This window comes from Colwellia sp. SU-HH01217, from assembly GCF_057543495.1.
The window spans coordinates 1-57,238 of record NZ_BAAJLX010000009.1 but is presented as its reverse complement, the minus strand read 5'-3'; the positions used below and the strand labels follow the sequence as shown (position 1 = coordinate 57,238).

The window sequence follows — 57,238 nt, the reverse complement described above, 5'->3', positions numbered from 1 at the left end:
CTTTGCTTAAGCAAACATTGCCCGATGAAAACTTAGTTGAGCAAGTTTTTCAATTGGCACTGATGCTGGAAAAAGACAATAAAACTGAGGCAGCAAAAACATTGTTTTACTGGATTGCCAGTAGTGAAATTGCGCATAAAGGCACGCAGCAAAAAATAGTGGTTTACAGACAACATACTAATAACCCTGCAATTAATCGACAAGCGGTAAACAAAGCCCCAGTAAAGACTCAATTAGAGAATAAAACATCAAAAAAATCTCAAACGTCTACACCTACACCAGCAGCTTCAAAGGCTCAATATCAGTCGCCTGTCAGCCAGGCTAAACCGACTATCAAGCCTGTTGCACTTCCAGTTAAAAAGCCTGTAATTGAAGAAGAAGATGATCTTGAGCAAACAGTGGTTATTGGTGAAGGGCAATCCGCAGTTAATTTAGCGGCCACTAATACCTTTAAGGCAGAAAAATTTGGTCGATACCAAGTGGAAGGTATTTTAGGTAAAGGCGCTATGGGTATAGTGTATCAAGGTGTTGATCCTAAAATAAATCGTCATGTGGCCATTAAAACACTACAGCTTAACGACAGCGCTGACGAGTATGAAGTTGATGAAGCTAAAACCCGATTCTTCCGTGAAGCCGAAACGGCAGGCAATTTAAGTCACGCCAATATTGTTACTATTTATGATGTGGGTGAAGAAGGCTCGCTTGGTTATATCGCGATGGATTTATTAACTGGCGCACCACTTTCGCATTTTATTAAGCCTGATAACTTATTGTCTCCGGCATTGGTTTATCAGTTAATGATCCAAATGGCAGATGCACTGGAATATGCACATAAACAAAATGTTGTTCACCGCGATATAAAACCTGGGAACGTGATTTACGATGATGACTTGCAGCGAGTTACGGTAACCGATTTTGGTATTGCTTATGTGGCCGATAACAGTAAAACACGTACCGGAGTGATTATGGGAAGTCCTTATTATATGTCACCTGAGCAAGTGTTAGGTAAACAGGTTGATGGCCGAAGTGACATCTTTAGTTTGGGAGCTACTTTTTATCAATTGCTCAGTGGCTGTTTACCTTTTGAAGGCGATTCTGTCGTGAGTGTGGTTTATCAAATTACTAATGAAAAGCACAAACCAGTTAGTCAATGTATTGATACCTTGCCTGCGAGTGCAACGCGTATTACCAATAAAGCAATGCACAAAGACATAGAGAAACGATATCAAACGATGCAAGAATTTAAGCAAGCCTTGATTAATGCATTGAAACGAGATTTTAAAAAGGCGCCAATTATATGAAGTACCATATTGAAACGGCATGTGATCAAGGTGTTGTTCGCTCGAATAATGAAGATGCGATTTGTTACGGTAATTGTGTAGTTAAAAATGAAAAGCTCAATGTACAATGGATGTTAATTGCCGATGGTGTTGGAGGGCATAAAGCTGGTGAAGTGGCGAGTGGTCAGCTCGTTGATTATATAAACAACGCTTTTGAACAACTTAAAAAACAACCTGAACAAGGTTGGTTAGCATGGATTGAACAGCAAATTCAATCAGCGAATCAAGCGATTTATAACCAAGCTTTGTCACAGCCAAGTTACGAGGGCATGAGCACTACCGGTGTGTTGCTAGTGATTGATAACCATCAGTGTTATCTTGGCTGGGTAGGAGACTCTAGAGCATACACCTTATCTAATCACCAGTTAAAGCAACAGACTAAAGATCACACCATGATTCAGTATTTGGTTGATAAAGGCGCAATTACCGCTGAAGAGGCGCAAAAATCAAATACTAAAAATTTATTATCTAAGGCCATTGGCGCTAAAAGTGAGCTTGAAGTTGAGGTATTATCTTTCAGTGTTCAGGTTGGTGATGCGTTATTATTATCAACTGATGGCTTACATGATTATTTAACCGATGAGCAACTTACGCAATATATGGCAAATAGCAATGTTAATCATAGCGTTTGCAGTGATATGATTGCGCAATCAATCGACCAGTCGAGTAAAGACAATATTACGGTTGGCATAATTAAAATTTATTAAACGGCTAGTATATAGAAGAGGATTTTATGGCTTATTTAGCGTTAATTGTTGAAGACGTAGTAATTAACAAATGGGAAATATCCAATAAAGAAATGATTATTGGCCGTGTTAAATTTTGTGATATTCATATTGAAGATCGTTCAGTAAGTTCTAAGCATGCTTGCATAGTAGTAGAACCCGATCCTTTTTTGAAAGGAAACTTAGTGACCTACCTTGTTGATCTTGAAAGTACAAATGGTACTGAAGTTAACGGCAAGCCTGTAACTCGTCAACAACTTGAAGACGGCGATATGATTAAAATTGGTTTTAATCAATTTAGATTTGTTGACAGTTCTGCACTTAATTTAGACGAAACTGCTGTTATTGTGACGCCGCCAAAGTAGGATAAACCGTGACGTAAAGACTGGATGAAAAATAAATTGAACATTATTTGAAATAAAAATGAACTATTAAGATATTTTACACTCTTAGTAAGTATATGAACTTATTTCCCTTAGTGTTTCATGTTTTAGCACGTTATATTTAACGTGCTTTTTTTTGCCTAAAATTCAGTAATGCATGGCACTATTCAAATATGCTAATGTGTTACTTTGCCGCTAAGGAATTCGACATTTAACTTTATGAATAAATTTATCTTACCTTTCTTCTCTCTATTTGCCCTTTATATATGCAGCGCCAATGCCCAAGAGAAACATTTTTTTGTTGAACAACCGCAAGAATTAGGTGTTATCTCTTCTGAAAACACTAACGCGTTATGCGAAGTGGCAACCAATACTGCTGATTATTTAACGCAATTTAAAAATGATAAATTTGCTGTACACGCAGGGGAGTTAATTAATAAAGATATTACCTTAGACAAGGTAGAAAAAACGTTAGCATTTATTTGTCAAATTAACCAAGAAGACAATAAAAACAATCAACCGAGTCGATTAGCCCAAGCTGACTTTCTAAAGGAGCACTTTGAATTTTATCGTTGGCAACCCGACAAAAAAACCGCTAATACTATTGCTAAAGTCAGTAAAAATGTAGTGAAAACACGATTACTCAATAATATTCCAGCAGATGAAATATTTTTAACTAAGTATTATACCAAGTTGCTTGATGGCAGTACTAAGCAAACTGATAAATACACACAAGCCCTATATTCACTGCCTATTGATGAACAAACCCTATCCTTGGAGCAAGCAGAAAAGAAAAGTGCCGAGTTAACGCGCTATAAATATACCCGTCAGCAGGTAATTGCAGGGGAATTATTAAAAAATAAATTAGCCAAGCCACTTATATGGTTAACCGAAGAAGCCTTACACGATGTACTGCTACAAGGAACAGGCGTGTTAAACGTTGATGGTAAAATACGCTACTTTAATGTGCATAGAAATAACGGTATAGCTTACGATTATAGTATCGGTAAACGAGAGCAAGCACGCTATTGGTATTTTATAGAAACACCTGAAATTATGGGCTACGGGGCTACTCAAGAAAGTAAAATTGCCATTAAACCCCAAGTCACTTTTGCCGGTAATGTGGCAGAGTTAGGCTTAGGAAAGCTTGTCATGGTGAGCTATCTTGTTAACGATAAGAGCGTTTTAACTGATGATAAAAGTAAACGAGTGAGTCGATTAGGCGTGTTGGCCGATCAGGGTGGGGCGTTTGACAATAATTTATTTCAGCTTGATTTATTAGTCGACAGTTATCGTGGCTGGAAAGATTATCATCAAGCGAATAAGCAATTGCCTGATTATGCACAGGCATGGATACTTTTGTTAAAAGAAACAAACGAGTAACGCGTCTGCTTATTCAATCTATGATGTTTCTTGTGAGATCTGATCAAATAAATCGTTAAGCACCTGACAAGTTTTATTTATTTCAGTAGTTGTCAGCGTTGGGTGCACTAAAAACATTAAACTATTTTCTCCTAAAGCTAATGCATTAGGCAGTGGCTTACTTGGACGATAAGCAGTATTGTCAAACGCCTTTTCTTTGTAAACTTCAGAGCAACTCCCTGAAAAACAAGGCACACCTGCATTATTAATTGCTTGAATGATTAACTCTCTAGACCATGCTTTTGGTAAGGCTTTTGTATTAACTTGAACATAACATTTGTAGTGTGCATGCAAAATATCGCTTGGGATCTTAGGCACATGTAAAAATGCATAAGGTCGGCATACGCTAAAAATTTTCTCTGCATTGTCAGCTCTCGTTTTTTGCCATTGTGGCATACGAGTTAATTGAATGCGCCCAATGGCCGATTGCATTTCGGTTAAGCGCCAATTTGTACCAAAAGACTCGTGTAACCACCGATAACCAGGAGGGTGCTCAGTTTCGTAAACGGCTTTATAAGATTTACCATGATCCTTAAATGCCCAAGCTTTGCGCCAAAGCGATTCATTGTTCGTTGTTAACATGCCACCTTCACCACCAGTGGTCATTATTTTGTCCTGACAAAACGACCAAGCCGCGACATCACCAAAACTGCCCACAGATCGTCCTTTGTACTTTGCGCCATGGGCTTGAGCACAATCTTCAATTATATAAAGGTTATTGGCTTTTGCTAACGAGATAATACTGTCCATGTCGCAAGGCCAACCCGCAAGATGCACGCACATAATCGCGCGTGTTTTTGAACTAAGCTGTGCTTTAATGGTGTCAGTGCTAATATTTTGGCTGTCTAACTCAACATCAGCAAAAACTGGGGTAGCCCCCGCATTGATAATACTACTAATAGAAGCGATAAAAGTGCGAGAGGTAACAATCACTTCATCACCTTTACCTATATCTAGAGCATTAAGTGCTAAGTCGAGCGCTAATGTACCATTGGCAACTGCTATCGCGTATTGGCAGTCAGTAAATTTAGCGAATTCTTTTTCAAATTCACGCCCTTGTTGGCCTGTCCAGTAGTTCACTTTATTAGATAATAAAACACGACTAACAGCTTGAGCTTCTTCTTCAGTAAAGCTTGGCCAATCTGAGAACGGACTATTTAACATATAACACCTATCGTTTTGATACGATGCGAGCCGGGCAGCCCACTAGAGTTACATTCGCAGGTACATCATTAATAATAACCGCTCCAGCACCTACTATTACATTATCGGCGATAGCTATTTGATGAATAACACTAGAGCCTATTCCTATCCAACAACGCTCGCCAATACTAACTTCACCGGCTAAATTGACTCCTGGAGAGATGTGACAAAAGGCCTCTAACATGTTGTCGTGATCAACATTTGCGCCGGTGTTAACGATAACGCCATCGGCGATGGTCGTGCCGATATTAATACAAGCATTGGCGACAATTAAAACCCCTTCACCAATCTCAACATGTTCACTTATTGTTGCGTAAGGAGAAATAAGGGTTGTAATGGTAAAGCCTAGTGCTTTAAATTCTTTTTGTTTTCGTTCTCGGATCTTGTTATCGCCAATAGCGACAAAAACGGCCGCATACTGGCTGGCATGTTCAATTAAACATTTTTCATCACCCAAAATTTGCCAAGGTCCGCACTCTGAAATCTCGGGGTGTGCAAGATCAAAAAAATGTACGCTCCACCCTAACTGCTCTGCAATATCAGCAGCTACTTTGCCATGTCCACCGGCACCTAAAATGGCTAAGTTTTTCATTACGACCTCATAATTTTTCTGATAAACGATTAAATAAATGACTAAATTATCTGAAATCTTAATATATCAAAGCCTTATAGATAATGAAGTGTTTATTTTATTCGTCGTACACTTTTAATCATTAGCTCATGAAAAATGGTCATGTATTGTTAATTAGCTTTTCATAAAACAAATGATATTGATTATCATTTGTTGTCGTGTTCTAATACGGCAACTTTTTTAAGAGCTTATATATATTTGTATTGCTAACGCTCTTTCCCCCTGATTTTTATTACATTATTAACGGACTGACACATGATGAAGAAAACATTAATCGCTTCGGCGTTAATCACCTTATTTGCGAGTAATGCAGTTATTGCAGATGACGAGACGCAAGCATTACGTAAAGTAATTGAAGAACAACAAGCGGTATTAAATAAATTAGAAAAACGTTTAGATGAAACCGAACAAAGGTTAGAGGCAACAGCGGATCAAGTAGAAACCACTAGCACCAGTACCAGCAGTATTTTTTCTAATACCACCATTGGTGGTTATGGTGAACTTCATTACAACAACTATGAAGACACAGATGCCAAAATAGATTTCCATCGCTTTGTTTTATTCTTTGGTCATGAGTTTACTGATAATGTGCGCTTTTTCTCAGAGTTTGAACTTGAACATTCACTTGCCGGTGACGGAAAGCCAGGTGAAGTGGAACTCGAACAAGCTTATGTCGAAATAGATATTAATGATAAAGCCTCGACAAAAGTGGGCTTGTTCTTAATTCCTGTCGGTATTATTAATGAAACTCATGAGCCGCCAACATTTTATGGTGTTGAGCGAAATGCAGTAGAAAAAAACATTATTCCTGCCACGTGGTGGGAAGCAGGTGCTTCGTTTAATTACAAGCCAACAGGCGGTTTAAGCATTGATGGTGCAGCAACTAGTGGCTTAAATGTAGCGACTACGGGTAGTAAAGCTTATAACATTCGCAGCGGACGTCAAAAAGTTGCTAATGCATCAGCTGAAAACTTAGCTTACACAGGGCGCGTAAAATACACTGCAATTAATGGCTTAGAATTAGCCGCAACATTGCAATATCAAACTGACGTTACTCAAGGTAATGCGACTGAAACTGCCGATGCCACTCTATTTGAAGCTCACGGTATTTATCAAGTAAGTGATTTTACAGTACGTGCTTTATATGCTCGTTGGGACATCAATAACGACGACGCTAAAGCGTTAGGACGTGACGAACAAACGGGTTGGTATGTCGAACCTTCTTATAAAGTTAATGAAGAAGTTGGTATTTTTGCACGTTATTCTGAATATGATAACGAAGCGGGCAATGCGGATTTAACTAAAGTGAAGTCTTCAAGTGTTGGTGTTAATTATTATGTCCATGAAAATGTAGTACTAAAAGCTGATTATGAAGATCTAGGCGGTTCTAAAGATTCTAAAGGTTTTAACTTAGGTTTTGGTTATCAGTTTTAATCTGACATAATTTTGTTATTATTACAAAAAGTGAATAAGGAGAGATCTTTATTCACTTTTTCTATTTATAAGCTGGCAGTTAACATGAAAAAGCTATTTCCAAATTTTGCATCGACTTTCTTACTATTTTTTATCTGGCAACCTATTAGCTTGGCGAATGATATTTACCAAACACCCAAAGCATTTATTAGCCAAGCGTTAGGCGAAGTACCCAAAGCAAAAGTGCTTTGGTTGAACGCTGATGATAAAAAAGTGATTGCTGATATCCTTAGCCATCAGTTTAATCGATTAAGGTTGCGTTATTGGCAACAAGATGAACAATCGGTTTGGGTGCTTGAGGAAATAGGTAAAGAAAAGCCGATAACTATTGGCGTGCATATTAACAATAAGCAAATTATTAATCTTAAAGTGTTAACTTATCGAGAAAGCCGAGGCGACGAAGTACGGCATGAATTTTTCACCAAGCAATTTTATTTAGCAAAATTAACTGATGATAATAGGCTAACCACGCATATTGATGGTATAACAGGCGCAACATTATCAGTACGCGCATTAACAAAAATTGCGCGTCTGTCTTTATGGCTTAACAATAAAATATTACCGCAGTAATTGGCTGATACTCTATTTAGCGATAAATTTATATTATTCGGACAGTAAAACGATGGTTAAATCGTCAAAATCTTTTCACACACAATTAATTCGCCATTTACGTAAATGGCATAGAAAGTTAGGCATTTTTGCGGCGTTTTTTTTAATTTTCCTGTCGGTTACTGGTATCGCTCTTAATCATACCGATACATTCAAGTTAAGTAGCTACCATGTAAAGATTCCTTGGTTACAAGATTTTTATGGCATAAGTGAGCCTAACCAATTACGATTTTACCAACCCCTTACTGTGACTGATGATCTAGTTTGGTTGCACGATAAAGTTTTATTAGAAGTTACAACGCCTGTTATTTCTATTGGGAAGTTTCAGCAATACTTTCTTATAGCCACCCAAGAGCAATTGTTTATTTATAGCAAACAAGGGGCGTTAGTTGATAAGTTATCAAATGTTTCGGGTTTACCTAGCGATATTACTCATTTAAGTGTAGCAGCGGATCGTATTATTATTAATTCGGCAAAGGGATACTTTCAAACAGACAGTGACTTTTTTGAGTGGCAGTTATTATCTTCGATTAATGAACCTAAGTGGGTAAAGCAAACAATGGCTACTGAGGCAGAGCGCGCGCAAGCGATATTAAATTATAAAGCGCAATTTCTCACTTGGGAGCGAATTGTGGTTGATACTCACAGCGGTCGTTTTTTTGGTATCGTGGGCATTTTATTTATGGATGCTGTGGCCGTTTTTTTAATTTTGTTATCGTTAAGTGGTATTTATATTTGGATTCGATATTCGCGTGCCAAGCGTTAAATAACTTTGAAAGTTAAGTGATATTTTAATTACGGTGCAATACGTTATACTAAAGCTACGATTAGTCTTTATAACCTCAATATGAAACTCAATAAGATAAAATTACCAATGCGATTACCCAAGGCGATAATGCCTCTAGCGCGACAATTTTATATTGCGTTAAGTCTAACTTTATTGCCTTTTACTGCAACACACACATTGGCAGAAGAGTTTACCCAAGAGCATAAGCAATGGTTACAACAACAGTTTGGCGAGCAACATAAAAACCTTATCCCAATTGTTGCTGTTGCAGATATGTACTTTGCCTGTAACCAACAAAGAAAAGTTGATCCGCGCAACCAGTCATTGGCAAGCTTAGTAACTCAAGTAGATAAAAATCAATTAGCCAATAAACTAATGCGCTGCTTAGGCGAAGATAAAATAAAGTCGGACCAAGCGATAAATTTTGGCTTATTGGGCTGCTTTCATCAGCAACTAAGCGGTTTACCTGAACAAGAGAGAGCCGTAAAAATGGCGTTAGTTGAAAAGGCAATCGTCGCCTTATCTCGAGAAGAGCGTCAACAAAGCTTTACCCGTTGTGTGAATGCACAAGCGATGCATTATCTAAAATAGGTTAGTTATTCTTATTAATTTTTTTTAAATTATCCATGTCAGAAAAAGAGCTTGGTAAAATTTCAACACCTACCCAACGGCCCAGCTTTATAACAACGGGTATGGTTATTGGCGCGAAAGGTAGAATTGCAAAAACACCGATACCTAAACCTTTAAGCAAATCGACAAACTGTTTATTGGCAGCGGTCATTTCTTCATTGCTTGCTTGGCGCATTGTGTACTTTTTATAAGTATCTAGCATTTCTTTAGTTTCAGTTTTTTCTTGGGCGAGCGCGAGCTTTATACCTAACATTTGGCGCTGTAGTTTTAATTTACTGCGCTTGTGGGTAATACGGGTAACGCGAATTGGCGCTTTTATAAAGTGGCTCAGAATTTTCATACGAACATTGTCGCACATTATCCTTTAGGAAGTTTTTTTATTTTTATTAAACTTGTTAAGTCAAGTTCAAATGATTATCAGTGTTTGAATTGAATGACTGCTTCACAGTATGATTAAACTATAGCTTAAACCAAGTGCAACTTAAAAAGTGAATTATCGACCGAATTGCAAAACTAGGATCAATAGTGAACCTTATAAATGTTTCATAATTAGACGTAAACCACATAAAAAAGTAAGTATCTATATCATTTAGTTCATATCTTGTAACATTTAACTTGTATTTTTTCGACGCAATTTTTTTATTTATGACGGAAGATGTCTTATAGTCATTTTAATTTAGACAATAGTGAACTCTTATTATGGTACAAGAAACAACAAAAATATTAGTGGTAGATGATGACGTACGTTTACGTTCATTATTAGAGCGTTATTTAGTTGAGCAAGGTTTTACAGTGCGAAGTGCCGCCAGTGCCGAACAAATGGACCGCTTGCTTGAACGTGAAAATTTTCACCTACTTGTACTCGATTTAATGCTACCCGGCGAAGACGGCTTATCGATTTGTCGACGCTTACGCCAGCAAAATAATAATATTCCTATTGTTATGCTAACCGCTAAAGGTGATGAAGTAGACCGCATTATCGGTTTGGAAATCGGCGCAGATGATTACATGCCTAAGCCATTTAATCCTCGTGAGCTATTAGCGCGCATTAAAGCGGTATTAAGAAGGCGCGTACAAGAGGCTCCTGGTGCTCCATCGTTAGCGGAAAATATTATCGAGTTTGGGGAATACAAACTTAATTTAGCGACCCGAGAAATGGTTAAAGGCGATATTAATATGCCTCTTACTAGTGGCGAATTTGCCGTGTTAAAAGCCTTAACGACTCACCCAAGAGAGCCGCTTTCACGCGATAAGTTAATGAATTTAGCGCGCGGAAGAGATTATTCAGCACTGGAGCGCAGTATTGATGTTCAAGTTTCGCGTTTACGCAGAATGTTAGAAGTTGATGCTGCAAAGCCTCGTTATATACAAACGGTTTGGGGATTAGGTTATGTCTTTGTTCCTGATGGTCAAAGCGCTGCTTAGCCAAGGCATGTTGTAAATGAAAATATTGCCAAACAGTGCTTTTGGACAAACCGTCTTATTAATTGGTTTGCTGTTGTTAATTAATCAAATTGTCTCTTATATTTCTATTGCGGTTTATGTGATCCAACCAAACGCAGAACAAATAAATGAGCTGTTGGCCAAGCAAGTAAAAGTTGTTTTTATTGATGTAGAAGATGCTGAATTTAGTCCTAAAATGGCTGAAGCTTTTCATCGGGAAACTGGCATTGGTGTTTATCGCGAGAAAGACGCGATGAGAGAAGGACTTGCCAATGCTATGTACTATAAGTATCGCTCTAATCAAATGAGTGAACTATTGGGCGGAAATGCAGAAGTAAGAATCTCTCATGGTGAGCAATTTCTATTTTGGATCCGTCCACCGCAAGCCCCTAATCTTTGGGTGAAAATTCCACTGTCTGGCCTAGAAGATGATAATTTTTCACCATTAATTTTATTTTTAGTGATAATTGGTGTGTTAAGTGTTGGTGGTGGTTGGCTATTTGTACGTCAATTAAACCGACCGTTAAAATCATTGCAATGCGCTGCAGAAGATGTTGCTCACGGCAACTTTCCCAAACCATTAACCGAACATGGCACCACCGAAATTATGGCGGTAACTCAAGCATTTAACCATATGTCGCGCGGTATTAAACAGCTTGAAGATGATCGTAATTTATTAATGGCCGGTATTTCGCACGATTTACGCACACCGTTAACACGTATTCGATTAGCGACTGAAATGATGCCTGAAATTGATGATTATCTGCGCGAAGGTATTGAATGTGATATTGACGATATGAACACCATTATCGACCAATTTATTGACTATATTCGTAATGACACCAGAGACGCAGTTGAATTAGGCGATATTAATGTTCTTATCAGTGAAGTGGTTCATGCTGAAACACCTGCCGATAGAAAAGTCACATTTCATGATAATCCATGCCCTAAAATCCCACTTAAATATGTCGCAATGAAACGGGTGGTTGCTAATTTAATACAAAATGCTTTGCGCTATAGTGATGGTGACGTTGAACTTAGTTCAGGTTTAGACAAAGAAAAAGGGCGTGCCTTTTTTGTAGTTCAAGACAATGGTGATGGTATTCCTGAGGCTGAAATGGATCGCTTATTTCATCCATTTACCCAAGGGGATCAAGCACGGGGCGGAGAAGGTAGCGGATTAGGTTTAGCTATTATTAAACGAATCGTTGTTAGCCATGGCGGTGAAGTTGTTTTATCTAATCGCGAGCAAGGCGGTTTACAAGCAAAAGTATATTTGCCAGTGAGTCACTAACCTCATATTATTACTCACGTTTAATAATAATGAGGGTCTATTAAAGACCCAGTAGTTGGAGAGTATAATGGCATTTGATTACGGTTCGATAGATCTAGGGCTGAAAAATCCATTTAAAAAAGAAGGATTAGTTACTGCCATTCGCGGGACTGTACAGTTGTTAGCGGGTTTATATTTATTAATAGAAGCGGCTAGTCTGGTAAAGAGTGATGCGGGTCTCGGTTGGATACTTGTCGCATTTGGTGCTTTTTTATTAGGTGGCGGTGTGCAAGCACTTGGCAGCGGTATTTATGCTAGCTTGAAATATTTTGTGGGTCGCAACCATCCTACCTCATTAGCGAGAAACTACAGCCCATCTGAAAAAAGCACCTCGCAAGAAGAAGCTAAATACGTTGCTTACTCAGATCACACCATTGAAGAGATGCTAGTTGGCCGAAAAAATAGCACTTTTGTCGAGCCTGTAGGTTTTCTAGCTCGGTTGCTTCACAGTGTGTTCCCTAAACTACTGTTTATGCCTTACCCTATTAGAAATATGGCTCAACGTATTTTTGGTGCTTGGGTTAAAACATTTGTGGCCGTTGTTGCTTTTGGTTTTGTTGCTTTTGTCTCGTTAGCCGGTTTTGCTGGTGAAGCAGGCGAGTTAATATTTCCCATATATTCTGCATTGCTAATGGTATACATTTCTTTAGTCTGGTTTTCGACGGGTAGAGCAATTTCGCGTGGTGCTGAAAAAAATATTGAATCACTTGGCGGAGGGACTTTTGTTCGTGTGCTAACCGTGGCCATAATAATGCCTGTCATTATTGGTGTGGGCCTGTCTTGGTTGATGAGCCAAGGCCATACGTCTGCTAGTGAAATTGACAACGTTCTTTCTTCATTACCTAATTTACACGCAACTTGGTATTTGATCTGTTTATTTATCGCGGCATCATTTTGTACGGCAATTATCGGTTATATGCTCTATTGTCGAATTTCAAATGCAAACCCGTTGTCTGAGGTTTCTGAGTTACGAGAAAATTGGCAAGAGTCTGTACACCCTAATGAGATTTTCATCAATCTTGATAACCTTGTAATGGCTAATAGACGTTACAAGGAAGTACCTAATAGAGTATATCGCGAGCTTGATCCAAATTTAGAAGAGCAAGTAGAAGGCAAAGGGGCTTTTAAAGGCGAGTTAATTCAAGAAGTTCAGCCTAAAGTTAAACCGCTATCTTTAGGAACCGCGTTTGAAAATACTCGGCTATTAAGTTTAATTGTTGGTAATGTTCTTCATTTAGTTGCCATTGTCTTCACCTTTATTTTAGCTTACTCATTTGTTGATATTTACAGCTTTTTGAAAACCGTAGAATTGTCAGAGGTGACTTTTGATCTAAACTCGGCGAACACAGCCAACTTTTTTGATTTGCTTATTATCATAGTGCACTTTTTATTAATCACTTTTATGTTTCGCGCTTTTGCTAAGCTGTTAACCAATTCAGCGCACTTGTTTTATGCTGAAATACAGTTTGAATCGTTATTGGTTTATTTTAAATGTGAAGGCACTTTTACTGAGTCAAAAATATCGACAGGTACTGGTATTCACGACAGTACTCGTTCAGAAAACACCTTAGTCAGAAGTAGTATTACGCCTTGGGTTATTGTAACGCGCATTGTCAGTACCACTTTTGCAGCCACGGGCATGCAAAATTTAGAGCATCCTCGATATATTTTAGAAATGAATAAGTCAGAAACTGATTTACAGGCTATCAAAGATGACGTAGTTGGCTTCCTTAAAAATAGAGAGTCGATAGCCTCTATTACCAGTGAACGGGATTTAGGAAATGCGTCTCAAATTCACCAGTTAAACCAACAAACCCGAGCACTAAATGATATACCTCGAACAGACAAACTGTCTAAAGACGAGGATGCAGCAGGCTATTTAAGGCAAGAGGACGAATTGTCGCCAACTCCAGATAAAGACGCTTAATTTACGCGTACGTTTGATACAAAAAAGCCACGATTAAATGATTAATCGTGGCTTTTTTATCGGTTATTTTAACGCCTCAGTTATAATTGAGGACCTGCAGCAACTAATGCTTTACCGTTTTCGGTGTCAGTGAACTTTTCAAAGTTATTAACAAAACGTTCTGCTAAATTCTGTGCTTTAGCTTCCCATTCGCTGCTATCGGCGTAGGTGTTTCTAGGGTCAAGAATATCACCTTCAACACCAGCAACACTATTAGGTACCGCTAAGTTGAACATAGGTACAATTGTTGTTTCCGCATTATCAATTGAACCGTCTAAAATTGAGTCAATAATTGCGCGAGTTGCTTTAATTGAAATACGCTTACCTGTGCCATTCCAACCGGTATTCACTAAATAAGCTTCAGCACCAACAGCTTCCATACGTTTATGTAAAACTTCAGCATATTGTGTAGGGTGTAAACTTAAGAAAGCAGCACCAAAACAGCTTGAAAATGTAGGTGTTGGTTCAGTAATTCCACGCTCAGTACCAGCTAATTTAGCTGTAAAACCTGAAAGGAAGTAATATTCAGTTTGCTCAGGCGTTAATTTAGCAACAGGTGGTAAAACACCAAAAGCGTCAGCCGTTAAGAAAATAACTTTCTTAGCGTGTCCAGCACGTGATACCGGCTTAACAATGTTATCTATGTGATGAATAGGGTAAGAAACACGCGTGTTTTCAGTTTTTGAATTGTCATCAAAATCAATTTTACCGTTAGCATCAACCGTTACATTTTCTAATAATGCATCACGACGGATTGCATTATAAATATCAGGTTCATTTTCTTTACTAAGATTAATGGTTTTAGCATAACAACCACCTTCAAAGTTAAACACGCCGTTATCATCCCAACCATGTTCATCGTCACCAATTAATTGGCGTTTTGGATCAGTTGACAGTGTCGTTTTACCTGTACCTGATAATCCGAAGAAAATAGCCGTGTCGCCGTCTTTACCAACATTTGCACTACAGTGCATTGAAGCGATGCCTTGAAGAGGAAGGTAATAGTTCATCATTGAGAACATACCTTTTTTCATCTCACCGCCGTACCAAGTACCGCCAATAAGTTGAATTTTTTCTGTTAGGTTAAAAGCAACAAAATTCTCCGAATTAAGTCCTTGCTCTTGCCACTTGTCATTAACCGTTTTAGCGCCATTCATTACGACAAAGTCAGGCTGGTATGTTTTTAATTCTTCTTCGCTTGGACGGATAAACATGTTCTTAACAAAATGCGCTTGCCATGCCACTTGGGTAATAAAGCGAACCTTTATACGTGTTGCTTCATCAGCGCCACAGTATGTGTCTACCACGAATAAACGTTGATTTGATAATTGGCTAGTCACTAAACCTTTTAAATGATCCCAAGTTTCTGGAGTCATAGGCTTATTGTCATTCTTACCTTGATCAGACCACCATACAGTGTCACGCGTTGTATCGTCACGCACAATGTATTTATCTTTTGGAGAGCGGCCGGTAAAAATACCTGTGTCAACGTTGACAGCACCGAGCTCTGTCACTACACCTTTATCAAAGCCTGAAAGGCTTTCTTTAGTTTCTTCAGCAAAAAGTAGTTCGTATGAAGGGTTGTAAACAATTTCTTCAACGTCATTAATGCCGTATTGAGATAAATCAATCGAGTTTTCTAAAGCGGTCATAGCAAAAACACTCCAAAGGTATGACAAAGTTAAGTTATATACCTAAACCACTTCAAAAAACGCCTTAAAGAGGCTTGGGTATATAAATTAAGAGAACATTTTTGATGTCATTCTTTTAGGGCGCTCATTCTAGGGGATCAGCGGTCAAAACTAAAGCAAAAAATCGCATATGATGAAAGTTTTCAGTATAAGTTACATTTATGAGGAAAAGCGAGTAGTGATATATGTTTGACGATGAAAAGAGTTTGTTGAAAGTGTCATCTTTAATGACAGCGCTATCGTATTTTGTCAGTGTACGAGTAAGGGGCGAATACGCAGCTATTTTAAACAAAAAAAAGCTAATGAAATAATAACATTAGCTTTTAGATTGGGATAATTGAAGTAACTTTTAGTGCTTTGTTTCTGTGATGTAACTGGCGAGTTGTTGCTCATCAAAGGCGTAAGTTGTTAAACAATAATCACAGGTCATACTAACATTGCCTTGTTCTTTGATAATTGACTTAATTTCGCTTGGTTCTATTTGAGCAATAGCTGTTAAACACTTTTGAGCGGAACAACCACAAACAAAAGACACATTTTGCGGCTCAAATAATCGAACTTCTTCTTGGTGATATAAACGATACAGTAGTTGTTCGGCGTCAAGTTCAAAAATTTCTTTTTGTTTAATGGTATTGGTTAACTGCGATAAATGCTCGAAATCACTTTCTCGTTTGTCAATATCACCACCGTCTGCATCTTTGCTACCAGGAATTAACTGAATTAAACTGCCGGCAACTTGTTGTTTTTCATCATCACTAAATAACCAAATTTTTGTTGGTATTTGCTCAGATACATCAAAGTAATGTGCTAAACAATCAGCTAAGGTAGCTTCTTCTAAAGCAACCACGCCTTGGTAAGCATCACCTTCTTTAGGTCGAATGGTAATGATCATGTTACCTTTGCCAATAAGCGCTTTTAAACCAGACGCTTGTGTTTCTTCATTAAGACGAGCGATACCGCGCATCTCTTGATTATTATTGCCGTTCATTGCCATATAACTCACAGGTCCATCACCTTGCAGTTGTACGGTTATATCACCTTCAAACTTAATGGTTGCGGTTAATAAACAAGTGGCTGCCATTAACTCGCCTAACAACACTCTCACGCCTTGAGGATAATTATGGTTAGCAATACTTTGTTGATAACTGTTAGCTAATTGAACGAGTTCTCCGCGTACATGTAAGTCGTCAAATAAATAGCGATTTAAAACATCTTGGCTAGACATTATTCATTGTATCCTTCTTTTAATTGCCTAATTTGGCGGCGTTGTTTTTTATCGGGTTTAGTATCACTAGCAGGGCTTAATAAAATCCCTTGCTGACGAGCTAGTGATGTTTTTTCTCGAATTTTAATACTCTCAGGTGTTTCTTTATATAAAGTCAGTGCAAAAGTTGCATCGCGTCTTTTATCTGCCAACGCGATAACAACGACTTCTTTTTCATCAAACCCTTGTCGAACTTTAATTGTGTCACCTAAAGTTACACTTTTTCCTGATTTACTTCGTTGACCATTATAGAACACTTTGCCGCCATCAATCATCTGTTTTGCGATTGCACGTGTTTTATAGAAGCGTGCAGCCCATAACCATTTATCTAAGCGGGTTGAAGTGTTTTCAACTGTTTTTGGATTACCCATAATTGCTCTTAATTTGAATACGCTGTTTACGGTTTTTTCTGAATTGTCACTGTCATTTTAATTCATTGTATAAAATATCTAAAAATAAACCATGAAATATGCTGACAGTGCTTGTTGCTTAGCCAAGGGTCAAGTATTATCAAACGGTATACTATTTCCAATAACAACAATTTAACATGTTTATCAATACGTAAAATAACTATAATTATCGAAGTATCATGCAATTACCTAACAACTTAGCTTCATTAACCGAAATGCTAGCTAAACTTCCTCAACAACAAATCGCCAGAACCATTAGTGGATTACTGATGGTATACATTGCCTACTTGGCTGCTCAAGTTACTTGGATGTATGTGCCGAGTGACAAAATATCAAGTCAGTCCTCAAAAAGTTTACCTGCTTTCGCTAATAATAAACAATCGTCAATCAATGTTGATGAGTTAGAGAAGCTGCACTTATTTGGTATCTATAACGCGTTGCCAGTTGAAAAAGTAATTGAAATTCAAGATGCACCAGAAACACGATTAAACCTGACATTATCTGCGGCGGTCGCCAGTGATGAGCTGAATTTAGCCGCAGCGATAATTGAAAATAAAGGCACACAAGAAACCTATGGTATTGGTGATATGATTACTGGCACCAAAGCGACTCTTGAACAGGTGTTAATTGATCGAGTGCTTATTAAGCAATCTGGCCGTATGGAAACCTTAATGCTTGATGGTTTCGATTATAAAAAGATATCGCGAGATGACGACAACAAAAATTTATTATCGGAGCCGCCACCTGCACCTTTTCCTGTGAGTACAGAAACGGCGACGGTTGTTGATATGCGTGATAATGAGGAATTGGCTCGTCAAGCCAGTAATTTAAAAGATGATTTAAGCCAAGACCCTGGGAATTTAGCGGATTATTTAAAAATTTCTCCGCAACGTAACGGTAGAGATATTATTGGTTATCGACTTATGCCAGGAAAAAACCCTGAATTTTTCAAAAATTCCGGGCTACAGTCTGGCGATGTAGCTGTTCAAATGAATGGTTACGATTTAACAATACCTAGCGAAGCTGCCCAAGCAATGATGGCACTTAAAGATGAATATCAAGTCTCTTTGTTAGTTGAACGCAAAGATGGCGTAACAGAAATATTATTTACTATTGCTAACTGATTATGCCCAGCATAGCTAGCAACATAAATTACAACAGATAAGTAGTAAGAGGATTTTTTTATATGCGCAATTTTTTAAAACGCGTAGTTTTTCTTAGCAATAAACGCCGTATCGGTTCGATAAGTGGCGTGATGCCAAGCATTTTTACAGCGACAATGGTGAATTGCGTATTGTTTAGTGCTGCTGCGAGTGCGGCTAATTATTCTCCCAATTTTAAAAATACTGAAATTACTGAGTTTGTTAATATTGTTGGAAAAAATCTGAAAAAAACCATGATTGTTGACCCAAATGTTCGGGGCAAAGTTAATGTGCGCAGTTATGATTTACTCACCGAAGATCAATATTATCAATTCTTTTTAAATGTCTTAGAAGTTTATGGCTTTTCTGCGGTAAAAATGGATAACAACATTATAAAAGTTATTCGTAATAAAGACGCAAAAACGGCTGCTATTCCTGTTGTTGGCGATAAAAACCCAGGTATCGGCGATGAAATGGTTACCCGAGTCGTAGAAGTTAAAAACGTGACGGTAAGAGAGTTAGTCCCTTTATTGCGTCAGTTATCAGACCAAGCCGGTGGCGGTAACGTAGTTAACTACGATCCTGCCAATGTTATTATGCTAACCGGTACAGCTGCGGTGGTTAATCGTCTTGTTAGAATTATTGAAAAGGTAGATCGTGCAGGCGATCAAGACGTACAAATTATTAAGCTCGAATATGCATCTGCGGGTGAAATGGTACGCATCATCGAAGCTATGAATAAGTCAACGAGTGGTAAAGGTGCATCAACCCCGACATTTTTAATTCCAAAGATTGTAGAAGATGAGCGAACTAACAGCGTTATTATCAGCGGTGAAATAAAAGCAAGAGAGCGTATAGCTCGACTAATTTCACGCTTAGACGGTGAGTTAGAAACCAACGGAAACACGCGTGTTTACTCGTTAAAATATTCCAAAGCCGAAGACTTAGTTAAAGTGCTTAAAGGTGTGAGTGAGTCAATCGAATCGGAAGCAAACGGCACTAAAACTCCTCAAAGAGGATCTGCAAAGAAAAACATCAGCATAGATGCTCACGAATCGACTAATACCCTAGTGATTACCGCACAACCTGACATGTTAAGATCGTTAGAGGCGGTTATTCGTCAACTAGATAAGCCACGGGCACAAGTGCACATTGAAGCGATTATTGTTGAAGTGTACGAAACCGATGGCGTCAGTTTAGGTGTGCAATGGTATAACGAGCAAGGTGGTTTTACCCAATTTACTAATGGTCCTGCGTCTATTACTAATGTTGCAGCAGGTGCTATTGCAGCAGAAAGTATACCTGGAACAAAAGGCTCTACAGTTACCGCTGTTGATGGTTCAGTGACAGTGAATCCAGACCAACCTGATACTCGAGGTGATTATTCATTAATCGCAGAAGCACTAGGCTCGGTGAGCGGTATGATGTTTGGAGTCATGAAAAATGACTGGGGCGCAATCATTCAAGCGGTCAGTCAAGACACCAATGCCAATATCCTTGCAACGCCAAGCATTACTACGCTAGACAACGAAGAAGCTTACTTTTTAGTGGGTCAAGAGGTTCCTATTTTAACGGGCTCTACCGCAGGTAGTAATAACAACAACCCCTTCCAAACGGTTGAACGTCAAGAAGTGGGTATTAAGTTATTAGTCACTCCTCAAATTAATGAAGGCTCTGGTGTACAGTTAATGATTGAACAAGAAGTTTCGTCGGTCAGTGGCGCCACAGGTGTTGATATTGGTATTAATAAACGTGAGATTAAAACCACAGTAATGGCAGGCTCAGGCGAAACAATTATCCTTGGTGGTTTAATTGACGAAGATGTACAAGAGAGTGTGCAAAAAGTGCCGCTATTGGGAGATATTCCAATTATTGGTCACTTATTTAAGTCTACTAGTAATAGTACTCGTAAGCGTAACTTAATGGTCTTTATTAAGCCGACGATTATCACTGATAATCAAATGATGCGTGATATGTCGAAAGAGAAATATAACTACATTCGTGCAGACGAAATACGTAAACAAGAAGAAGGCTTGTCGTTAATGAAAGATGAGAACTTACCTATTTTACCTAAGTGGAACGATGAATTAACCTTACCGCCATCTTTTGATGAATATATTAACGGTGATATCCCTGAGACCGAAAGTGAGATGGGCGATAACGTGCAACCGTCAGACCTTAAACCTATTGATATTAAGCCAAACCAATAGCGATGACTGATTTAACCGAGCCAACTGAAAGCGAAATTTCAGCAGAAGTAGAAATCTTGCAAACCGCATCGGCCATTGAAGAACTACCTGAGGATGAAATTCTTCCTCAGGTGACTGGTCAGGTGCAATTTCCTTTTGGTTTTGCTAAACGATTTAATGTCTTACTCAGTAAAGATGACAGTGGTTATATTCTGCATTGTTTGTCGGATATTAGCCAAGCAGTAATATTAGAAGCGCGCCGTATACTTAAACGGCCGTTTAGTTTTGACTTTTTAAGCCAAGATGAATTTGAGCAGCTATTAACTGAATCGTATCAACGAGATTCTTCTGAAGCGCAACAAATGATGGAAGATATTGGTAATGAAGTCGATCTATATTCACTTGCCGATGAAATGATTGAAAGCGAAGATCTACTCGAAAACGAAGACGATGCGCCAATCATCAAATTAATTAATGCCATGCTCAGCGAAGCGATTAAAGAAAATGCCTCTGATATTCATATTGAAACATTCGAAAATGCTTTGCAAATACGCTTTCGTATTGATGGTGTGTTAAGGGAAGTATTAAAACCGCACCGCAAACTAGCCTCATTATTAGTATCGCGAATTAAAGTCATGGCCAAGTTAGACATTGCGGAAAAACGTATTCCACAAGATGGCCGTATTTCATTGAAAATTGGTGGTCGAGCGGTCGATGTTCGGGTGTCAACTATGCCAACAGGTCATGGCGAACGTGTAGTATTGCGTTTACTTGATAAAAATTCAGTACGCCTTGATTTAGAAGATCTTGGTATGACGGACATCAATCGACAGTTATTTTCATCTCTTATTGAAAAACCACATGGCATTATTTTAGTTACCGGGCCGACAGGCTCTGGTAAAAGTACCACATTGTATGCAGGTTTGACGCAAATCGATGCCAAAGAGCGAAACATCTTAACGGTTGAAGATCCCATTGAGTATGCCATTGAAGGCATAGGGCAAACCCAAGTCAATACTAAAGTGGATATGACCTTCGCTCGAGGACTGCGGGCGATTTTACGTCAAGATCCTGATGTGGTAATGATAGGTGAAATTCGAGATCTGGAGACCGCGCAAATTGCTGTACAAGCCAGTTTAACCGGACATTTGGTATTATCTACACTGCATACCAATACCGCGACAGGCGCAATTACCCGTATGGAAGATATGGGTGTAGAGCCGTTTTTATTATCGTCCAGTTTATTGGGTGTGTTGGCTCAGCGATTAGTGAGAACACTGTGTAAACATTGTCGAGAAAGCCATTTACCTGATGCAGAAGAGCTCCATCTTTTAGGTTTACCACAAGATAACCAACAAGTGATTTATCGAGCGGTTGGTTGTAGTGAGTGTAACTTTAAAGGTTACCGTGGCCGTACGGGTATTCATGAGTTACTACCTGTTGATGAAAAAGTAAGAGAGTTAATTCACAATGGAAAAGGTGAACAAGCTATTGAGAAATATTTACGTAAATCAATTCCAAGTATTAGACGTAATGGCTTCGATAAAGTGATGGAAGGCATGACAACGTTAGAAGAAGTCTTACGTGTTACACGGGAAGATTAGCAAAGATTATGGCAGCATTTGATTATCAGGCAGTAGACAGCCGCGGCAAAATAAAAAAAGGTGTTATCGAAGGCGATACCGCCAGACAAGTGCGTAACAGCTTACGCGAACAAGGGTTAATGCCAACCGAGGTTGTCGCAAGCTTAGCGAAGAAAAGTGCCGGAAAAAAATTCAGCAAGGGTAAAATAAAAGGCGGAAAAGTTTCGTCGAGTGAGTTGGCCTTAATAACCCGCCAACTAGCAACTTTAGTTGCTTCAGGTTTACCTCTTGAAGAATCGTTAATGGCGGTTGCTGAACAATGCGAAAAAAACAGTTTAAAAAGCATGATCATGGCGGTGCGCACTAAAGTTACCGAAGGCTATGCTTTAGCTGAAAGCATGGCGGAATACCCTCAAGTGTTTAATTACTTATTTCGCGCTATGGTGGCCGCCGGTGAAAAATCAGGCCATTTAGATAAAGTGCTTGACCGTTTATCTGATTACACAGAAAAGCGCCAACAAATGCGCTCTCAACTGATACAGGCTTTGGTTTACCCCATCATTATGACGGTCGTTGCAATAGGGGTTATTGCGATTTTGCTAACCAAAGTAGTACCTAAAATTGTTGGCCAATTTGAACATATGGGTGAGAACTTACCGGGTACAACCCAGTTTTTAATCGCCAGTAGTGACTTTTTACAAGCCTACGGTTTGTATTTAGTGCTGGGTTTTGCAGGGTTATTACTTGTTTTTAGTCAACTACTTAAAAAGCCTAAATTTAAATTACTTTTTCATGAAAAGCTCCTTAATGTCCCCGCTATTGGCAAAGTGGTAAAAGGCGTAAATACAGCTCGATTTTCTCGCACACTGAGCATCTTAACGGCCAGCGCCGTACCACTATTAGAGAGTATGAAAATATCAGGCGATGTCCTCGATAATATTTACATGAAAAAATGCATTAAAGACGCTTCAGACAGAGTGAGAGAAGGCACCAGTTTGCGAGTTGCTTTAGAGCAAACAAAACTTTTCCCTCCTATGATGCTACATATGATTGCTAGTGGTGAAAAAAGTGGAGAGCTAGAGCATATGCTTGGTCGTGCGGCCGACAATCAAGACCGAGAGTTTGAAGCTTTAATTAGTATATCTCTTAAGGCATTTGAACCAGCATTAATGGTATCTATGGCAATTGTTGTACTATTTATTGTTGTCGCCATTTTAGAGCCTATTTTACAACTTAATACTTTGGTCAGTGGATAAGCACTGCTAATTTACCTTTTAATTTTAAGAAAACCTAGGAATTGGATTATGAAAATAAAGATGAATCAAGGCGTTTGTAACAGCAAGGTAAAAAGTCGCGGCTTTACCATCTTAGAAATGATGGTGGTAGTTGTTATTATTGGTATTCTTGCCAGCATGGTTGTCCCTAACTTAATGGGCAGTCAAGATCGTGCGAATGTGCAAAAAGCTGTTTCCGATGTTGGCGCATTAGAGACCTCATTAAAAATGTACAAAATGGATAATTATGATTATCCAACTACCGAGCAGGGGCTTGATGCGCTAGTCACTCAAACGAGTATGGAACCAGAGCCACGTCGTTTTCCTGAAGGAGGTTATGTACAACGTTTACCTAACGATCCTTGGGGCAATGAATATCAATTATTAAACCCAGGGGAAAATGGCAAAATGGATGTTTTTTCTATGGGGCCAGACGGTGAACCAGGTACAGAAGATGATATTGGTAACTGGAATTTAGGCGACTATCAGTAATTTTAGTGGTTTTTACACTAATTTTGCCCCCCGTTTATGAATGCTAAGTTTAAAAGTCGCCAATTATTTAGCGTAAAATCAAATGGTTTTACGCTGATTGAAATGATGCTGGTTATTATGCTTATCGGCATAATGGCGACCTATATTCAGTTTAATGCGGGCGGTGATAAAAAAGAACAGTTGCTTAAACAAGAAAGCATGAGATTTGCTGGTATTTTTAATGTGGCTGCTGAGTATTCAATGCTCAATAATGTCGAGTTGGGTGTATTGGTTGATAAGACCAGTTATCAATTTTTAGCTTATGACGGTATTCGTTGGACAGATGTTGGCGAAAATGAACTTTTGGTTCAAACAACTTTACCTGAAGGTATTGAAATTACGTTAGCGTTAGAAGATCTACCAATCGAAGAGCCGCTATTATTTAGTACTGAGCTACTCGCAGAAAGTGGCTTTACTAATGAAGAAGATGAAGACGAAAGTGGATTTGATCGTTACGAGCAAGACGAAGAAGAATCCCGAGAAGAAGAAAATCAAAGCGACAATAATAATCGCTCCAATAACAGTTCAGAAAACAAGCGCAAGAAAAAACTTTTTCCACAAATTTTTATTCTCTCTGGCGGCGATATCAGTCCCTTTAGTTTAACCTTTGCGTTTAATGACGATATAACGGCAGACAGTTACTACGATCAAGAACCCCCTAAATACCGTGTCACCGGATTCTACAGCATACCGCTCAAAGTTGAGGGGCCTAAACTTGATGTTGAAGATGAATAAAATGACTCAAACAGTGAAAGGGTTTACCTTACTTGAAGTGTTATTAGCGATGGCCGTTTTTGCCATAGCAGGTGTCGCATTGTTAGGCGCTGCAGGTAATAATTTTAATAATCTTGGTCATTTAGAAGAAAAGATGGTGGCTAATTGGGTAGCCTCTAACCAGTTAGTAAGTAGTCACTTAGATAAGAGTTGGCCTCCTAAAGATAAAAAGAAAGGCCAAGTTGAAATGGCCGAAAGACAATGGTATTGGCAACAAAAAGTCATTAAAACTACAGACAAAGATATGCGCGCAATTATTATTGAAGTGCGCCGTACAGAAGATGATAAACAACTCGTCACCAGTTTAATGACTTATGTCTCTAAAGCAGATAAATAATGATTTATTTGCCTTTAGCTAAAATAAAGAATTCATCCAAGTTAATGCCTAATGGTTTTACTTTGCTCGAAGTGTTATTAGCAATTGCTATCTTTTCGATTATTAGCTTGTCGAGTTTTACCTTGTTCGACACCATAATAAGTGCCGACGAAAGATCGCAATTATCAAGTAAGCGACAAAACGAGTTACAACGGGCGTTTTTGCTAATTGAACGCGATTTATTGCAGTTGTCTCGCCGAAGTATTCGTATGAATGGCGAAGCGCCATTAAAAGAGTTTATCTACACCTCTAACAGTAATTTTGATTCCGACAATGAAACCTTAGGTTTTGTCCGCAGCGGTTGGACCAATCCAGGATTATTGCTACCACGTAGTAATATGCAATCGGTGGCTTATCAATTGAACGACGGTGTTTTACAACGGTTACATTTCAACTTTGTTGATGCAGTGGTCGGTGAAGAGCCTAAAATAAGACCGTTAATAACTGATGTAGAAGAGTTAACTTTCGAATTTTATGACGGTAAAAAATGGCAAAAAAAGTTAACCGATAATAAAGTTCCATTAGCAATTGCCATTGAATTAACGCTAGCAGATTACGGACTAGTGCGTCGCCAATTTTTAATTGCTGGTGATGATCTACAAGCCAAACCAGACGCAAGAAATAATAATAACGATTCTAATAATAATCGCTCTTCAAACAATAATAACTCATCGAGAACGCCAGAAACTAAGGTGGGTTCTTAATGCAAAATACCCTGCCAAATATTAAGACATTAACAAGCACGAGAAGCTCAAATCAACAAGGCGTTGCTTTGATTACTGTGTTATTAATTGTCGCGTTGGCGGCTATTTTGGCAACAGAAATGACCGCTCGTTTGCAATTACAAATGCAAAGAACCGCCAATATCACCTTTAACCAACAAGCATATTGGTATGCTATGGGCGCAGAAGCTTTTGCTAAGCGTGTTTTAGCGACAGACTTTAAAGACGATCCCGAAAATACTAATTTAGGGCAAAATTGGGCACAAGGTGAGACATCATATCCTGTTGATTTTGGTCAAATAACAGGTGAAATATCTGATTTACAAGCTTGCTTGAATTTAAATGGCTTAAAAGCAGAAAACAAAGAGAAAAAGGGCGGTAGTAAAAATAAAGTACCTGCAAGAGAGGCATTAGAAGAATTAATTGTTGCTTTAAATATTGATAACATTGGCCAGTTTGAAGCAGAGTCGATGGGCGATGCCTTAACCGATTGGTTAGATGAAAACAGTGCACTGTCAAGTGCCAGCGGAGCGGAAGATAACGATTACGCTTCTTTAGCTTTTCCTTATCTACCTGCCAATAACTATCTCGCCAGTGTTGAAGAATTACGTGTGGTGGCTCATTTTACTGTACCAGTAATTAATGCAATTAAACCCTATGTTTGCGTATTGCCAAATGATGCAAAACATCAAATTAACATTAATACCATTAGCCCAGATCAACCAGAATTATTGCAGGCTCTGCTTAAAATAAGTGTTGATGATGCGAGTCAAATACTCTCGGCACGTGAAGAAGATGGCTTTAAAGATGCCAATGATTTTTTTATATTACCTGAAATGAGTAAGGTAAAGTTAACTGACGAGATAAAAGATCAGTTTGTTGTTGATAGCGAATACTTTACACTTAAAACAACGGCGAGCTTTAATAGCAGTTACTTTGCACTTAATTCCATTATGAAAATAGATAATAACACCAACATTACCGTGATTAGTCGCACCATAGGACATAACTGATGGCTGAAACCTTATACATTCGCATTGGTAGCCAAGCAGAAGATAATATTCATTGGCTTATTAAATCGTCTGCTGATGAAGAAATTATTGCCAGTGGTGAGCTAGCTAATGCTAGTGAATTAACCGCATTAACACAAAAAGCCCATACTAGGGCGGTGACTGTTTTTGTACCTGCTTGCGATGTTGTACTAAAAAGCTTAATGGTACCAAGTAAGTCTGCAAGAGCAATGCGCTTAGCCGTACCCTACATGCTAGAAGAGGAATTAGCACAAGATGTAGAGCAGTTGTTTTTTGCTTACGCAGAAGTTAATACCGCGTCATCGACTGAGGAAACTAGCAATAATTGCCATACCGCTGCGGTAGACAGAAGCTTGATGCAAGAATGGCTACAATGGTTAAGCGATGCTGATATTCATTGTAATAAAATGCTGCCAGACGTATTGGCTATGCCGCTTATTGAAAACGGTTGTAGTGCTATTGTGCTAGACGAGCAAATTATTATTCGCCAAAGTGCTTGGCAAGGTATGACTATTGATTTTCCTGCTTGGCCCGTTGTTAGTCGTCAACTCATTAATCGAATGCAAAATAGTGATGTGCAAAGCGAAGCAAATGTTAATACTGACGAGGTGAATGACTTTTCATTTTGTGCTTATTCTTCACTGCCGTGTGGAGCGAGCGAGCTAAATATTCAAACCATGCCAGAAGAACTACCTTTAGCGTTATTAACTGAACATGGACAAAAACAATCGTTTAATTTAAGACAAGGCGAGTTTCAATATAAAGAGAAACGCTCTCCTGTATTAGCGAACTGGCTTTGGGCGGCAGGTTTTGCTGTGTTTGCCTTACTATTAACGGTTGGAGCAAAAGGCAGTAAGCTTTTACAATTAACAGCACAGATTGAAACCGTTGAACAGCAAATTGTCAGCAGCTATAAAAGCGCATTTCCTAACACACAGAAAGTGAGAATAAATACAGTAAAGTCTCAGCTTAAGCGTCAAATATCACAAGTAGGTGGCGGTGATAACCAAGCTGGCTTTTTATCTATGCTGTCGAAAATTCGTCCTGCATTTTCAGCTGTGCCAGAGCTTAAACCTGAATCGCTTAAATTTGACGGTAAACGCCAAGAAATAAGAATTCAAGCCGTGGCAAGTGATTATCAGCATTTTGAAAAATTTAAGAATGAAGTACTCAAAACAAAATTGAGTGTTAATCAAGGGGCTCAAAATAACCAAGGTGATGAAGTGTCAGGATCGTTTAGTATCTCCGAAAATGCGAATAGTCAACGTAGTGCTCAAGGAGGTAGATCATGAAAGATTGGTGGAAACAACTCAGTAATCAAGAGCAAAAGTTAGTGTCGATTATGGGAGTGGTGATTGGTATTTTTATTCTCTACAATTTGATTTGGCAACCATTAAACGAAAATCTGACCAAAGCTGAAAAAAAGCTAGCAAGACAACAAGCGCTTTTATCTTGGGTAGACGAAAATACAGCTCGTTTTAAGCATTTAAGTAAAAATAGTCCGTCAAAAAGTAGAGGCGGTAGCTTGTCGAGTATTGTTAATCGTACCTCTAGAAATAACCAAATTACGGTAACGCGTATGCAGCCCCAAGGTGATGAATTGCAAGTTTGGGTTGACGAGGTTTCATTTAAACATTTATTGAAATGGCTTGAGCAGCTGTCAGTAAACGAAGGCTTGCAAGTTAAAGGTATTGATTTAAGTAGCACTGAACAGTCAGGTGTTGTGAATGTACGACGATTACAATTAGGCAAAGGTTAATTGTGTTATTTAACTTGTTATTAATAGTATTGGCCATAAAAGAGAATAACCCCGTGATAGAGTTTTTGAAGACATTAGTTAGGAAGGCGGTATGAAAAAGAAGTTTGCATTAGGGGCCATTTTTTTCAGCATTTATTTAGTGTTTGTTATTGCGTTAACGCCAGCTAATTTTGCTTTTAATTTTGTTAACTTACCAAAAACAATGAGTGTTCATGGTGTTAAAGGTACTATTTGGCAGATGAGCATTGATGAGTTAGTACATCCAGAAGTCACCCTTGTTGATATTGAAGCCGATTTGAGTGTGTGGTCGTTAGTTATGATGGACCCTAAAGTGGCACTTAAATTTGGTGATCCTTTTGCTCGTGGACCATCAGGCACGCTGACCGCTTCGGGTTTTTTAGCCGATATTACTATCGACAATGCTGATATTTTATTGTCAGCCAATACAATTGCTCAAAGAATGCCTTCACCTATTCCCTTAGAGGCGAGTGGCGACGTGAATATTACTCTGGATAAATTTGTTATCGGTAAACCTATTTGTTCAACTGTGCAAGGCGATATACATTGGAGCAAAACATCGGTTACGGCATTAAATGAAACAGTTGCTTTAGGTAACTTATCCGCTAAGTTAAGTTGCGAACAAGGTGCATTGACTGCGATTATTGATGAAAAAAATGATTTGGGTATTTCATTTACTGCCTATGTAAGACCTAAAAGAATTAGTGGTAACGGTTATTTAACGCCGACTAAAAACTTTCCAGAAAAGCTTTATAATGTTTTACCTTTTCTAGGTAAATCTGACAATCAAGGTCGATATCGTTTAGGATTTTAACATCCAGTGTGATTTGAAGTTGTTGATGGCGACGATTTTAAATGACTTTCGCTTTTCGCGGTAAAGGCTCTTATTGAATTAGTTGCTAAACACGTTTATCCACTCGCCAGGGTGGGTTGAGTCGGTTTTCTCCTGCCCAATAAAGCTTAATTTTATTGCCAGATGGATCGTGCAATATTGCTTCACGCCACAGATAACTTTGATCTGTTGGCTCTTGATCAAATTTAATACCGAGCGCTTTTAACTTTGATACCCATTGATCTAGTTCTTTATGCTCAAAATAAATAACCACACCATTGAAAAATTGCTCGGTTTGTAGAGCAAGTGAAAAAGTTGAACCTCCCTCTGGGCATTCAAAACGAGCATAATGAGGTGTATCAACAATTTGAATAAAACCTAATGTTAAATAAAACGCTGCGGCTTTTTCCATATCGTTTACAGGTAATGTAATCTGGTTTAGGTTCATGCAACCTCATTGTCTATTGAGTCATTTAAATGTAGTTATTTAATAACGTGAAAAGTTAATCATCATTTTTTTAGTGAACTACTTTATATCATTAATTAGTGTGCGGTAATCTGAAACATTAATAAAGCCATCGATATTTTTAGTTGGTATTTGGCTGCTAGGGTTTGCGACAGCCATTAAGTGCGCAATACCAAACTCTTTGGCAGCAAGTAAAATTTGTTGGGAGTCATCAACAAATAAAGTTGACGTGTTATCAAATCGTAAATGCTCTTGAAGTTGTCGCCATAAGTCTTGGCTTTCTTTGGTTACACCAAAAGTGTGACAAGAAATCAACTCGCTAATATGCTCATTGAGTTGAGTTTTTTCTATTTTTAAACTTAAGGAGTCAGGGTGTGCGTTAGTGACTAAAACCACTCTTTTTCCGGCGTCTTTTAACGCGTCTAGAAATGGAATAGTGTCTGGTCTCATTTTTATTAAATGACTTATCTCATGTTTTAATTCTAAAATAGGTAAATCTAATTCTTTTTGCCAATAATCTAGGCAATACCATTGTATTCTTCCTTGTACAGAGTCATATCTTGAAGCCATCTCTTGTTTGGCTTGCGATAACGAGATCTTATTTTTTTTCGCTAAGATTTGTGGAATATACTGTTGCCAAAACTCGTTATCATAATTTAAGTCGAGTAAAGTGCCATCCATATCGAGTAGAACGGTTTGTATTGCTGACCAATTAATCATTAATTATCCCTTAAAATTAAATGTAGAGAGGCGTTGCCTTGGCTTTTGTTTTTATCTTGTCTGGTTGTAGAAATAGCGTTTGTTAGTCAATCATTTATATATATAACGAAACAGTTTCAATTTTAACTAATCAAACATAGATTTTTTAATAAAAAGGAGCCTATTATAGTGTTATATCAAATGATACCATTTATGCTAATGGCTATCAGTACTTGCGACAGGCAAATAATGACACGGAAGCAAAAATTACCGATAATTAATGTTCAAAATCAGGTGGCAAAAAGTCGTCTTTTTAGTATTGAACAACTCGACCTTACTTTCAGCAATGGTGAGCAACGCCAGTACGAGCGAATGAAAGGAGGAGGGCGTGGCGCTGTAATGATAGTGCCCATGCTTGACGAGCACACTATGTTACTGGTTAAAGAATACTGCGCAGGTACACACAGTTACGAGTTAGGCTTTCCTAAAGGCTTAATTGATGAAGGGGAGCAAGCCATTGAAGCTGCAAACCGAGAGCTTAAAGAAGAAGTTGGATTTGGCGCTCAACAATTAACGCCGATCAGGGAAGTGATGATGGCACCAGCTTTTTTTAATGCAAAAATGACCATCTTCCTTGCACAAAATCTGTATGAAGAAAAACTATTAGGTGACGAACCTGAGCCATTAGAAGTTGTACCGTGGCAACTCGATAATTACCTCGCATTACTAGATGAACCAGACTTTAACGAAGCGCGTAGTATTGCCGCTTTGATGTTAATTCGTGATCATTTTGCGAATAATTTGCCTACATCTTCCATTAATCAAAAGCCAAATAACCACTTGAGAGATTCGTTATGAGTAACGAGAAACTGCTAAATATTGCCATTAACAGTGCTAAAAAAGCGGGTGTTGAAGTGATGAAATATTACCAAAAAGGTAATTACACGGCACAAATGAAAGAAGATGATAGCCCAGTGACCAGCGCTGATATTGCTTCTAATGATATTTTGATGGATCAATTAAAAACGCTTACCCCTGACATTCCTATTATTTCTGAAGAAGTAGGTGCACTTCCGTTAAGTGAGCGCAAGAATTGGGAGCGATATTGGTTACTTGATCCTATTGATGGTACCGGAGAGTTTATTATTGGTAGTGGCGATTTTGCTGTCAATATAGCGTTAGTTGAAAATGGCTGGCCAACCATTGGAGTAATCCATGCCCCTGATCATTGCTTAACGTATTACGGCCAAAAGCAATTAGGAGCTTTTAAAGACAACTCCCAAGCAAGTCATCAAATACAAGTTGCGGATTATCATCATGATAAAGCGATAAAAGTGGCGATAAGCCGACGTCAACAACTAAATTTAATGGGACAATACCTTAACGACAAAATGAATTTTGAATATGTTGCATTAGGGAGTTGTTCTTTAAAAAATTGTTTAATTGCGGAAGGTGGTGCGGATTGTTATTTAAGAATAGGACCAACTGGTGAGTGGGATACAGGGGCAAGCCAATGTATTTTAGAACAAGCTGGCGGTAATATTATTGATAGTGAATTTCAACCGCTGAGTTACAATAAGCGAGAAAGCTTGTTAAATCCTGATTTTATTAGTTTAGGCTCACAAAATTTTCCATGGCAAGATATTATTAAAAAACACCGAGCAGCTTGGTAGTTGCTCTATTATTTCTCCTTTAAGTCAATAGGATCTCTTATGCGTTTATTTTTATTTTTTATTAGCCTTGTCGCTTTCCCTGCCTTAAGTGCTTGGCAATTAGACAATGATAAATCTTCATTAAGCTTTATTTCAATTAAAAATGGTAATGTAGCTGAGGTGCATCACTTTAATCAACTCAGTGGTACATTTGATGAAAGTGGTAAAGTAAGTTTTTCAATAGACTTACTCAGCGTTGACACTAATGTAGTTGTTCGTGATGAACGAATGAGAAAGTTTTTGTTTAACACAGACGTTTTCCCAAAAGCCAACTTTGATGCGCAAGTTGACATGGAGAAATTTAATAACATTGCGGTTGGCAGTGCTGACATGATTGAACTAACCGGAGATATTAGTCTTCACGGTAGAGTACACACCGCGGCTGTAAAAGTGGTTATTGCTAAATTAAGCAATGAGAGTTTTGTTGTTTCTAGTCTTAAGCCTATTTTGTTGTATGCAAACAACTTCGCTTTAGAAGAAGGCGTTAACAAATTAAAAGAGTTAGCTAAACTGCCTAGTATCAGTAACGCAGTACCTGTTAGCTTTATTGTGAGCTTTAATAAAGAAACAGCTGCTAAAGAAGCTAAATTAAAGTAAGTTTATTGAAATATTTACGATAAAAACGGTGTAATTAACACCGTTTTTTTATCGCTATAATTTATTCATGAGGCTCATTTTGCAAAAACTGCTCTTTTGGTAAAATGTTTACCGTTTCGTGAAGTTCTGAATAAACTAACACCGCGCTACCTTGGGTTAATTGCAGCTTAATTTGTGCTATCTTATCTGTTAAATTCACGTCTTGTTCACCATATTCAGTACCTTCACGTAAAACAAACTCTTCAATAATTGCGGTTAACGTTTCGTTGGCTAACGATTGTGTGGGTATGATCATAAAAATTGCTCGATAAATGTAGGAATACGTTCTTCAAGCCAATAAATTGGCTTGAGCGGGTTGTTGCCAGTAATAAAGCCCATATGACCACCTTTTTCGGTCAGCTCAAAGGTGATATTTTGAGGCAATAACTCATTACTTATAATCTCCTGATGGTTGAGAAATGGATCATCAATGGCATGAATAATTAAACACTGTTGATCAATAGAGGTTAAATTATTTAAACCACTCATTTGATGATAATAATCGTCAGCGTCTTTAAAACCATTAATGGGAGCTGTAACTAATTGATCAAACTCTTTCATTGTTTTAACTTTTTTTAATGCAGTAGCATTTATTGTCGTAATAAGTTGCGAGTCTATTTTCAATTGCGTGCTATTTTTAAGCATGTTAACTAAATAATATTGATATAGCTTTGAAAAACCTTGATTAATGCGTTGGCTACAACTTGCTAAATGCAAGGGAGCACACACTATGGTTGCAGCAGTAAATGGATTATCTACATTATGAGCTATATACCGGGCAACAACGTTACCTCCTAAAGAAAAGCCAATGAGAAATAAAGGACAATGCGGATACTTATTTTTTAATATAGTGGCTAGATAAGTAATATCTCGTGTGTCACCCGAATGATAAGCTGCTGCTTGACGATTGGCTCGTCCGCTACAGCCGCGAAAGTGCATTAGTACACCAATCCAGCCTTTTTGCTTTAGTGTGGCTAACATACCTTTAACGTAGTGACTATCAACAGAGCCTTCTAAACCATGAAGAATAACTACTATAGGTTGGCTAATATCGGCTTGGGGTTTTTCGGTCCAAGCAATATCTATAAAATCACCATCAGGCAACTCGATTGTTTCAATAAGCGTATTAAGCTTTTCATTGCGTCTTAACCATTTTGCTGCAATGGTTTGCATATGACGATTGGTAAGCCACCAAGCGGCTTTAAAATGGCTTGATATGAGCATGGAGGACGGGTCTATTTTAACGTAATGACATTGTACGTGAGCAAAGTTAAAACTCAATAAACAATTGCGAACTGCCGTGAAGGGAGTTTATATCACTAAACCACTTTATTAATTAAAAGTCCTTTGCGAGATTCTTCATCTTTTTTATTAAGCAGGCTTGCTTGTAGTAACGTATTTAATTGTTCTTGCTCTGCTGTGGTTTTGGCATAATCTGTGTCTTGGATACGCGAGCGAGAGGCACTAACATTGACCACGGAGGCCTGATAAGTAGATACTTGACTATCTAATGCGTTACTTTCAGCGCCTAAGGCGGCATTAGACTCGTTAATGGTTTTAAAAGCTTCTTCAATAGCCGTTTGGGTGGCAACGGGATCGTTGGCATCAAGACCTGTTAAAAAGTCTGAAGTTCCTAATACTTCCTCTGCAATAGTATTTATCTCTTCTGATAATTGATCTAACTCACCTTGAATAGCACTGTTATCACTTAATGGGTTGGAAGATTGAACAGATAAAACGTTTGCACGTTGCAGACTTTCATCAATAGAGGACAGCTGTGCACCTTGCACTTTATTAATATTTACATCGTCTTGGGCATTAAAGCTTCGTTGAGCAGCATCATTAATTTGCGACGTTAAGCGGTTAGCTATTTGTAAACCTGCAGCGTCATCAGCAGCACGGTTAATGCGCTTACCCGAGGCAACCTTTTCATCATTTTCATCACGCTTTCTAGTGAGTTGATCAATAACGCTTAATGAACTTGATGGTTGACTAATCGCAATAGCCATAAGAATACTCCCCCGAGAATAGTCGTTGTATCTAGAAGGAGTATAGCAAAAAACTGCTGCAATGGTTAAAAAACAGTCAAAAAAATATTTAGAAAGAGCGTACAAATGCCATAAAAAATTGGCGCTTAGCAAATGGGGGACTGATGCATTTGTCGGGTAATTATTAACTATCTTCTTGTATATGCTTTAGAAAATAATAAACATAAAAACTGCAAATACCTAACAAAATTGAAAGACCTACAGCAGAATAAAGTACGATAGGATCGTTTAATAACATATCTAAAAATTTCATAGTGAGCACCTCATACCTTTATCATTGAATGCGTAATTTACTTTACACAGTGATTATAAATAAGGTGCAGTTAACACTATGTGATATAGATCAATAGAAGCGATTTTTGTTAGCTTTTTGAGCGTTTATCTCTTTTTGCGCGATAATGTTTCGATACATTTCATCCGCTTTAATTCGTAATGAGGCGACCTTTGCTTTAGAAAGTTTATGTGCATCCATATCACGACTTTTTGCCGCGTCTTCGTAGCCATTGTAGGCAGCGATAGTATTCCAAACGAAAGACATTTCTCTGCTCTGCTCAATCCCATTACCTTCGAAGTACATTAACGCTAAATTAAACTGAGCTAAGGCATAGTTTTGATTAGCAGCTTGTCTGTACCAGTTTGCAGCTTCTGTGTGATTAACGCTTACCCCTTCACCTTGATAATACATAACCCCTAAGTTAAATTGCGCACTGGCTAGTCCTTTGGTGGCAGATTTTTTCATCAATTGAAAAGCGGTAGTCAAGTTTTTTTCAACTAGATTGCCTTGTGAATACATAACTGCAAGTTCAAATTGGGCATCAGAATCGTTTTGATCGGCTGCTAAATTGAGTAATTCAATCGCCTTTTCGGTATTTTTAGGTGTCCCTTGTGCGTTTTTATACATCATTGCCAATTGATATTGTGCGGGTGAAAAACCATCTTCTGCTAACGGCGTAAATTGCGCCATTGCTGCTTTAAATTCTCCACGGTTAAGTTGATATATACCTTGGTCGTAGTCATTAGCAAATGACAAGGCACTAAAGCTACAAGTAATAGCGAGTAGGTAGGCTAGCATTGAATTATTTTTCATAATAAATCTCCATTTTAAAAAGTTGACATACAGAGAATAAACAACCTGTATTTCAGTGTAGCAAGGTTATCAGTTTTAGGTAGTTACCGAGCAAATAAACTAGTGGCTGTTGATCTTTCTCTTATTACAAAAGCGTGACTGAACAATTAACTCGCCCTAGTTAGCTGACATTATCGCTTCAATTTGCTCCTCGAACTCAAGCCAGTTCATTTCGCTTTCTTCGATGTCTTGCTTTAATTGAGCTTGCTGCTTTATTAAGTCAGTGAGTTTTTTCTTATGTTCGCTTTGATAAATTTCACTGTCTGCCAACTCGGCTTCAACTTGGCTAAGTTGTGTTTGCCATTGTTGAATTTTTTTCTCTAATTTATCCGCTTCTTTACGCAATGGCGCAGACTTTTTTCTTAACTCTGCTTGTTCTTTACGTAACTGTTTTTTATCGACAGTATTTTCATTAGTGGTTTTACTGTTTTTAATAATTTGTTTTTTTTCATCGTTTAACCATTGTTGGTAGTCATCGATGTCGCCGCTAAATTCGCGTACTTGACCATTTGCAACTAAATAAAACTCGTCAACACACGATTCCAATAAAAACCTATCATGGGCAATTAAGATAATAGCGCCTTCAAAATCTTGTAAGGCTAATACCAAGGCTTGGCGCATTTCTAAATCTAGGTGGTTGGTCGGTTCATCTAATAACAGCAGCTGTGGTTTTTCTTGTACGATTAGCGCTAATACTAATCGTGCTTTTTCACCACCCGACATTGTATCGATAGGAGACAATGCTTGGTCGCCACTAAAGCCGAATCGACCTAGAAATGAACGTGCTTGCAGTTCGGTAATTTCAGGTTTAGCACGAATAATATGTTCAATCGGACTACTGGTTTTATGTAGTTGTTCTAGCTGGTGTTGAGAAAAGTAACCGACTTTTAATTCTTGGGCACAATACCTTTCACCTGTTTGTAATGCTAGTTCGCCTGCTAATGATTTAATGAGTGTGGATTTACCTGCACCATTTCTACCAAGTAAGCCAATACGGCTACCAGGAACTAAAGTTAACGCGACCTCTTTTAAGATGATAGCGTCAGAGTTATAGCCACAATCACTTTCTTTTAAGGCAAGTAACGGATAGGGTAAAGTTTCGGGTTTTTCAAAATGAAAAGTAAATTGGGTATCGACATGCGCAGGTGCTAAATCGGGAAGCTTTTCTAAGCGCTTTAGGCGAGATTGTGCTTGTTTTGCTTTGCTTGCTTTTGCTCTAAAGCGATCTACAAAGGCGGTTAAATGTGCGGCTTCTTTGATTTGTTTTTGGTATTGCGCGTCTTGTTGAGCTAAGTGCTCAGCACGTTGACGTTCAAATGCAGTGTAATTTCCGCTGTATAATTTCGCTTTTTGATGCTCTATGTGCAGTATTTGTCCGATAACCGTATCCAGAAAATCACGATCATGCGAAATTAAAACAAGCGTACCAGTAAAGCGTTTAAGCCAACGCTGTAACCAAATTACCGCATCTAAGTCTAGATGGTTGGTCGGTTCATCGAGCAATAGTAAATCGGCACGACTAATCAATGCTTGGGCTAAGTTAAGACGCATACGCCAGCCACCAGAAAATTCTTTAACAGCACTACTTAATTGAGGTTGTAAAAAACCTAAACCATGTAATAACTCGCCGGCTCTTGCTGGTAAGCTGTAGCCATTAATGCTGTCAATTTTATTAATAATAGTGGCTTCTAAATTCCCGTCTTGGTTAAGTCTTGCTTGCTCAAGCTCTTGCTCTAGTTGGCGAAATTCTTTATCGCCATCCATAACATAGTCGAGTGCGCTTTGCGTTAACGCTGGGGTTTCTTGTTTGACGGTAGCAATGCTCCAGCTCGCAGGCATTGAGAGATTACCCGTATCAGGTTGAAGCTCGCCCAGTAGTGCCGCGAAGAGGGAAGACTTACCACAACCGTTAGCGCCCACTAAGCCAACTTTATGATTAGGATGAATAGTAAAGCTAGATGACGTAATAAGGTTTTTTACACCTCTATCTAGGCTTAATTCGCTGGCAGTAATCAATCGAGAATCCTCTAAGTGTAAATACATTTGCAATGTGGGGCATTGTCTCTTTTCCTACAGGGGTTCTTCAAGGTAAAATGATAGAAATTCGCTAAAAATTAGGTGTCACTGTGAGTATTCAACATAAAAAACGTTTTATTGCTGGCGCAATATGTCCTAAATGTAAGGCTATGGATACGATGGCGTTAACAAAAGAAGATAGTATAGAGAAAGTTACTTGCGTCAGTTGTGGCGAACAAATGACGCAACCTGAAGCTCATGTAGAAAAAGCGGTGCGAGAACACGAACAGGTTATTGGTGTATTTAAACAAGAATAAGGCGGCTTACAACCATCACATTTATAGGGCTGCGCGATTATGGCTACCTCATTGGCCTTGTGAAACCCCCTTTTTAATTTCTGCGGATTAAAAGTGGGGCGGCGGTGGCTCAACCTCTTGACCAGACTCAGGCATTGCTGAGTTTGCTTCTTTTAGTCGTGTTGCCACTAGTTGTAATTGCCCTTTTAATTCGGCAATTTTTTCTTGATGAATCGCTAGCTCTTCACTGAGCTGCTCAATAACATCGTCTTGAAACACATTTCTAGACTCTAACGCATCAAGGCGAAGAATAAGTGCTTCTGCTGAGTCGTAATTCTCAACGTCTATTGGGGTATTTGCCATAATTCAGCATATCCTGATGAGCTTTCAGTTAATATTGAGCCATTATCGCGAAATCCAACGCTATAAACAACAGCTCCTGTTGGTCTGTTGGCATCTTTTGGGGCAACTTGCCAGTGAGCAAGTCTATTGCCGGTTGCAACTTCCCATACGCTAACCTTTTTACTTGCCGCACCAGTTAACATAAGTTGACCATCTTTAGAGAACCTGACTGAGCTAAATATTTCTTGTCGCTTAGTACCTTTTAAATCAGTAACAAGTTTGCCCGTTTTTAAGTCCCAAATATGTGCGCCTTTCATACTGTCGGCTGAAAAAGCGTAGCGCCCGTAAGCATCTAAAGCAACTTTAGACACTCTGCTTGGGTGATTAAATTGGTAAATGACTTGTCCAGAGGCTGTATCCCAAACGTACGCGATAAAATCATTGGCTCCGGTAATAGCAACTCTGCCGTTAGGTAACATATCTACAGAATTTATTTTTTCACTATGGCCTAAAAATTCAATTCGACGGCCATTGCTCATGGTTACATGAACGGCATCACCATTTGCTTTGCCAATTAATAGATAATCAGCGTAATTGCTTATTGCCACGTCTCTAATGTTGGAATTTCTTACTTTCCAATAACCTTCAGCCGCGCCAGTTTCTATGTTCCATAAGGCAAAGCTAGTTCTGTCTGCTGATAAAACATGACTATTGTTATTACTGATATCTAATGCAAGCACTATGTTGTCGCTACTGTCTTGTGACTGAGACCACTGATATTTTAAGGCATTTTGCTCTAAATTCCATAAACTGATGCCATGATGAATTGAAGAAATGACACTGTATTTACCATCATTAGAAATATTTCCAGCGTAAGAGCCTTCAACAGCATGTTGCCAACGTTGTAGTGGCTCATTATTTACTGGCTGGCAAGCGCTGATTATCAACGAAAAAATGATGATAAAAGTCCATCGTGCGCTGTTTTTTAATGATTGTTTACATTTCAACAAAATATTAAGTCTTTTTTCTTGCTGCATTTATCGTTAGTATAAGGCGTTTTTTATTTTATACCCAAGTTATTTGGCTATAAAAAATGAGAGTAAATACAATTTCAACAAGGTTTGGGGGTTTCTCCAACTGTGTTAATTAACGGAGAAGTAAATGAAATTTTTCAAACCGACATTAGTCGCTATTGCTCTAGTATCTGTACTAGGTTGTAATCAAGAAGCTAAACAAGAAACGGCGAAAGCGCCAGAGCTAAAAACTGAAATTCAAAAGCAAGCTTACGGTTTAGGTGCCTCTATTGGTATGTATATGGAGCGTAACTTAGAGCAACAAAGCAAGCTTGGTTTAGGATTAGACAAAGATTTAATCGCACAAGGCTTCTTAGATAGCATGGATGGTAAGTCATTAATTGAACAAGATGAAATTCAAAGTTTATTAATGAGCCTTGATGAGCAGATGAAAGCCAAGCAAGAAGAAATGATTGCGCTAGAGTCTGAAGCTGCTATTGCGGAAGGAAAAAAGTTCTTAGCAGAAAATGCTAAACGAGAAGGTGTTCAAGTAACTGCTTCAGGTATTCAATATGAAGTGATTGTTGAAGCTGACGGTGAAAAACCATTAGGTACTGATACAGTAACAGTACATTACGCGGGTTCTTTTTTAAACGGCGAGCAGTTTGATAGTTCAATTGATCGTGGTGAACCAGCGGTATTTCCTTTAAATCGCGTAATTCGTGGTTGGACTGAAGGTGTACAATTAATGTCTGTGGGTTCTAAATATAAGTTTTATATTCCATCAGACTTAGCTTATGGACCACAAGGCAAGCCGCCTACAATTCCTGGTAACTCAGTGCTACAATTTGAAATTGAATTACTAGACATTAAAAAAGCTGAGCCAGCTGTTGAATTAGGTCAAGCTCAAACTGCACCTGTTGCAGTGCCTAAGCTAAAAGAAGTTCATGCACACGCAGAAGAAGCTGCGGAAGAAGTAGCTGATGCCGCACAAGCGACTGATGAAAAGTAATCGCTAAATGCGCTGAAAAAAAAGCGAGCTCAGCTCGCTTTTTTTATGTTTGAACGTTAATTAAATCGTCAAAGTGAACTAAATGAAGCAATTATTAATTATTGGATATGTTTGGCCAGAGCCTAACTCGTCTGCTGCGGGCAGTAGAATGATGCAGCTTATTGCTTTTTTTCAACAGCAAAATTATCAGGTAACTTTTGCAAGTCCTGCTCAGCTTTCAGAGCATATGGTTGATTTGAAAAGCTTAGCAATAAAGGTTGAATCCATCGCCCTGAATTGTCAAAGTTTTGATGCTTTTATCGCTGACTTACAACCTTCAGTTGTCTTGTTTGATCGATTTATGATGGAAGAGCAATTTGGCTGGCGAGTTATTGAACAATGTCCTCAAGCGCTGAGAATCTTAGACAGTGAAGACTTATTTAGTTTACGCCATGCACGTCATGATGCTTTTAAACAAGGTAGAGAATTACAAGACAGTGATTTATTGACATCTGAAATGGCAAAGCGTGAAGTAGCGGCAATTTTTCGTTGTGATTTATCTTTAATGATTTCTCATGTAGAAATTGAATTTTTGCAGCGGCTTTTTTCAGTGCCTGCTTATTTGCTGCATTACTGCCCATTTATGCTGACAGATGCACAACTCAATAAAGTTAATCCAGACTTTAACCAAAGACAAAACTTTATATCTATTGGCAATTTTAGACATGCCCCTAATTGGGATGCAGTTTTATGGTTGAGACAACAGATATGGCCATTGATTCGCGCTAAGTTACCTCAAGCACAATTATTGGTGTGTGGTGCTTATCCACCCCCTAAAGCGACAGCTTTACATGATGAAAAATCGGGGTTTATTGTTAAAGGTTGGGTGGCAGATGCTGAACTTGCGATGCAGTCGGCGAGGGTATGTTTAGCACCATTACGCTTTGGCGCAGGAATTAAAGGCAAACTAGCTCAAGCAATGCTTTGCGGCACACCATCGGTAACAACCGATATTGGTGCTGAAAGTATGCAAGGCACTCATCATTGGGGAGGTGCTATTGCTAATGACGCTCAAGGAATTGCAGAACAAGCGGTTGCACTTTATCAAGATAACAAAACATGGCAACAAGCTAGTGAAAATGGTTTAACCAATGCACAGTCTCTGTATGATCTTGAGGCACATTTTACAAAATTGCAAAAAGTGCTGGTAGCGCTTGAAAGTAATTTAACTTACCATCGCCAGCAAAACTTTATTGGTAGTATGCTCAATCACCACGCGCACAAAAGTACAAAATATATGGCGCAGTGGATTGAAGCTAAAAATAAACTATAAAGAAATGTTCAATAATCCATTAAGTCTAACGGCAGCCTGTAATATGCGCTTTTCTAGTATCGGTTGATAATGTACTAGGTAGCTTTGAGGTAGGTGTACTACCTTAGCGCTAAGCTTTTTACAAACTCCTTGTCCATCTTGTTGACAATATTTGAACGAGGCTTCTCTGACAAGCGTTAATGATTCATTGGCCCAGATGAGCGGCGGCTGCGCTTGCCATTGTTGAATCGGGGCACTATTCCATTCGTTAGTGAGTTGGTGAATTAACTGTGCATATATATCTGCAGACTCATCATCATTAATTTTTGCGGTTAATAAGCATGAATCCCATAACCAATGTAAATTATTACACTTACCTTGAGGGAGTGTAATAGAGCGACGATTTCCACCTAAGTCATCAGCATAACTTATGTGTAAAGGCTGATGAATATCTCCCAACCAGTGCCCTAAAAACATTAAGGCTTCTACTCTTTTGTTAGGGGTAATCGCTGTTGCTAACTGTTGCTGGTGGAATGGTATAGCTTGGCTAATACAGTTGTCTTTACACGTGTTCGTTGTTATTTTGTCTGACTTCCTAGATAAATTGAGATAATGCCAGGGTTTATATGAATCGTATGTAGGATCTTTTTTTATCGCATCAGCCCAAGTACAAGCGTTAGCAAAAGTAATCACTGTGTTTTCTTTTTGTTGAGTATAACGGTTAATGAGTTGTTTATCTTTTTGGGACAGAGAACTGAGCAACGAAGTGATTTGTTGTTGTTTTTCTGAAGATAAATGGTCATATGCTACTTGGCAAACAATCTGATGTCCTAATTGGCCTAATGCATGGCTAGTATTCGACATTATTATCAGAACAAGAATAAGAAAATATTTTATCAATTTAAGGCCTGTGTTTAACATTAATTAAAAGTGTCAATTAAGTGTATAGCATTTATAATACTCAAACATTAAGATTAACAAGATAAGTGGTGCTTAATGTCAACTCGGTTAAAGTAAGTACAGTTAAAGTAAGCACATTTTTTTACAATAGTTTGATTGTGTAAACACAGTTCAAGTATTACTTTGTAACTCGTTTTATTATCACTATGTTAAGTAAAGGTTATATGTTTAAAATTTTGTTACGGATAACAGGATACCTTGCGCTTGCGGCGACACTCTCAAGCTGTAGCTCTATGTCATTTACTGATGTTTTCTCTGGGTATAACAAACAAATGCGCCCTGTCTATAATGCTCAATTACGTGGCGACTATACGCTCGCACAATCGCTTATTCAGTCTCGTAGTAGTTCTGATGGCACCTATACTTTAGGGTTGCTAGAAACGGCTCGGTTGCAATATTTGAATCAGCATTGGTCAGAAAGTGAAAAAACGTTCACGTTGGCCTCCGAGCAAATTCAACATGCACAAGAGCAAGCCAAAATTCAACTAAGCCGAGGGGTTGAAAATGTCGGCGCGGTTGTCAGTAATGATAATGCACTTCGTTACGATGTTCCTTATTATGAGCAAAGCATGTTGCATAGTTTCCAAGCATTAAACTATTTATACCAAAAGCAATATGAAGGCGCTTTAGTGGAAGTGCGTCGTGCTAATTTAGTGCAAGAACAAGCACTTTCGGCTAATCAAGCAAGCTTAAATGACGCGCAGAAAAAAATGACCAGCAATGGCATTAATGCCGACTCCTTCAATAAAAGTTACCCTTCAATGGCGACGACTATTGGTAAGGTTAAAAATGGCTTTCAAAATGCTTATACCTTTTATTTATCGGGTGTTTTATATGAAGGCGCAGGACAATTTAATGATGCCTATATTGACTACAAGCGAGCACTCGAGATATATCCCAGTAATCAATTTTTACAACAAGATGTACTTCGCCTAGCACATGGTTTATCGATGACCGATGATATTTCGCGATTTGAGCAAAGGTTTGGCAAATATAACAATCAAGCCAATAATAACAGCGGACAGTTAGTTTTATTGCTTGAAGACGGCATTATTAGCCCGAAAGATGAGATCTCGATTAATTTACCCATATTTTCTCATCACAGAGATATGCGATTTTATAGTGTGTCGCTCCCCGTTTATCGCGCAAATAATAGGCCGCGAACGCCACTGACATTAACAGTAAATGATCAGTCATATCAGTCTCAAGAGGTTGTTCGGTTAGACGCATTAGCAGCTAAACACTTAAAAGATCAATTGCCTGCTATGGTCGTTCGTCAAGCATTAAGGTTAGTGGCTAAAGAAGAAATGCGTAAACAAATGAGCCGAAAAGGAGGAGATGTTGGCAATATCATAGCAAGTTTATATAACATTGCTTCTGAAAATGCAGATACCCGTAGTTGGAGCACATTACCTGATAACGTGCAATTGATACGATTAAACTTGAGTGAAGGCAAACATCAAATAACGTTACAGCAAAACGGAAGAAGCAAGGTGGTTGACGTAAATATAACGGCTAACCGAATAACGTTAATCAATACCATTTCTACTGGTAGTCAGCTTGAGCAAAAAATTACTACATTGTAACCGTTAAGGTTAAGTTAACGGTTTAGCACTATTCATTAAAAGGAGTCGAGTATGAAATCATCTAATCTAGCGGTTATCGCTGTGTTTTTAACAAGTGTGTTAGTGGTTGGTTGTAAAAATGTGCCACCTGTAACCTCAGGTACAGGAACGTCTAAAATTGTTCAGGGGGATGATTTTAGTCAACATTTAGAAGTACATAATCCAGATTTAGCTAATAAATTACAAATCACCGATATAAAATCGAGAAAAACCAATGATCTGCTTGAGGTAAACCTTGAGCTGACGAGTAGTTATAAAAAATCACTACAACTGCAATATCATTTTAATTGGTTTGATACCGAAGGTTTTGTGATTGAGCCTGGTAAAGCTGCTTGGAAACCTCTTGAATTACATGGTTTTCAAACTGCTACTCTTAGAGGTATAGCGCCAACAACTACAGTAGCCTCATTTAGTGTTTACGTACGAGAAGTACCAGAAAAAGCATTTAAGTTTTAACGATTATTTTTAGTTCAGTAACAACTAGGTCGTAACAATTAGTTAAGCAATTATTAAAAGGAAAATTCAATGAATAAAATTATTTTAGCAACAAGCATAGGTTTGGCAATTACAGTAATGTCAGGTTGTACAAATAAATCTGTTGTTCGTTATGGCGATGCAGCGGCGGTAGAAACAACTAATATTAATTTTGGTTCGACGGACTTGCAAAAAATAGCAGGGGAGATGACAGACTCATTATTAATGTCTCCTGTAGTTGGCACATTAACACAGAATAAACGTCCTATAGTCTTTGTTGAGAGCATTAAAAACAAAACTAGCGAGCACATTGATACAGAATCTGTAACAGACTCAATTTCAACTAAATTACTACGCTCTGGAAAGTTTCGTTTTGTTGATATGACTCGTGTTGATGCTGCTAGAAAGCAAATTGATTTCCAGCAAAATTCTGGAATGGTAGATACAAATAAAGCTGTGCAATTTGGTCGTCAAGTTGGTGCTGAATATATGTTGTATGGCAATCTTTCAAGCATTGTTAAATCGAATCAAGATCAGTCAGATGTTTATTATAAATTTACTTTACGTTTAATGGATCTTCAAAGCGGCATAGTTGAATGGGCTGATGAAACAGAAATTCGTAAAACTAAAGAAAAAGAGTTTGTTAGTTGGTAATTTAGTCTTTAAGGAGGCAGCATGAAAACTCTGTTATTAAGCTGCCTATTTCTATTGGCATATGTGCCTTTGGCTAATGCTGATTACGATAGAAATAGCGCCGTAGCGGTTGAAAAAGTATTATTTGGTCATATCGTCTCAGTGCGAAATGTTAGTAAAAAAGAACTGATAGAAGATAAAAATCAAGGCTGGAAGGTTTTTGGTGGTGCTTTGGTTGGTGGCGTTATTGGTAATCAGTTTGGTGGCGGAAGTGGCCGTGATATTGCAACCGTATTAGGTGCGATTATTGGCGGAAATGTAGCGAATAACCGCAACCAAGAATATCAAGAGCGTGTTATTCACCTAGTTGAACTGATGATCAAAGTAAAAGGCGGCCAAGAGTATATGGTGATTCAAGATCTCGACACTAATATGGTATTTCATGCCGATGATGCAGTTCGACTGATCTATCTTGAAGGAGGTAGTGTAAGAGTTGATAAACAGATGTAACTGAAGACATTATTTACTCTTTATTAATTTGACTTAATTGATATTGAACTTATTGGCTTTTACACCCTCTTACTTAATGTTGTCATCATATTGTCATGAAAGTTTAGGATACTATTTAGCAGCTAAACCTTATCTCTTTATGTGAGATTAAATAGCAGGCAATAAAAAAGCCTTACCCAAAGGTAAGGCTTGAAATGCTCGCTGAACGGTTCTGTTAAACAAAACTCTTTTTAGTTATACGTTAAAAACTTATTATTTTTATTAGTTGTTCTCACTAGCGCAGCCATTTTATAACAAACCATTTTTCCTTCTGCAACAACTTTAATAGAGCATAAACTCGACGAGTTTTTTCGTACAAAGCTATTTATGGTAAGTATTTTTTCTAAGCTGCTGATTCATTGATTATTTGTTCTTTTTTACTTTTTTTTTAAATGTGTCAAAATATTTCTATAAATTGACTTGATTTACGTCATAGATCCAAATCTATGGCAATGCTAGAATATTGCGCATATAAGAATAGAGACCCTTTTGATGACAGAATTAAAAAACGATAATTATTTACGCGCGTTATTACGCCAACCTGTAGATTACACTCCTGTATGGATGATGCGTCAAGCAGGCAGATATTTACCAGAGTACAGAGCCGTACGTAAAGACGCTGGCGATTTCATGTCAGTTTGTCGTGATGCCGACCTTGCCTGTGAAGTGACCATTCAACCTTTACGTCGTTTTCCACTTGATGCTGCGATTTTATTCAGTGATATTTTAACAATTCCTGATGCAATGGGCTTAGGCTTATATTTTGAAACAGGTGAGGGACCAAAATTTCAACGTCCAATCACATGTAAAGCTGATGTAGACAAAATTGGCATACCAGATCCTGAAGATGAGCTGGGTTATGTAATGAATGCGGTTCGCACTATTCGTAAAGAACTAAAAGGCGAAGTCCCTTTAATTGGTTTTTCGGGCAGTCCGTGGACTTTGGCGACCTATATGCTTGAAGGTGGAAGTTCGAAAGCTTTTACTAAAATTAAAAAGATGATGTTTTCTGAGCCTCAAACGCTGCACTTATTATTGGATAAGCTAGCAGAGTCGGTTATTAGCTATTTAAACGCTCAAATAGCCGCTGGGGCGCAATCAGTGATGGTATTTGATACATGGGGTGGTGTTTTATCTCCTCGTGACTATAAAGAGTTCTCGTTACAGTATATGGCGAAAATTGTTGATGGGTTAACTCGTCATAATGATGGACGTAAAGTGCCTGTAACGTTATTCACAAAAAATGGCGGTATGTGGTTAGAAGATATTGCAGCAACAGGCTGTGACGCTGTAGGACTTGATTGGACCATCGACATAGAAAATGCCAAAGCACGAATTGGCGATAAAGTGGCCTTACAAGGGAATATGGACCCATCTATGTTATATGCACCTAAGCCGCGCATAGAACAAGAGGTGTCGAAAATACTTGCAGGTTTCGGTGAAGGCGGGACTGGCCATGTATTTAATTTAGGTCACGGTATTCATCCTGATGTTGATCCCGAGCATGCAGGGCACTTTATTGAATCAGTGCATCGTTTGAGCAAACCGTATCACGGTTAATTAAACCCTAAGAAGACGCCTTGAGCGTCTTTTTTATTATTTGTGCTACAGAGCGAATTAAATGATGCTAGGTAAGTGGATCTTTAACAGTGAGGTTTAGGATGAAGAGAAGTATTCAGTCAACATGCATCATTTTGTTTGGGGTATTATTATTACCTGCTTGCGAAGAAGAGCCTGCTGCAAAGGCTATTATGTCTAAAAAAGGGAGCAATATCATGTCTACAAGACAGCCAAAAAATGTAACTGTACCTAATGGCGAGTGGAAAGTTGCGACCATTAGCTATATGGATTTTGAAGGTGGCTTTTTCGGCATTGTCACTGATAAAGGCGAGAAGCTTTTACCAATGAACTTAAGTAAAGACTTTCAGCAAGTAGGGGCAAAAGTAAGGATAAAAGGCAAGTTAATTGACGATATGATGACCACTCAACAATGGGGACAACCCTTTAGAATTTCTGAAATTGAGCTTATTAAAGCTGGAAAATCGTTGAATGATTCAAAAAGTATTCTTTACTAATTAATTAACGTAATTAGCTCTACTAGCATTGAGCGTTGTAGAATTAATACATTCAAATTAACCTGCCATGACTTATTGAACATCTTTAAAAATAGAAATTATAGTGTAAACAAACTATCCTCTTTGCTTTAATCTATTGAGTATGTTAACTTTTTTTAATTTAAGCTTAACGGACTAACCATCTAATTTAACGGACTAATAACTTAATGAAAAAACAACTAATACTTCTTTTTCCCTGTTTATTAACACTGATGTCATGTGGTGGTGGTGATGAAAAGATCACTACCTGGCAGATCCCTAGTGACAAAGAGTGCGAATTATTACTTAAAGAACCTATATCAGTTAATGATATTAGTTTGACAAATCAACTTGAAGTAGACATTCAATTAGCGCTAGAGGTAGCGAGCCCAACTCATGCTCATCAATTATTCTTAAGAAATAAAGAAGAATTTATGAGTTGGGTTAAAGATGGACATGAACTATCTATAGCAACACATGAAACCAATCATAGTTTTAATAAAAAATTAGCTTGGTGTAACGGCAGTGATAGTCCCAATTATTTTTTAAATGGTAATTACTACGATATTGGCTATAACCTTTTTCACACCGCACATTACAGTATTGTAGAGCAAACGATTCCTGAGCATTTAAAACAAAGATCTCGTTACCAATATTACATTGAAGGGTTGAAAGGCGCTAATGGTAACAAATTTCACCTATTACTAGATGAGCTTGTTGCCTACATTGGTGATGGAGGTTTTCAACTTGATTATATTAAATCAGGACAAAACTTGTATCCTGGTAGTTTTAGACCATTTTCCACACTTCAAGTCGATGGTGCCGTTGATATGATGCTCTATGTTCAATATTACTTAAAATCGGCTCGGTTAAACTATCCAGACACTTATGTAACAATTAATAATGAGGAAACTATTGCCGCCATACAGGCTATTTGGCATGAAGCTGAAGCGATGTTAACTCGCGCGTACCCTTACTTAGTAGAGCAAAAGGCTGCAGGTGAAATCAGTATTTTTTTTGATAACCAGAATGGAAATTTATCAGCACTAGATATTTTAAAGGCGGTATATTCAGATGATGCATTATTCGAGCTAGATGAACTCGATATTCAACACGCCGAGTATAATGATTGGCAAAGTAGTTATTTAAGTTTTGATAACTAATCAATTAGCCGCTCATTGTTTTATATGAACGAAATGGGTTTGTTTAGATTAAAGAATAGCGCTAATAGAGCCAATTAATTGGGAGTTTAACGACAAACTAAAGGCTGTGTAAGTAAAGTGACATTTACTTGGTCTTGAAAAAATTGAATTTGATACAATTTTTGATACTGATTTTCAGTAATGGGTGATGCTTTTTCGCCTGTTAGCAGTTCAACGAGTTGCGGTGTGGTATTACTGTGACCAATGACAAGCGCGTTTTGTTTTAGTTGCTTTAAACTCAGCGCTAGTTGGTCTAAATCTCCACCCGAATAATTTTTTATCGGAATATTCTTTTGTAGTGAAGTTGGTTGTGCTGTTGCCATGGTGCGTTGATATTTAGTGCTGTAAATAGCAGATAGTTTAACGTCTGATAAAATATCTGCTATTTGACTTGCACGAAATCGCCCACAGTTTGTTAACGCAGGATCTTTTTCTTTCGCATCCACTTTTTGCTTTTCAGCATGTCGGACTAAATAAACGCTATACACCTCTTCAGAGAAAGCAGATAGGCTCAGTAATAGGCTCGTTACTGCTGTGATGAACAATGGTGCTTTTTTCATGCTACTCTCTTTTTATAGTGGATTAAAAAAGTCTATTTAATCCATTTAATGCTGCTACACGAAAGGCTTCTGCCATCGTTGGGTAGTTAAAGGTGGTTTCAACAAAATATTCAATGGTGTTGCCGCCATTTTTTTGTTGCATAATTGCCTGACCAATGTGGATAATTTCAGCCGCATTTTCACCAAAACAATGTATACCTAAAATTTCTTTGGTTTCTCGATGAAAAAGAATTTTTAAAGAACCCACTAAGTTATTTGATATTTGCGCTCTGGCTAAGTGTTTAAACTGTGCACGGCCGACTTCGTATGGCACTTTAGCTTCGGTCAGTTCTTGTTCAGTTTTACCCACCGAACTAATTTCAGGAATAGTGTAAATACCGGTCGGAATATCCACAGTTAATCGTGCATTTTTATCTGTATGGTACATTGATATAGCGGCAATACGCCCTTGATCGAACGCCGCACTTGCTAAGCTTGGATAACCAATAACGTCACCAACGGCATAAATATTTTCAACGTTAGTTTGGTAGCTTTCATTAACGGCAATTTGTCCTCTACCATCAGCGGTAAGTCCAGCAGCTGGTAAATCTAAATCGGCAGTATTACCCGTACGACCGTTAGCAAATAGTAAACAGTCTGCACGCATTTTTTTACCAGACTCTAAATTAACAACGACAGCATCATCTGACGCATCAACGCTTTCAATTTGTTCACCATGGCGAATAACCACGCCATTATTCCACAAGTGATAACTTAAAGAATCTGACATTTCATCATCTAAAAATGAGAGCAGGCGATCTCGTGTATTGACCAAATCAACTTTGACTCCTAAACCTCTAAAGATAGATGCATATTCACTACCAATAACCCCTGCGCCATAAATAATGACATGTCGAGGTGCGTGTTTAAGGGATAAAATACTGTCAGAGTCGTAAACTCTAGGGTGATTAAAGTCTAAATCATCAGGTTGGTATGGACGTGAGCCAGTAGCAATAATAATTTTTTCAGCGCTAATTTGTTCAACAGAACTGTCTTTTCTTAATATTCGAATGGTGTGCGCATCAACAAATGAGGCTTCACCGAAAATATGCTGAACTTGATTGCGTTTATAAAAACCACTTCTCAATTGAACTTGCTTGCGGATGACAGCAGATGCATGACTTAAAATATCTTGAAAAGTAAGGTGCTTAGGGCTGTCACCTTGGTTAAATAAAGGGTTAGAATTAAATTCAATTAACCGACTCACTGATTGACGTAAGGCTTTTGAAGGTATAGTTCCCCAATGCGTACAACCACCACCTACATTATGATAACGCTCGATAATGGCGACTTTTTTATCTTGCTTGGCAAGGTTCATAGCCGCTCCTTCGCCACCAGGTCCAGTACCTATAATGATAACGTCGTAGTCGTATTTTTGGGTTTTGGTTTTCTTAGATGAGTTTGTACTTTGTTTTGCCAAGGAAAGTTCCTCAAATCCTGTTAATTATAAAAATATTAACAGGATTTGAGGGGAAGGTAACTAGCTAATTAGTATTAGATAGTGCTTTGTTAGTGTTAACACTGTTAACCGATGTACGTTAGGCTAATTTAGTCGTGAGTAACTGCCAGTTACGTTGTTGCTCAGCCAAGCGTTCTTTTAATTCGTGGTATTGCTTCATCAACTCAGAATTTTCCACGTCATTAACAATTTTTTGTTTTTTCAATGCAAATACTTTTTTACGTGCAGCGTAATAATCATTTAACTTATTCACTAAATCATCGTATTCGACTTGAAGGCGCTCTAATAACTTTTCGGCATCAGGATGAGACTGTAATTTTTTCTGGCTATGCTTTAAGGCCATCGCCAGCTTAGTTTTAGCGATGCGATCTTCAGGGCTAACTCGTAATTTAGAGGTTAGCTTTAAATACTCACAACCTTTGATTAACCATTTCGTTGGATCAAATTGCCACCAACGTATGCCATTACGATAATCATTTTCAAAGATGTGGTGAAAGTTATGATAGCCTTCGCCAAATGTTAAAAATGCCAGAAAACCATTATCTCTTGCGGTATTTTTATCGGTATAGGTTTGCTTACCCCACACATGAGCTAATGAATTAATAAAGAAAGTCGTATGGTGGCTTAGCACTAATCTTAAAAAGCCGACTAATAATAAACTGCCAATGATATCGCCAGTGAAAATGCCAAATACTAATGGAATACCTACATTTAATAAAATCACTAGCGGTAGGTAATATTTATGCTGCCACATAACAATAGGATCTTTTTGTATATCCCTTACGTTATTATAATCACTGTATCTGTGTGCTTGATATTCTCTCAGCATCCAACCAATATGAGAATACCAAAATCCCATTTTAGCGGAATAAGGATCAACATCGTTATTATCGACATGTTTGTGGTGGATACGATGGTCTGAACACCAATGAAGAATACTGTTTTGCAATGCAAAAGCTCCACCTAAGGCAAAAATAAAACGCAAACTCCAGTGTGCTTGGTAAGTTTTATGTGACCATAAACGATGATAACCCGCGGTAATAGACATGCCACAATAGATAAAACAAATGAGTGCGAAAACTAAAGTGCTGGTATCAAAGCCATGTGTAAATGCCCAATAAGGTACACCAATGGTAGCGACAAGAAAGGTAATTAAGAAAAAGCTAACATTTAGCCAAATAAATTTGGGTTTCTTCATGTTTTATCCGATAAATGGTTGAGCCGATAAATTTCAGCGTACAAGTGTACTCTAGTTTATATTACATATCAGACCAGTCAAGGCATGAATGAAAATAATATTGTTTAATTTATCGCTAATTACTGCCTAACCAATGATGAAAACTGACAATGGCTAGATATTTCAGTATTATATTAAATTATTATGACAACTAAATTGGTCTACCGATGAGTGGGATTCGCGCACAGCAAAAAGAAAAAACTCGAAGACAAATTATTGATGCAGCACTTGGGCAGTTAAGTGCTGAACGTAGTTTTTCTAGTTTGAGTTTACGAGAGGTTGCCAAAGAAGCCGGTCTAGCGCCTACTTCTTTTTATCGCCATTTCAGTGATATGGATGAGTTGGGTTTAACGTTAGTTGATGAAGCCGGTTTAACATTGCGTCAATTAATGCGCCAGGCCAGACAGCGTATTGAAAAAGGGGGCTCGGTTGTTAAGATTTCTGTCTTGACCTTTATGGAGTTTTTAGAAAACAACGGTAATATTTTTAGGTTGTTGTTGCGAGAACGCTCTGGCACCTCTTCTGCTTTTCGTTTTGCTGTGGGCAGAGAAATTCGATACTTTACTTTAGAGTTATGTGATTACTTACAACATGCCAATAAATTAACTGCTGAAGTTGCTTATTTACAAGCAAATGCTGCCGTTGTTATTGTTTTTAGTGCAGGTGCTGACGCCTTGGATGTTGACAAAAAAGAACGAGATGATTTGGCTAAGCGTACTATATTGCAATTGCGAATCTTAGCGCGTGGTGCCTTGGCAATGAGCGCTAAAGGCTAGCGCTTATTACTAATGCATTGCTTTGTTTATTTCTTTCTTGATAGTACAACACCTGTCTCAACATGGTGGGTGTAAGGGAACTGGTCAAAAAGAGCAAATTCTTCAATGGTATGCGTTTTACATAATTGAGTTAAATTTTCTTTCAATGTTTCAGGATTACAAGAAACATAAATAATACGCTGAAAGCGACTAACCAGTTCAACACTGTCAGGATCTAAGCCTGCTCTAGGTGGATCAACTAACACGGTATCGTAATTATAAGCCGTTAAATCAAACCCTTCCAGTCGTCTAAATTTGCGCTCACCATTCATGGCTTGGCTAAATTCTTCACTCGACATACGGACAATATCAATATTGTTTATATCGTTCGCTTTAATGTTAACTTGCGCAGATTTAACTGAGGTTTTTGAAATTTCAGTGCCCAATACACGATCAAAATTATGGGCAAGTGCAATACTAAAGTTACCGTTCCCACAATAGAGTTCAATTAAATCACCTTGAGCATTAGCTGTTGCGTGTTGTGCCCATAGTAACATTTGCTCATTAACTTTAGCGTTAGGCTGGGTAAAGCTATTTTCTACTTGTTGGTAAACATAACTTTTATTTGCAACAGTCAAGGTTTCCATAACATAGTCTTTATCAATGATAACTTTTTGCTTTTTAGCGCGACCAATAATATCAACGGGCGCTATTGTTGAAAGGCTATCTTTAAGTTTGACCGCTTCTACTTCCCAATCTTCTTCTAGAGGTTTGTGATACAACAAGCTGATAAGTAACTCACCACTTAGTGTAGAGAGAAAGTCTACTTGAAATAATTTTCGTCTTAAAATTTCATTATCTTTAATCGACTGTATTAATCCAGTCATTGCTTGGTTGATCAACAGACTAGCAACCGGAAAGTTATCAACGCGAAACTTTTGTTTTGTTTCACTGTTAAACATAATGTAATAAAGATCATCACCTTCATGCCATACTCTAAACTCAGCTCGTTGACGATAATTTAAAGGCTCAGAAGAAAACACACTGAATTTAGGCAAATTAAAATCGACAAACATCGCACGTATCGCGCTGTTTTTTTCTGCAAGTTGTTGATCGTAATTATCTGGATGAATATGACTGAACATCTATTATGCCTTTTATTAGTTGCTATTCTTTAATGTGCCCATTAAAAGAAGAGAGAAATTGCGCCGATTGTAGCGTTAGATTATATTTTGTCTACTATTAACTGGTACAAGTATAAATGAACCAATAAGCGAATGCCGATTGTTCTATTGAAATTTTCAAACAAACCTAAAGTTTTAACGTAAAAAACCGATAAAATTGCACGACAACATCATCTTCACTATTGAGTAACATTATGAATAAAATTGATAACCTCATAGCAGGCATCCCCTTTATTAATCATAAAAATAATAGCTTAGCTGAAGAAGAGCAGTCGCTCGACCAAACGAAGATAAAGAAAAATGCTACAGACAACTATCATTTTTCAGTTACTAATCATGGCGCATTAGGGATGAAAGTGGTTTTTCAGTCGGTATCGTCAAAATTCTCTTCATCTGAATATTTTGCAGATCGCCAACTAAATAATCCTTTTGATAGCAAAGTAAAAACCCCTCAAGCTGAAACAACGCAATCGAGTATTTTTGATTTTGAGAAAGTGGCACAAACGGTAACCAACTTTGTTAGTGCAGGAATGCAAGCAGCGAAAGAAAGTGGTGCCAGCGATAAAGAATTAGAAGAAATGTTATTACAAGCACGCTCTGGCGCTAATCAAGGGGTTGATGAGGCGTTAGAAGAATTAGAAGGTTTAAGTTTGTTAACAGATGAATTAACAACAGGCATTGAAAAAAGTCGTGACTTAATTACTAAGGGATTAGATAAGTTAGCAACACAATATAGCGATTCTGAATTATCAGAAAACCATGAAGATACAGTAACACTTGAAGCCGTTTCACAAACGAGCAATAAGTTATCATCGTCTTACTCAAAAAGTAGTGATTTAACTATTACAACGGCAGAAGGGGATAAAGTTAATATTTCATTCAACGATAACCGTTCACAAGTATATGGCGAGAGATATTCAGAGACTATAAATAACAACGCGATAAAGGCTGAGTATCAATCAGCATCTACCTATTATAGAGAGGTGAACTTTTCTTACACCATTGAAGGTGATCTCAATGAAGAGGAAAAAGCAGCAATAGGAGCGTTGATTGAAGACGTGAACAAACTTCAAAAAGATTTTTTTAATGGGGATATCGAAAAAGCATATCAACAGGTATTACAACTTGGCTTTGATGATCAACAACTTTCTAGTATTAGTTTAGATTTACAACAACAAACGAGTATCGCGACTCAGTCATATACAGAAGTTGCCAACTATCAGGAGAGCGCTCTTGAACAATTGAAAGCTCAACTAGCGCCTATTATAGATTTTGTTGACCAATTTAAGGAATTAAAGAAAGCAGCTGATGAAGTACTAGAAAGCAATAATAAGTTTGACCAAGAGCAACTTAACCAACTTATGCAGTCAGTTTTTAATGCTGAATTTGGTAAAAGTGATGATCAACAGGAACGTTTCAATCAATTTATGACTAAATTGATTTAATAAAAAGTATAACTAACAAAAAAATGGCCACATAATTAGTGGCCATTTTTAGTCGTGATATAAAATTAGATATCTTCAACCACTCTTTCTGGTCTATCTTTGGCTTCGCGCACTTTAAGTGTTCGTTGCTGGAACTCCGTATCATTAAGTGAAGATACGGCACCGTCGGCATCACTCGCTGACATTTCAACAAAACCAAAACCGCGTCGTTTACCCGTATGCTTGTCTTTCATTAATCTAACTGAATGTACGTTACCGTGTTGAGAAAATAATTCACGGACTGATGATTCATTTGCTCGGTAAGGCAAATTACCTACGTATAATGTTTTAACTTCTGTAGATTCATTTTCACTATCATCTTTTTTCCCAAAGAAAGGAGCTATAACTGCTCCGATGAAAAGGCTGACAGCTACCGTAATTGAATCGGCTGCAAAAAAAGTAGCAGCAAAATATCCGACAAGAGCTAAACCTACTGCAACTATTAGAACGGTTAATACATGGGGAGACTTCATAATTATTACCTGATTATTATTTTTAAAATGATTTTTATTAGAGTGCAAATTGCGATTCTATGTTACTCACCTTTCATTATAGTGCAACAAATAGTGTAACAATAAGTGTAATTTTTATTCAAACTGATAAGACATCCAATTCATAAGGTAATAAACAATAGTTAAAGGCGAACAATGATAGTTATAAAATGTTAAACCATAAGAAGTGAAGTAACTTATGTTTTTAACATCATCACAAGTAAGCAAGCCCTGAATAGATTCTTGCTTTATTATTGTGTGTTTATGAAGCTATTAACTTAAATAATCGATCTGA

The 57,238-nt window shown here is 38.0% G+C and carries 59 protein-coding genes (1 of these 59 cut by a window edge); 38 read left to right on the top strand and 21 right to left on the bottom strand.

Translation table 11 applies throughout. The features are described 5' to 3' along the window. From AC27G3_RS12085 to AC27G3_RS12070, 4 genes are all read left to right on the top strand, one after another. Positions 1–1,301, top strand: the 3' portion of a protein-coding gene (locus AC27G3_RS12085) for a serine/threonine-protein kinase (RefSeq protein WP_487121872.1). The gene continues 1,165 nt to the left of window position 1, outside the view; 1,301 of the gene's 2,466 nt are visible here — the last part of the coding sequence; its start codon lies off the left edge, out of view; its stop codon occupies positions 1,299–1,301. Further along, positions 1,298–2,047: a PP2C family protein-serine/threonine phosphatase gene (locus AC27G3_RS12080; protein ID WP_487121870.1), complete on the top strand. Its 750-nt coding sequence runs from the start codon at positions 1,298–1,300 to the stop codon at positions 2,045–2,047. Before AC27G3_RS12085 ends, AC27G3_RS12080 begins: the two co-directional genes overlap by 4 nt. Positions 2,048–2,073: 26 nt before the next feature. Further along, entirely contained in the window at positions 2,074–2,430 is a 357-nt protein-coding gene (locus AC27G3_RS12075) for an FHA domain-containing protein (protein ID WP_487121868.1), read from the top strand. Positions 2,431–2,667: 237 nt separating this feature from the next. Then, on the top strand, positions 2,668–3,831 hold the full coding sequence (locus AC27G3_RS12070) for an MltA domain-containing protein (protein ID WP_487121866.1): 1,164 nt from the start codon (positions 2,668–2,670) through the stop codon (positions 3,829–3,831). An 18-nt stretch (positions 3,832–3,849) separates the two neighbouring features. On the opposite strand, the gene AC27G3_RS12065 is transcribed toward AC27G3_RS12070, so the two are convergent. Next, positions 3,850–5,034, bottom strand: coding sequence for a DegT/DnrJ/EryC1/StrS family aminotransferase (locus AC27G3_RS12065; protein WP_487121865.1), 1,185 nt, complete (start codon positions 5,032–5,034; stop codon positions 3,850–3,852). Positions 5,035–5,041: 7 nt separating this feature from the next. Then, positions 5,042–5,665, bottom strand: a complete 624-nt coding sequence (locus tag AC27G3_RS12060) for an acetyltransferase (protein ID WP_487121863.1) — start codon at positions 5,663–5,665, stop codon at positions 5,042–5,044. 297 nt (positions 5,666–5,962) lie between these two features. On the opposite strand from AC27G3_RS12060, the gene AC27G3_RS12055 reads away from it, so the two are divergent. From AC27G3_RS12055 to AC27G3_RS12040, 4 genes are all read left to right on the top strand, one after another. Beyond that, positions 5,963–7,138, top strand: a complete 1,176-nt coding sequence (locus AC27G3_RS12055) for a porin (protein ID WP_487122016.1) — start codon at positions 5,963–5,965, stop codon at positions 7,136–7,138. An 84-nt stretch (positions 7,139–7,222) separates the two neighbouring features. After that, entirely contained in the window at positions 7,223–7,747 is a 525-nt protein-coding gene (locus tag AC27G3_RS12050; RefSeq protein ID WP_487121861.1) for an FMN-binding protein, read from the top strand. Positions 7,748–7,799: 52 nt separating this feature from the next. Next, positions 7,800–8,552: a PepSY domain-containing protein gene (locus tag AC27G3_RS12045; protein ID WP_487121859.1), complete on the top strand. Its 753-nt coding sequence runs from the start codon at positions 7,800–7,802 to the stop codon at positions 8,550–8,552. 108 nt (positions 8,553–8,660) lie between these two features. Continuing rightward, positions 8,661–9,164 carry a hypothetical protein gene (locus AC27G3_RS12040; protein WP_487121857.1) on the top strand — a complete coding sequence of 168 codons (504 nt, stop codon included), beginning with the start codon at positions 8,661–8,663 and terminating at the stop codon, positions 9,162–9,164. Between the two features lies 1 nt (position 9,165). On the opposite strand, the gene AC27G3_RS12035 is transcribed toward AC27G3_RS12040, so the two are convergent. Next, positions 9,166–9,543, bottom strand: a complete 378-nt coding sequence (locus AC27G3_RS12035) for a hypothetical protein (protein WP_487121855.1) — start codon at positions 9,541–9,543, stop codon at positions 9,166–9,168. A gap of 359 nt (positions 9,544–9,902) precedes the next feature. Here AC27G3_RS12035 and ompR point away from each other — a divergent pair, with 359 nt between their 5' ends. From ompR to AC27G3_RS12020, 3 genes are all read left to right on the top strand, one after another. Beyond that, positions 9,903–10,628, top strand: coding sequence for an osmolarity response regulator transcription factor OmpR (gene ompR, locus AC27G3_RS12030; RefSeq protein WP_487121853.1), 726 nt, complete (start codon positions 9,903–9,905; stop codon positions 10,626–10,628). 16 nt (positions 10,629–10,644) lie between these two features. Beyond that, the gene (envZ, locus tag AC27G3_RS12025) at positions 10,645–11,940 is read left to right on the top strand and encodes a two-component system sensor histidine kinase EnvZ (RefSeq protein WP_487121851.1); all 1,296 of its coding nucleotides are present in this window, start codon (positions 10,645–10,647) and stop codon (positions 11,938–11,940) included. Positions 11,941–12,007: 67 nt separating this feature from the next. Then, positions 12,008–13,906, top strand: coding sequence for a YidH family protein (locus AC27G3_RS12020; protein ID WP_487121849.1), 1,899 nt, complete (start codon positions 12,008–12,010; stop codon positions 13,904–13,906). Between the two features lie 80 nt (positions 13,907–13,986). Here the strand turns inward: AC27G3_RS12020 and pckA are convergent, their stop codons facing one another. The 3 genes from pckA to hslR form a co-directional block, all read right to left on the bottom strand. Continuing rightward, positions 13,987–15,597 (bottom strand): phosphoenolpyruvate carboxykinase (ATP), encoded by a 1,611-nt coding sequence (pckA, locus tag AC27G3_RS12015; protein ID WP_487121847.1) that lies wholly within the window; start codon positions 15,595–15,597, stop codon positions 13,987–13,989. A gap of 388 nt (positions 15,598–15,985) precedes the next feature. Further along, on the bottom strand, positions 15,986–16,861 hold the full coding sequence (hslO, locus tag AC27G3_RS12010) for an Hsp33 family molecular chaperone HslO (RefSeq protein ID WP_487121845.1): 876 nt from the start codon (positions 16,859–16,861) through the stop codon (positions 15,986–15,988). Further along, complete coding sequence (hslR, locus tag AC27G3_RS12005) at positions 16,861–17,271, bottom strand: ribosome-associated heat shock protein Hsp15 (protein WP_487121843.1); 411 nt, start codon at positions 17,269–17,271, stop codon at positions 16,861–16,863. Before hslR ends, hslO begins: the two co-directional genes overlap by 1 nt. Positions 17,272–17,489: 218 nt before the next feature. Here hslR and gspC point away from each other — a divergent pair, with 218 nt between their 5' ends. The 12 genes from gspC (at position 17,490) to AC27G3_RS11945 (ending at position 29,523) form a co-directional block, all read left to right on the top strand. Then, the gene (gene gspC, locus AC27G3_RS12000; RefSeq protein WP_487121841.1) at positions 17,490–18,434 is read left to right on the top strand and encodes a type II secretion system protein GspC; all 945 of its coding nucleotides are present in this window, start codon (positions 17,490–17,492) and stop codon (positions 18,432–18,434) included. Between the two features lie 131 nt (positions 18,435–18,565). Then, positions 18,566–20,662 (top strand): type II secretion system secretin GspD, encoded by a 2,097-nt coding sequence (gene gspD, locus AC27G3_RS11995; protein WP_487122014.1) that lies wholly within the window; start codon positions 18,566–18,568, stop codon positions 20,660–20,662. A 2-nt stretch (positions 20,663–20,664) separates the two neighbouring features. Further along, the gene (gene gspE, locus AC27G3_RS11990) at positions 20,665–22,245 is read left to right on the top strand and encodes a type II secretion system ATPase GspE (RefSeq protein ID WP_487121839.1); all 1,581 of its coding nucleotides are present in this window, start codon (positions 20,665–20,667) and stop codon (positions 22,243–22,245) included. A gap of 8 nt (positions 22,246–22,253) precedes the next feature. Continuing rightward, positions 22,254–23,480, top strand: a complete 1,227-nt coding sequence (gene gspF, locus AC27G3_RS11985) for a type II secretion system inner membrane protein GspF (RefSeq protein WP_487121837.1) — start codon at positions 22,254–22,256, stop codon at positions 23,478–23,480. Positions 23,481–23,528: 48 nt separating this feature from the next. Next, on the top strand, positions 23,529–23,990 hold the full coding sequence (gene gspG, locus AC27G3_RS11980; RefSeq protein WP_487121835.1) for a type II secretion system major pseudopilin GspG: 462 nt from the start codon (positions 23,529–23,531) through the stop codon (positions 23,988–23,990). Positions 23,991–24,026: 36 nt separating this feature from the next. Beyond that, positions 24,027–24,764, top strand: a complete 738-nt coding sequence (gspH, locus tag AC27G3_RS11975; protein WP_487121833.1) for a type II secretion system minor pseudopilin GspH — start codon at positions 24,027–24,029, stop codon at positions 24,762–24,764. Position 24,765: 1 nt separating this feature from the next. Next, complete coding sequence (gspI, locus tag AC27G3_RS11970; protein ID WP_487121831.1) at positions 24,766–25,140, top strand: type II secretion system minor pseudopilin GspI; 375 nt, start codon at positions 24,766–24,768, stop codon at positions 25,138–25,140. After that, positions 25,140–25,883, top strand: a complete 744-nt coding sequence (gspJ, locus tag AC27G3_RS11965) for a type II secretion system minor pseudopilin GspJ (protein ID WP_487121829.1) — start codon at positions 25,140–25,142, stop codon at positions 25,881–25,883. Before gspI ends, gspJ begins: the two co-directional genes overlap by 1 nt. Next, positions 25,883–26,914 (top strand): type II secretion system minor pseudopilin GspK, encoded by a 1,032-nt coding sequence (gspK, locus tag AC27G3_RS11960; protein ID WP_487121828.1) that lies wholly within the window; start codon positions 25,883–25,885, stop codon positions 26,912–26,914. Before gspJ ends, gspK begins: the two co-directional genes overlap by 1 nt. Beyond that, on the top strand, positions 26,914–28,224 hold the full coding sequence (gene gspL, locus AC27G3_RS11955; protein WP_487121826.1) for a type II secretion system protein GspL: 1,311 nt from the start codon (positions 26,914–26,916) through the stop codon (positions 28,222–28,224). The genes gspK and gspL overlap by 1 nt, the downstream gene beginning before the upstream one ends. Beyond that, positions 28,221–28,691, top strand: a complete 471-nt coding sequence (gspM, locus tag AC27G3_RS11950; RefSeq protein ID WP_487121824.1) for a type II secretion system protein GspM — start codon at positions 28,221–28,223, stop codon at positions 28,689–28,691. Before gspL ends, gspM begins: the two co-directional genes overlap by 4 nt. Positions 28,692–28,782: 91 nt before the next feature. Next, on the top strand, positions 28,783–29,523 hold the full coding sequence (locus AC27G3_RS11945; protein WP_487121822.1) for a type II secretion system protein N: 741 nt from the start codon (positions 28,783–28,785) through the stop codon (positions 29,521–29,523). Positions 29,524–29,608: 85 nt separating this feature from the next. On the opposite strand, the gene AC27G3_RS11940 is transcribed toward AC27G3_RS11945, so the two are convergent. Next, complete coding sequence (locus AC27G3_RS11940) at positions 29,609–29,989, bottom strand: VOC family protein (RefSeq protein WP_487121820.1); 381 nt, start codon at positions 29,987–29,989, stop codon at positions 29,609–29,611. A 78-nt stretch (positions 29,990–30,067) separates the two neighbouring features. Further along, positions 30,068–30,727: a GMP/IMP nucleotidase gene (yrfG, locus tag AC27G3_RS11935; RefSeq protein WP_487121818.1), complete on the bottom strand. Its 660-nt coding sequence runs from the start codon at positions 30,725–30,727 to the stop codon at positions 30,068–30,070. A 228-nt stretch (positions 30,728–30,955) separates the two neighbouring features. On the opposite strand from yrfG, the gene nudE reads away from it, so the two are divergent. From nudE to AC27G3_RS11920, 3 genes are read left to right on the top strand one after another with little or no spacing between them, the layout of a single operon-like run. Beyond that, a complete protein-coding gene (nudE, locus tag AC27G3_RS11930) occupies positions 30,956–31,564 on the top strand; it encodes an ADP compounds hydrolase NudE (RefSeq protein WP_487121816.1) in 609 nt (202 codons plus the stop codon). After that, a complete protein-coding gene (gene cysQ, locus AC27G3_RS11925) occupies positions 31,561–32,379 on the top strand; it encodes a 3'(2'),5'-bisphosphate nucleotidase CysQ (RefSeq protein ID WP_487121814.1) in 819 nt (272 codons plus the stop codon). Before nudE ends, cysQ begins: the two co-directional genes overlap by 4 nt. Before the next feature lie 39 nt (positions 32,380–32,418). Continuing rightward, entirely contained in the window at positions 32,419–33,015 is a 597-nt protein-coding gene (locus AC27G3_RS11920; protein WP_487121812.1) for a YceI family protein, read from the top strand. Between the two features lie 61 nt (positions 33,016–33,076). On the opposite strand, the gene AC27G3_RS11915 is transcribed toward AC27G3_RS11920, so the two are convergent. The 5 genes from AC27G3_RS11915 to AC27G3_RS11895 form a co-directional block, all read right to left on the bottom strand. Continuing rightward, on the bottom strand, positions 33,077–33,310 hold the full coding sequence (locus tag AC27G3_RS11915) for a YheU family protein (protein ID WP_487121810.1): 234 nt from the start codon (positions 33,308–33,310) through the stop codon (positions 33,077–33,079). Beyond that, complete coding sequence (locus tag AC27G3_RS11910) at positions 33,307–34,278, bottom strand: hydrolase (protein ID WP_487121808.1); 972 nt, start codon at positions 34,276–34,278, stop codon at positions 33,307–33,309. The genes AC27G3_RS11915 and AC27G3_RS11910 overlap by 4 nt, the downstream gene beginning before the upstream one ends. A gap of 95 nt (positions 34,279–34,373) precedes the next feature. Further along, on the bottom strand, positions 34,374–35,063 hold the full coding sequence (locus AC27G3_RS11905) for a flagellin (RefSeq protein WP_487121806.1): 690 nt from the start codon (positions 35,061–35,063) through the stop codon (positions 34,374–34,376). Positions 35,064–35,445: 382 nt separating this feature from the next. Continuing rightward, entirely contained in the window at positions 35,446–36,189 is a 744-nt protein-coding gene (locus AC27G3_RS11900; RefSeq protein WP_487121805.1) for a tetratricopeptide repeat protein, read from the bottom strand. Positions 36,190–36,345: 156 nt separating this feature from the next. Further along, complete coding sequence (locus AC27G3_RS11895) at positions 36,346–38,244, bottom strand: ATP-binding cassette domain-containing protein (protein ID WP_487121803.1); 1,899 nt, start codon at positions 38,242–38,244, stop codon at positions 36,346–36,348. Positions 38,245–38,354: 110 nt separating this feature from the next. Between AC27G3_RS11895 and AC27G3_RS11890 the strand changes: the two genes are divergently transcribed. After that, the gene (locus tag AC27G3_RS11890; protein WP_487121801.1) at positions 38,355–38,561 is read left to right on the top strand and encodes a YheV family putative zinc ribbon protein; all 207 of its coding nucleotides are present in this window, start codon (positions 38,355–38,357) and stop codon (positions 38,559–38,561) included. Between the two features lie 87 nt (positions 38,562–38,648). Here AC27G3_RS11890 and AC27G3_RS11885 read toward each other — a convergent pair whose 3' ends face one another. Together AC27G3_RS11885 and AC27G3_RS11880 are read right to left on the bottom strand one after the other, a co-directional pair. Beyond that, on the bottom strand, positions 38,649–38,903 hold the full coding sequence (locus AC27G3_RS11885) for a SlyX family protein (RefSeq protein WP_487121799.1): 255 nt from the start codon (positions 38,901–38,903) through the stop codon (positions 38,649–38,651). Next, positions 38,885–39,892, bottom strand: coding sequence for a WD40 repeat domain-containing protein (locus AC27G3_RS11880; RefSeq protein WP_487121797.1), 1,008 nt, complete (start codon positions 39,890–39,892; stop codon positions 38,885–38,887). Before AC27G3_RS11880 ends, AC27G3_RS11885 begins: the two co-directional genes overlap by 19 nt. Positions 39,893–40,043: 151 nt before the next feature. On the opposite strand from AC27G3_RS11880, the gene bamJ reads away from it, so the two are divergent. Together bamJ and AC27G3_RS11870 are read left to right on the top strand one after the other, a co-directional pair. Beyond that, entirely contained in the window at positions 40,044–40,907 is an 864-nt protein-coding gene (gene bamJ / locus AC27G3_RS11875) for a BamJ family beta-barrel-assembly machinery protein (protein ID WP_487121795.1), read from the top strand. 82 nt (positions 40,908–40,989) lie between these two features. Continuing rightward, positions 40,990–42,219, top strand: a complete 1,230-nt coding sequence (locus tag AC27G3_RS11870; protein WP_487121793.1) for a glycosyltransferase — start codon at positions 40,990–40,992, stop codon at positions 42,217–42,219. Here AC27G3_RS11870 and AC27G3_RS11865 read toward each other — a convergent pair. Next, positions 42,214–43,062, bottom strand: coding sequence for a S1/P1 nuclease (locus AC27G3_RS11865; RefSeq protein WP_487121791.1), 849 nt, complete (start codon positions 43,060–43,062; stop codon positions 42,214–42,216). The two genes, AC27G3_RS11870 and AC27G3_RS11865, sit on opposite strands and share 6 nt — an antisense overlap. A gap of 260 nt (positions 43,063–43,322) precedes the next feature. Between AC27G3_RS11865 and AC27G3_RS11860 the strand changes: the two genes are divergently transcribed. The 7 genes from AC27G3_RS11860 (at position 43,323) to AC27G3_RS11830 (ending at position 49,695) form a co-directional block, all read left to right on the top strand. Next, positions 43,323–44,744 carry a COG3014 family protein gene (locus tag AC27G3_RS11860; protein WP_487121789.1) on the top strand — a complete coding sequence of 474 codons (1,422 nt, stop codon included), beginning with the start codon at positions 43,323–43,325 and terminating at the stop codon, positions 44,742–44,744. Positions 44,745–44,795: 51 nt separating this feature from the next. Beyond that, entirely contained in the window at positions 44,796–45,239 is a 444-nt protein-coding gene (locus tag AC27G3_RS11855) for a YcfL family putative periplasmic lipoprotein (RefSeq protein ID WP_487121787.1), read from the top strand. A gap of 69 nt (positions 45,240–45,308) precedes the next feature. Further along, the gene (gene lpoB / locus AC27G3_RS11850; RefSeq protein WP_487121785.1) at positions 45,309–45,911 is read left to right on the top strand and encodes a penicillin-binding protein activator LpoB; all 603 of its coding nucleotides are present in this window, start codon (positions 45,309–45,311) and stop codon (positions 45,909–45,911) included. A gap of 21 nt (positions 45,912–45,932) precedes the next feature. Continuing rightward, positions 45,933–46,400, top strand: a complete 468-nt coding sequence (locus AC27G3_RS11845) for an outer membrane lipoprotein (protein ID WP_487121783.1) — start codon at positions 45,933–45,935, stop codon at positions 46,398–46,400. Positions 46,401–46,931: 531 nt separating this feature from the next. Continuing rightward, the gene (gene hemE, locus AC27G3_RS11840; RefSeq protein ID WP_487121781.1) at positions 46,932–47,999 is read left to right on the top strand and encodes a uroporphyrinogen decarboxylase; all 1,068 of its coding nucleotides are present in this window, start codon (positions 46,932–46,934) and stop codon (positions 47,997–47,999) included. A 215-nt stretch (positions 48,000–48,214) separates the two neighbouring features. Next, complete coding sequence (locus AC27G3_RS11835) at positions 48,215–48,514, top strand: hypothetical protein (protein WP_487121779.1); 300 nt, start codon at positions 48,215–48,217, stop codon at positions 48,512–48,514. Positions 48,515–48,720: 206 nt separating this feature from the next. Further along, on the top strand, positions 48,721–49,695 hold the full coding sequence (locus AC27G3_RS11830) for a hypothetical protein (protein ID WP_487121777.1): 975 nt from the start codon (positions 48,721–48,723) through the stop codon (positions 49,693–49,695). 86 nt (positions 49,696–49,781) lie between these two features. Here the strand turns inward: AC27G3_RS11830 and AC27G3_RS11825 are convergent, their stop codons facing one another. The 3 genes from AC27G3_RS11825 to AC27G3_RS11815 all read right to left on the bottom strand — a co-directional run bounded on the left by AC27G3_RS11825 (position 49,782) and on the right by AC27G3_RS11815 (position 52,990). Beyond that, positions 49,782–50,294, bottom strand: a complete 513-nt coding sequence (locus tag AC27G3_RS11825; protein ID WP_487121775.1) for a SixA phosphatase family protein — start codon at positions 50,292–50,294, stop codon at positions 49,782–49,784. A gap of 22 nt (positions 50,295–50,316) precedes the next feature. Further along, entirely contained in the window at positions 50,317–51,753 is a 1,437-nt protein-coding gene (sthA, locus tag AC27G3_RS11820; protein WP_487121773.1) for a Si-specific NAD(P)(+) transhydrogenase, read from the bottom strand. Positions 51,754–51,871: 118 nt separating this feature from the next. Continuing rightward, positions 51,872–52,990: an acyl-CoA desaturase gene (locus tag AC27G3_RS11815; RefSeq protein WP_487121771.1), complete on the bottom strand. Its 1,119-nt coding sequence runs from the start codon at positions 52,988–52,990 to the stop codon at positions 51,872–51,874. A 206-nt stretch (positions 52,991–53,196) separates the two neighbouring features. Here AC27G3_RS11815 and fabR point away from each other — a divergent pair, with 206 nt between their 5' ends. Beyond that, positions 53,197–53,805 carry an HTH-type transcriptional repressor FabR gene (fabR, locus tag AC27G3_RS11810; RefSeq protein ID WP_487121770.1) on the top strand — a complete coding sequence of 203 codons (609 nt, stop codon included), beginning with the start codon at positions 53,197–53,199 and terminating at the stop codon, positions 53,803–53,805. Between the two features lie 26 nt (positions 53,806–53,831). Here fabR and trmA read toward each other — a convergent pair whose 3' ends face one another. Beyond that, the gene (trmA, locus tag AC27G3_RS11805; RefSeq protein WP_487121768.1) at positions 53,832–54,929 is read right to left on the bottom strand and encodes a tRNA (uridine(54)-C5)-methyltransferase TrmA; all 1,098 of its coding nucleotides are present in this window, start codon (positions 54,927–54,929) and stop codon (positions 53,832–53,834) included. A gap of 233 nt (positions 54,930–55,162) precedes the next feature. Here trmA and AC27G3_RS11800 point away from each other — a divergent pair, with 233 nt between their 5' ends. Further along, positions 55,163–56,413, top strand: a complete 1,251-nt coding sequence (locus AC27G3_RS11800; RefSeq protein ID WP_487121766.1) for a DUF5610 domain-containing protein — start codon at positions 55,163–55,165, stop codon at positions 56,411–56,413. A gap of 65 nt (positions 56,414–56,478) precedes the next feature. On the opposite strand, the gene AC27G3_RS11795 is transcribed toward AC27G3_RS11800, so the two are convergent. Further along, on the bottom strand, positions 56,479–56,925 hold the full coding sequence (locus AC27G3_RS11795) for an RNA recognition motif domain-containing protein (RefSeq protein ID WP_487121764.1): 447 nt from the start codon (positions 56,923–56,925) through the stop codon (positions 56,479–56,481). Between the last annotated feature and the right edge of the window lie 313 nt (positions 56,926–57,238).

What these genes read in the sequence shown, in the direction of transcription:
- AC27G3_RS12080 (WP_487121870.1), top strand. Translation starts at nt 1,298, where the DNA reads ATGAAGTACCATATTGAAACGGCATGTGATCAAGGTGTTGTTCGCTCG.
- AC27G3_RS12075 (WP_487121868.1), top strand. Translation starts at nt 2,074, where the DNA reads ATGGCTTATTTAGCGTTAATTGTTGAAGACGTAGTAATTAACAAATGG.
- AC27G3_RS12070 (WP_487121866.1), top strand. Translation starts at nt 2,668, where the DNA reads ATGAATAAATTTATCTTACCTTTCTTCTCTCTATTTGCCCTTTATATA.
- AC27G3_RS12065 (WP_487121865.1), bottom strand. Translation starts at nt 5,034, where the DNA reads ATGTTAAATAGTCCGTTCTCAGATTGGCCAAGCTTTACTGAAGAAGAA.
- AC27G3_RS12060 (WP_487121863.1), bottom strand. Translation starts at nt 5,665, where the DNA reads ATGAAAAACTTAGCCATTTTAGGTGCCGGTGGACATGGCAAAGTAGCT.
- AC27G3_RS12055 (WP_487122016.1), top strand. Translation starts at nt 5,963, where the DNA reads ATGAAGAAAACATTAATCGCTTCGGCGTTAATCACCTTATTTGCGAGT.
- AC27G3_RS12050 (WP_487121861.1), top strand. Translation starts at nt 7,223, where the DNA reads ATGAAAAAGCTATTTCCAAATTTTGCATCGACTTTCTTACTATTTTTT.
- AC27G3_RS12045 (WP_487121859.1), top strand. Translation starts at nt 7,800, where the DNA reads ATGGTTAAATCGTCAAAATCTTTTCACACACAATTAATTCGCCATTTA.
- AC27G3_RS12040 (WP_487121857.1), top strand. Translation starts at nt 8,661, where the DNA reads ATGCGATTACCCAAGGCGATAATGCCTCTAGCGCGACAATTTTATATT.
- AC27G3_RS12035 (WP_487121855.1), bottom strand. Translation starts at nt 9,543, where the DNA reads ATGAAAATTCTGAGCCACTTTATAAAAGCGCCAATTCGCGTTACCCGT.
- ompR (WP_487121853.1), top strand. Translation starts at nt 9,903, where the DNA reads ATGGTACAAGAAACAACAAAAATATTAGTGGTAGATGATGACGTACGT.
- envZ (WP_487121851.1), top strand. Translation starts at nt 10,645, where the DNA reads ATGAAAATATTGCCAAACAGTGCTTTTGGACAAACCGTCTTATTAATT.
- AC27G3_RS12020 (WP_487121849.1), top strand. Translation starts at nt 12,008, where the DNA reads ATGGCATTTGATTACGGTTCGATAGATCTAGGGCTGAAAAATCCATTT.
- pckA (WP_487121847.1), bottom strand. Translation starts at nt 15,597, where the DNA reads ATGACCGCTTTAGAAAACTCGATTGATTTATCTCAATACGGCATTAAT.
- hslO (WP_487121845.1), bottom strand. Translation starts at nt 16,861, where the DNA reads ATGTCTAGCCAAGATGTTTTAAATCGCTATTTATTTGACGACTTACAT.
- hslR (WP_487121843.1), bottom strand. Translation starts at nt 17,271, where the DNA reads ATGGGTAATCCAAAAACAGTTGAAAACACTTCAACCCGCTTAGATAAA.
- gspC (WP_487121841.1), top strand. Translation starts at nt 17,490, where the DNA reads ATGCAATTACCTAACAACTTAGCTTCATTAACCGAAATGCTAGCTAAA.
- gspD (WP_487122014.1), top strand. Translation starts at nt 18,566, where the DNA reads ATGCCAAGCATTTTTACAGCGACAATGGTGAATTGCGTATTGTTTAGT.
- gspE (WP_487121839.1), top strand. Translation starts at nt 20,665, where the DNA reads ATGACTGATTTAACCGAGCCAACTGAAAGCGAAATTTCAGCAGAAGTA.
- gspF (WP_487121837.1), top strand. Translation starts at nt 22,254, where the DNA reads ATGGCAGCATTTGATTATCAGGCAGTAGACAGCCGCGGCAAAATAAAA.
- gspG (WP_487121835.1), top strand. Translation starts at nt 23,529, where the DNA reads ATGAAAATAAAGATGAATCAAGGCGTTTGTAACAGCAAGGTAAAAAGT.
- gspH (WP_487121833.1), top strand. Translation starts at nt 24,027, where the DNA reads ATGAATGCTAAGTTTAAAAGTCGCCAATTATTTAGCGTAAAATCAAAT.
- gspI (WP_487121831.1), top strand. Translation starts at nt 24,766, where the DNA reads ATGACTCAAACAGTGAAAGGGTTTACCTTACTTGAAGTGTTATTAGCG.
- gspJ (WP_487121829.1), top strand. Translation starts at nt 25,140, where the DNA reads ATGATTTATTTGCCTTTAGCTAAAATAAAGAATTCATCCAAGTTAATG.
- gspK (WP_487121828.1), top strand. Translation starts at nt 25,883, where the DNA reads ATGCAAAATACCCTGCCAAATATTAAGACATTAACAAGCACGAGAAGC.
- gspL (WP_487121826.1), top strand. Translation starts at nt 26,914, where the DNA reads ATGGCTGAAACCTTATACATTCGCATTGGTAGCCAAGCAGAAGATAAT.
- gspM (WP_487121824.1), top strand. Translation starts at nt 28,221, where the DNA reads ATGAAAGATTGGTGGAAACAACTCAGTAATCAAGAGCAAAAGTTAGTG.
- AC27G3_RS11945 (WP_487121822.1), top strand. Translation starts at nt 28,783, where the DNA reads ATGAAAAAGAAGTTTGCATTAGGGGCCATTTTTTTCAGCATTTATTTA.
- AC27G3_RS11940 (WP_487121820.1), bottom strand. Translation starts at nt 29,989, where the DNA reads ATGAACCTAAACCAGATTACATTACCTGTAAACGATATGGAAAAAGCC.
- yrfG (WP_487121818.1), bottom strand. Translation starts at nt 30,727, where the DNA reads ATGATTAATTGGTCAGCAATACAAACCGTTCTACTCGATATGGATGGC.
- nudE (WP_487121816.1), top strand. Translation starts at nt 30,956, where the DNA reads ATGACACGGAAGCAAAAATTACCGATAATTAATGTTCAAAATCAGGTG.
- cysQ (WP_487121814.1), top strand. Translation starts at nt 31,561, where the DNA reads ATGAGTAACGAGAAACTGCTAAATATTGCCATTAACAGTGCTAAAAAA.
- AC27G3_RS11920 (WP_487121812.1), top strand. Translation starts at nt 32,419, where the DNA reads ATGCGTTTATTTTTATTTTTTATTAGCCTTGTCGCTTTCCCTGCCTTA.
- AC27G3_RS11915 (WP_487121810.1), bottom strand. Translation starts at nt 33,310, where the DNA reads ATGATCATACCCACACAATCGTTAGCCAACGAAACGTTAACCGCAATT.
- AC27G3_RS11910 (WP_487121808.1), bottom strand. Translation starts at nt 34,278, where the DNA reads ATGCTCATATCAAGCCATTTTAAAGCCGCTTGGTGGCTTACCAATCGT.
- AC27G3_RS11905 (WP_487121806.1), bottom strand. Translation starts at nt 35,063, where the DNA reads ATGGCTATTGCGATTAGTCAACCATCAAGTTCATTAAGCGTTATTGAT.
- AC27G3_RS11900 (WP_487121805.1), bottom strand. Translation starts at nt 36,189, where the DNA reads ATGAAAAATAATTCAATGCTAGCCTACCTACTCGCTATTACTTGTAGC.
- AC27G3_RS11885 (WP_487121799.1), bottom strand. Translation starts at nt 38,903, where the DNA reads ATGGCAAATACCCCAATAGACGTTGAGAATTACGACTCAGCAGAAGCA.
- bamJ (WP_487121795.1), top strand. Translation starts at nt 40,044, where the DNA reads ATGAAATTTTTCAAACCGACATTAGTCGCTATTGCTCTAGTATCTGTA.
- AC27G3_RS11870 (WP_487121793.1), top strand. Translation starts at nt 40,990, where the DNA reads ATGAAGCAATTATTAATTATTGGATATGTTTGGCCAGAGCCTAACTCG.
- AC27G3_RS11865 (WP_487121791.1), bottom strand. Translation starts at nt 43,062, where the DNA reads ATGTCGAATACTAGCCATGCATTAGGCCAATTAGGACATCAGATTGTT.
- AC27G3_RS11860 (WP_487121789.1), top strand. Translation starts at nt 43,323, where the DNA reads ATGTTTAAAATTTTGTTACGGATAACAGGATACCTTGCGCTTGCGGCG.
- AC27G3_RS11855 (WP_487121787.1), top strand. Translation starts at nt 44,796, where the DNA reads ATGAAATCATCTAATCTAGCGGTTATCGCTGTGTTTTTAACAAGTGTG.
- lpoB (WP_487121785.1), top strand. Translation starts at nt 45,309, where the DNA reads ATGAATAAAATTATTTTAGCAACAAGCATAGGTTTGGCAATTACAGTA.
- AC27G3_RS11845 (WP_487121783.1), top strand. Translation starts at nt 45,933, where the DNA reads ATGAAAACTCTGTTATTAAGCTGCCTATTTCTATTGGCATATGTGCCT.
- hemE (WP_487121781.1), top strand. Translation starts at nt 46,932, where the DNA reads ATGACAGAATTAAAAAACGATAATTATTTACGCGCGTTATTACGCCAA.
- AC27G3_RS11835 (WP_487121779.1), top strand. Translation starts at nt 48,215, where the DNA reads ATGTCTACAAGACAGCCAAAAAATGTAACTGTACCTAATGGCGAGTGG.
- AC27G3_RS11830 (WP_487121777.1), top strand. Translation starts at nt 48,721, where the DNA reads ATGAAAAAACAACTAATACTTCTTTTTCCCTGTTTATTAACACTGATG.
- AC27G3_RS11825 (WP_487121775.1), bottom strand. Translation starts at nt 50,294, where the DNA reads ATGAAAAAAGCACCATTGTTCATCACAGCAGTAACGAGCCTATTACTG.
- AC27G3_RS11815 (WP_487121771.1), bottom strand. Translation starts at nt 52,990, where the DNA reads ATGAAGAAACCCAAATTTATTTGGCTAAATGTTAGCTTTTTCTTAATT.
- fabR (WP_487121770.1), top strand. Translation starts at nt 53,197, where the DNA reads ATGAGTGGGATTCGCGCACAGCAAAAAGAAAAAACTCGAAGACAAATT.
- trmA (WP_487121768.1), bottom strand. Translation starts at nt 54,929, where the DNA reads ATGTTCAGTCATATTCATCCAGATAATTACGATCAACAACTTGCAGAA.
- AC27G3_RS11800 (WP_487121766.1), top strand. Translation starts at nt 55,163, where the DNA reads ATGAATAAAATTGATAACCTCATAGCAGGCATCCCCTTTATTAATCAT.
- AC27G3_RS11795 (WP_487121764.1), bottom strand. Translation starts at nt 56,925, where the DNA reads ATGAAGTCTCCCCATGTATTAACCGTTCTAATAGTTGCAGTAGGTTTA.